Source organism: Halomonas sp. IOP_31 (assembly GCF_021151495.1).
GTDB classification, from domain to species: Bacteria; Pseudomonadota; Gammaproteobacteria; order Pseudomonadales; family Halomonadaceae; genus Modicisalibacter; species Modicisalibacter zincidurans.
Genome location: NZ_JAIRBP010000001.1, coordinates 1 through 55,500, shown reverse-complemented (window position 1 = coordinate 55,500; position 55,500 = coordinate 1). Strand labels below are relative to the sequence as shown.

At 64.1% G+C, this 55,500-nt stretch carries 57 protein-coding genes and 1 pseudogene (1 of these 58 only partly in view); 8 read left to right on the top strand and 50 right to left on the bottom strand.

The window, feature by feature from the left end; genetic code table 11:
- Positions 1-100: the 5' portion of an aspartate aminotransferase family protein gene (locus K7I12_RS00290; protein ID WP_269438524.1), read on the bottom strand. The gene continues 1,268 nt to the left of window position 1, outside the view; the window shows 100 of its 1,368 coding nt (coding positions 1-100); its start codon is at positions 98-100; its stop codon lies beyond the left edge, outside the window.
- 328 nt (positions 101-428) lie between these two features.
- Between K7I12_RS00290 and K7I12_RS00285 the strand changes: the two genes are divergently transcribed.
- Complete coding sequence (locus tag K7I12_RS00285) at positions 429-2,171, top strand: SulP family inorganic anion transporter (RefSeq protein WP_231662555.1); 1,743 nt, start codon at positions 429-431, stop codon at positions 2,169-2,171.
- A 173-nt stretch (positions 2,172-2,344) separates the two neighbouring features.
- On the opposite strand, the gene K7I12_RS00280 is transcribed toward K7I12_RS00285, so the two are convergent.
- The 7 genes from K7I12_RS00280 to K7I12_RS00250 all read right to left on the bottom strand — a co-directional run bounded on the left by K7I12_RS00280 (position 2,345) and on the right by K7I12_RS00250 (position 9,798).
- Positions 2,345-3,466, bottom strand: coding sequence for an ABC transporter ATP-binding protein (locus tag K7I12_RS00280; protein WP_231662554.1), 1,122 nt, complete (start codon positions 3,464-3,466; stop codon positions 2,345-2,347).
- Positions 3,467-3,489: 23 nt separating this feature from the next.
- On the bottom strand, positions 3,490-4,368 hold the full coding sequence (locus K7I12_RS00275) for a carbohydrate ABC transporter permease (RefSeq protein ID WP_031383584.1): 879 nt from the start codon (positions 4,366-4,368) through the stop codon (positions 3,490-3,492).
- Positions 4,361-5,290 (bottom strand): carbohydrate ABC transporter permease, encoded by a 930-nt coding sequence (locus K7I12_RS00270; protein ID WP_031383585.1) that lies wholly within the window; start codon positions 5,288-5,290, stop codon positions 4,361-4,363. The genes K7I12_RS00275 and K7I12_RS00270 overlap by 8 nt, the downstream gene beginning before the upstream one ends.
- 64 nt (positions 5,291-5,354) lie before the next feature.
- Positions 5,355-6,608: an ABC transporter substrate-binding protein gene (locus tag K7I12_RS00265; RefSeq protein ID WP_231662553.1), complete on the bottom strand. Its 1,254-nt coding sequence runs from the start codon at positions 6,606-6,608 to the stop codon at positions 5,355-5,357.
- 270 nt (positions 6,609-6,878) lie between these two features.
- Positions 6,879-8,318, bottom strand: a complete 1,440-nt coding sequence (locus K7I12_RS00260) for an ATP-binding protein (RefSeq protein ID WP_331460565.1) — start codon at positions 8,316-8,318, stop codon at positions 6,879-6,881.
- A complete protein-coding gene (locus K7I12_RS00255; RefSeq protein WP_231662551.1) occupies positions 8,315-9,028 on the bottom strand; it encodes a response regulator in 714 nt (237 codons plus the stop codon). The genes K7I12_RS00260 and K7I12_RS00255 overlap by 4 nt, the downstream gene beginning before the upstream one ends.
- A gap of 206 nt (positions 9,029-9,234) precedes the next feature.
- Positions 9,235-9,798 carry a fasciclin domain-containing protein gene (locus K7I12_RS00250; RefSeq protein WP_231662549.1) on the bottom strand — a complete coding sequence of 188 codons (564 nt, stop codon included), beginning with the start codon at positions 9,796-9,798 and terminating at the stop codon, positions 9,235-9,237.
- A gap of 179 nt (positions 9,799-9,977) precedes the next feature.
- On the opposite strand from K7I12_RS00250, the gene K7I12_RS00245 reads away from it, so the two are divergent.
- Both K7I12_RS00245 and K7I12_RS00240 read left to right on the top strand, forming a co-directional pair.
- On the top strand, positions 9,978-10,532 hold the full coding sequence (locus tag K7I12_RS00245; RefSeq protein WP_231662547.1) for a sigma-70 family RNA polymerase sigma factor: 555 nt from the start codon (positions 9,978-9,980) through the stop codon (positions 10,530-10,532).
- Positions 10,511-11,221: an anti-sigma factor gene (locus tag K7I12_RS00240; RefSeq protein ID WP_231662545.1), complete on the top strand. Its 711-nt coding sequence runs from the start codon at positions 10,511-10,513 to the stop codon at positions 11,219-11,221. Before K7I12_RS00245 ends, K7I12_RS00240 begins: the two co-directional genes overlap by 22 nt.
- An 11-nt stretch (positions 11,222-11,232) precedes the next feature.
- Here the strand turns inward: K7I12_RS00240 and lhgO are convergent, their stop codons facing one another.
- Entirely contained in the window at positions 11,233-12,429 is a 1,197-nt protein-coding gene (lhgO, locus tag K7I12_RS00235) for an L-2-hydroxyglutarate oxidase (RefSeq protein ID WP_231662544.1), read from the bottom strand.
- A gap of 227 nt (positions 12,430-12,656) precedes the next feature.
- Here lhgO and K7I12_RS00230 point away from each other — a divergent pair, with 227 nt between their 5' ends.
- The gene (locus K7I12_RS00230; protein ID WP_231662543.1) at positions 12,657-13,376 is read left to right on the top strand and encodes a hypothetical protein; all 720 of its coding nucleotides are present in this window, start codon (positions 12,657-12,659) and stop codon (positions 13,374-13,376) included.
- On the top strand, positions 13,373-14,443 hold the full coding sequence (locus K7I12_RS00225; protein ID WP_231662542.1) for a glycosyltransferase: 1,071 nt from the start codon (positions 13,373-13,375) through the stop codon (positions 14,441-14,443). The genes K7I12_RS00230 and K7I12_RS00225 overlap by 4 nt, the downstream gene beginning before the upstream one ends.
- A gap of 31 nt (positions 14,444-14,474) precedes the next feature.
- Here K7I12_RS00225 and K7I12_RS00220 read toward each other — a convergent pair whose 3' ends face one another.
- The 5 genes from K7I12_RS00220 to K7I12_RS00200 are packed head-to-tail and all read right to left on the bottom strand — an operon-like array spanning position 14,475 to position 19,489.
- Entirely contained in the window at positions 14,475-15,482 is a 1,008-nt protein-coding gene (locus K7I12_RS00220) for an Ldh family oxidoreductase (RefSeq protein WP_231662541.1), read from the bottom strand.
- On the bottom strand, positions 15,479-16,408 hold the full coding sequence (locus K7I12_RS00215; RefSeq protein ID WP_231662540.1) for a hydroxyacid dehydrogenase: 930 nt from the start codon (positions 16,406-16,408) through the stop codon (positions 15,479-15,481). The genes K7I12_RS00220 and K7I12_RS00215 overlap by 4 nt, the downstream gene beginning before the upstream one ends.
- A gap of 22 nt (positions 16,409-16,430) precedes the next feature.
- Positions 16,431-16,934: a tripartite tricarboxylate transporter TctB family protein gene (locus K7I12_RS00210; RefSeq protein ID WP_231662538.1), complete on the bottom strand. Its 504-nt coding sequence runs from the start codon at positions 16,932-16,934 to the stop codon at positions 16,431-16,433.
- Positions 16,931-18,448, bottom strand: a complete 1,518-nt coding sequence (locus K7I12_RS00205; RefSeq protein ID WP_231662537.1) for a tripartite tricarboxylate transporter permease — start codon at positions 18,446-18,448, stop codon at positions 16,931-16,933. The genes K7I12_RS00210 and K7I12_RS00205 overlap by 4 nt, the downstream gene beginning before the upstream one ends.
- A 54-nt stretch (positions 18,449-18,502) precedes the next feature.
- Positions 18,503-19,489, bottom strand: a complete 987-nt coding sequence (locus tag K7I12_RS00200) for a tripartite tricarboxylate transporter substrate binding protein (protein ID WP_231662536.1) — start codon at positions 19,487-19,489, stop codon at positions 18,503-18,505.
- 354 nt (positions 19,490-19,843) lie between these two features.
- Between K7I12_RS00200 and K7I12_RS00195 the strand changes: the two genes are divergently transcribed.
- A complete protein-coding gene (locus K7I12_RS00195) occupies positions 19,844-20,569 on the top strand; it encodes a GntR family transcriptional regulator (RefSeq protein WP_031383597.1) in 726 nt (241 codons plus the stop codon).
- Positions 20,570-20,593: 24 nt separating this feature from the next.
- Here the strand turns inward: K7I12_RS00195 and K7I12_RS00190 are convergent, their stop codons facing one another.
- The 5 genes and pseudogenes from K7I12_RS00190 to K7I12_RS00170 all read right to left on the bottom strand — a co-directional run bounded on the left by K7I12_RS00190 (position 20,594) and on the right by K7I12_RS00170 (position 24,359).
- Positions 20,594-21,634, bottom strand: coding sequence for an alcohol dehydrogenase catalytic domain-containing protein (locus tag K7I12_RS00190; protein ID WP_231662535.1), 1,041 nt, complete (start codon positions 21,632-21,634; stop codon positions 20,594-20,596).
- A 58-nt stretch (positions 21,635-21,692) separates the two neighbouring features.
- Entirely contained in the window at positions 21,693-22,454 is a 762-nt protein-coding gene (locus K7I12_RS00185; RefSeq protein ID WP_231662534.1) for an SDR family NAD(P)-dependent oxidoreductase, read from the bottom strand.
- Entirely contained in the window at positions 22,455-23,105 is a 651-nt protein-coding gene (locus tag K7I12_RS00180) for a histidinol dehydrogenase (protein WP_269438523.1), read from the bottom strand. It lies immediately after the preceding gene.
- Positions 23,077-23,823, bottom strand: a pseudogene (locus K7I12_RS00175) (TRAP transporter substrate-binding protein); the annotation flags it as partial. The gene K7I12_RS00180 and the pseudogene K7I12_RS00175, both read right to left, overlap by 29 nt.
- Before the next feature lie 332 nt (positions 23,824-24,155).
- Positions 24,156-24,359 (bottom strand): hypothetical protein, encoded by a 204-nt coding sequence (locus K7I12_RS00170; RefSeq protein ID WP_231662533.1) that lies wholly within the window; start codon positions 24,357-24,359, stop codon positions 24,156-24,158.
- A 187-nt stretch (positions 24,360-24,546) separates the two neighbouring features.
- Between K7I12_RS00170 and K7I12_RS00165 the strand changes: the two genes are divergently transcribed.
- Complete coding sequence (locus tag K7I12_RS00165; protein WP_231662532.1) at positions 24,547-25,578, top strand: LacI family DNA-binding transcriptional regulator; 1,032 nt, start codon at positions 24,547-24,549, stop codon at positions 25,576-25,578.
- Positions 25,579-25,613: 35 nt separating this feature from the next.
- Here K7I12_RS00165 and suyB read toward each other — a convergent pair whose 3' ends face one another.
- The 3 genes from suyB to K7I12_RS00150 form a co-directional block, all read right to left on the bottom strand.
- Positions 25,614-26,783, bottom strand: coding sequence for a (2R)-sulfolactate sulfo-lyase subunit beta (suyB, locus tag K7I12_RS00160; RefSeq protein ID WP_031383598.1), 1,170 nt, complete (start codon positions 26,781-26,783; stop codon positions 25,614-25,616).
- Between the two features lie 2 nt (positions 26,784-26,785).
- On the bottom strand, positions 26,786-27,070 hold the full coding sequence (locus K7I12_RS00155) for a UxaA family hydrolase (protein ID WP_031383599.1): 285 nt from the start codon (positions 27,068-27,070) through the stop codon (positions 26,786-26,788).
- 220 nt (positions 27,071-27,290) lie between these two features.
- On the bottom strand, positions 27,291-28,181 hold the full coding sequence (locus K7I12_RS00150; protein WP_031383600.1) for a LysR substrate-binding domain-containing protein: 891 nt from the start codon (positions 28,179-28,181) through the stop codon (positions 27,291-27,293).
- A gap of 108 nt (positions 28,182-28,289) precedes the next feature.
- Between K7I12_RS00150 and K7I12_RS00145 the strand changes: the two genes are divergently transcribed.
- Positions 28,290-29,288 (top strand): YeiH family protein, encoded by a 999-nt coding sequence (locus K7I12_RS00145; protein ID WP_031383601.1) that lies wholly within the window; start codon positions 28,290-28,292, stop codon positions 29,286-29,288.
- A gap of 101 nt (positions 29,289-29,389) precedes the next feature.
- On the opposite strand, the gene K7I12_RS00140 is transcribed toward K7I12_RS00145, so the two are convergent.
- The 28 genes from K7I12_RS00140 to K7I12_RS00005 form a co-directional block, all read right to left on the bottom strand.
- Positions 29,390-30,733 carry a UDP-glucose dehydrogenase family protein gene (locus tag K7I12_RS00140; protein ID WP_031383602.1) on the bottom strand — a complete coding sequence of 448 codons (1,344 nt, stop codon included), beginning with the start codon at positions 30,731-30,733 and terminating at the stop codon, positions 29,390-29,392.
- Between the two features lie 23 nt (positions 30,734-30,756).
- On the bottom strand, positions 30,757-31,764 hold the full coding sequence (locus K7I12_RS00135) for an NAD-dependent epimerase (RefSeq protein WP_031383603.1): 1,008 nt from the start codon (positions 31,762-31,764) through the stop codon (positions 30,757-30,759).
- 93 nt (positions 31,765-31,857) lie between these two features.
- Entirely contained in the window at positions 31,858-32,349 is a 492-nt protein-coding gene (locus tag K7I12_RS00130; RefSeq protein WP_031383604.1) for a hypothetical protein, read from the bottom strand.
- Positions 32,350-32,453: 104 nt separating this feature from the next.
- A complete protein-coding gene (locus K7I12_RS00125) occupies positions 32,454-33,251 on the bottom strand; it encodes an HAD-IIB family hydrolase (RefSeq protein ID WP_031383605.1) in 798 nt (265 codons plus the stop codon).
- 183 nt (positions 33,252-33,434) lie between these two features.
- Entirely contained in the window at positions 33,435-33,668 is a 234-nt protein-coding gene (locus tag K7I12_RS00120) for a hypothetical protein (RefSeq protein WP_031383606.1), read from the bottom strand.
- A gap of 105 nt (positions 33,669-33,773) precedes the next feature.
- Positions 33,774-34,727: an OmpA family protein gene (locus K7I12_RS00115; protein WP_231662530.1), complete on the bottom strand. Its 954-nt coding sequence runs from the start codon at positions 34,725-34,727 to the stop codon at positions 33,774-33,776.
- On the bottom strand, positions 34,720-35,541 hold the full coding sequence (locus tag K7I12_RS00110; protein ID WP_035575227.1) for a motility protein A: 822 nt from the start codon (positions 35,539-35,541) through the stop codon (positions 34,720-34,722). The genes K7I12_RS00115 and K7I12_RS00110 overlap by 8 nt, the downstream gene beginning before the upstream one ends.
- Before the next feature lie 166 nt (positions 35,542-35,707).
- A complete protein-coding gene (locus tag K7I12_RS00105) occupies positions 35,708-36,046 on the bottom strand; it encodes a hypothetical protein (protein WP_231662529.1) in 339 nt (112 codons plus the stop codon).
- 416 nt (positions 36,047-36,462) lie between these two features.
- Entirely contained in the window at positions 36,463-36,846 is a 384-nt protein-coding gene (locus K7I12_RS00100; protein ID WP_231662528.1) for a histone-like nucleoid-structuring protein, MvaT/MvaU family, read from the bottom strand.
- A 492-nt stretch (positions 36,847-37,338) separates the two neighbouring features.
- A complete protein-coding gene (locus K7I12_RS00095; RefSeq protein WP_231662526.1) occupies positions 37,339-38,277 on the bottom strand; it encodes a branched-chain amino acid transaminase in 939 nt (312 codons plus the stop codon).
- 55 nt (positions 38,278-38,332) lie between these two features.
- Complete coding sequence (locus tag K7I12_RS00090) at positions 38,333-39,616, bottom strand: D-amino acid dehydrogenase (RefSeq protein ID WP_031383613.1); 1,284 nt, start codon at positions 39,614-39,616, stop codon at positions 38,333-38,335.
- Positions 39,617-39,629: 13 nt separating this feature from the next.
- Complete coding sequence (locus tag K7I12_RS00085) at positions 39,630-40,793, bottom strand: class II histone deacetylase (RefSeq protein ID WP_035575230.1); 1,164 nt, start codon at positions 40,791-40,793, stop codon at positions 39,630-39,632.
- Entirely contained in the window at positions 40,790-41,740 is a 951-nt protein-coding gene (locus K7I12_RS00080) for an ornithine cyclodeaminase family protein (RefSeq protein ID WP_231662525.1), read from the bottom strand. The genes K7I12_RS00085 and K7I12_RS00080 overlap by 4 nt, the downstream gene beginning before the upstream one ends.
- 1 nt (position 41,741) lies before the next feature.
- Positions 41,742-42,098 (bottom strand): RidA family protein, encoded by a 357-nt coding sequence (locus K7I12_RS00075; protein ID WP_231662524.1) that lies wholly within the window; start codon positions 42,096-42,098, stop codon positions 41,742-41,744.
- A gap of 65 nt (positions 42,099-42,163) precedes the next feature.
- Positions 42,164-43,198: a histone deacetylase family protein gene (locus K7I12_RS00070; protein ID WP_231662523.1), complete on the bottom strand. Its 1,035-nt coding sequence runs from the start codon at positions 43,196-43,198 to the stop codon at positions 42,164-42,166.
- A 7-nt stretch (positions 43,199-43,205) separates the two neighbouring features.
- Entirely contained in the window at positions 43,206-44,483 is a 1,278-nt protein-coding gene (locus K7I12_RS00065) for a TRAP transporter large permease (RefSeq protein WP_231662521.1), read from the bottom strand.
- On the bottom strand, positions 44,480-45,052 hold the full coding sequence (locus K7I12_RS00060; RefSeq protein ID WP_231662520.1) for a TRAP transporter small permease: 573 nt from the start codon (positions 45,050-45,052) through the stop codon (positions 44,480-44,482). Before K7I12_RS00060 ends, K7I12_RS00065 begins: the two co-directional genes overlap by 4 nt.
- An 89-nt stretch (positions 45,053-45,141) precedes the next feature.
- Positions 45,142-46,224 (bottom strand): TRAP transporter substrate-binding protein, encoded by a 1,083-nt coding sequence (locus K7I12_RS00055; protein ID WP_231662518.1) that lies wholly within the window; start codon positions 46,222-46,224, stop codon positions 45,142-45,144.
- Positions 46,225-46,422: 198 nt separating this feature from the next.
- Entirely contained in the window at positions 46,423-47,772 is a 1,350-nt protein-coding gene (locus K7I12_RS00050; RefSeq protein ID WP_231662515.1) for an adenosylmethionine--8-amino-7-oxononanoate transaminase, read from the bottom strand.
- On the bottom strand, positions 47,759-48,487 hold the full coding sequence (gene bioD, locus K7I12_RS00045) for a dethiobiotin synthase (RefSeq protein ID WP_031383621.1): 729 nt from the start codon (positions 48,485-48,487) through the stop codon (positions 47,759-47,761). Before bioD ends, K7I12_RS00050 begins: the two co-directional genes overlap by 14 nt.
- A gap of 2 nt (positions 48,488-48,489) precedes the next feature.
- On the bottom strand, positions 48,490-49,311 hold the full coding sequence (bioC, locus tag K7I12_RS00040) for a malonyl-ACP O-methyltransferase BioC (protein WP_031383622.1): 822 nt from the start codon (positions 49,309-49,311) through the stop codon (positions 48,490-48,492).
- Positions 49,308-50,075: an alpha/beta fold hydrolase gene (locus tag K7I12_RS00035; protein WP_231662513.1), complete on the bottom strand. Its 768-nt coding sequence runs from the start codon at positions 50,073-50,075 to the stop codon at positions 49,308-49,310. The genes bioC and K7I12_RS00035 overlap by 4 nt, the downstream gene beginning before the upstream one ends.
- Entirely contained in the window at positions 50,072-51,322 is a 1,251-nt protein-coding gene (bioF, locus tag K7I12_RS00030) for an 8-amino-7-oxononanoate synthase (RefSeq protein WP_231662512.1), read from the bottom strand. The genes K7I12_RS00035 and bioF overlap by 4 nt, the downstream gene beginning before the upstream one ends.
- A gap of 12 nt (positions 51,323-51,334) precedes the next feature.
- Positions 51,335-52,414, bottom strand: coding sequence for a biotin synthase BioB (bioB, locus tag K7I12_RS00025; protein WP_345473576.1), 1,080 nt, complete (start codon positions 52,412-52,414; stop codon positions 51,335-51,337).
- Between the two features lie 140 nt (positions 52,415-52,554).
- On the bottom strand, positions 52,555-53,322 hold the full coding sequence (locus tag K7I12_RS00020) for an AraC family transcriptional regulator (RefSeq protein WP_031383626.1): 768 nt from the start codon (positions 53,320-53,322) through the stop codon (positions 52,555-52,557).
- A 100-nt stretch (positions 53,323-53,422) separates the two neighbouring features.
- Positions 53,423-53,623: a hypothetical protein gene (locus tag K7I12_RS00015; protein WP_031383627.1), complete on the bottom strand. Its 201-nt coding sequence runs from the start codon at positions 53,621-53,623 to the stop codon at positions 53,423-53,425.
- A 132-nt stretch (positions 53,624-53,755) separates the two neighbouring features.
- A complete protein-coding gene (locus K7I12_RS00010) occupies positions 53,756-54,538 on the bottom strand; it encodes a DUF2182 domain-containing protein (RefSeq protein ID WP_031383628.1) in 783 nt (260 codons plus the stop codon).
- Positions 54,539-54,555: 17 nt separating this feature from the next.
- Positions 54,556-55,188 (bottom strand): DUF1326 domain-containing protein, encoded by a 633-nt coding sequence (locus tag K7I12_RS00005; RefSeq protein WP_031383629.1) that lies wholly within the window; start codon positions 55,186-55,188, stop codon positions 54,556-54,558.
- Positions 55,189-55,500 lie beyond the last annotated feature (312 nt).

The following is a 55,500-nucleotide window of genomic DNA, read 5'->3' as shown; positions in this document are numbered from 1 at the left end:
CGGTGAAAGGCATCCAATAGGCATCGCCGAGCGTATCGGAGCCGTCCTGGGACCGGGCATCGGCCGCCCTGCCGTGCGTCTGGGAGTCGAGGCTGAACATGGCTGTTTCCTGTTGTTGGTCATGGCCGCGAATGAACATTCGCTTGACAGCTTGGCCCAGCACAAAGCGTTTGAATACACAAACGTATCAACCTTCACATTGGGAATCATTAACCTAAGTGCGGCATTCAGGCCGATCTTCATCGCCACCTGCGATGGGGTAACCAAACAGTGCCGCGTCCGCCGCTTGCAAGCAGTCAGGCCCCTCAGCCTTGCGCCACTTCCGGTAACCCCTCATCATTTCTGAATATATTCACCAAACCATGCGTCGAGACAAGGCGCGAGATTCACCTCGCCAATAAACCGTCGCGAGTTGCCACGAGAGATCGATGCTCAAGCGTTACCTGCCAGTGCTGCAATGGCTGCCTTACTATCGGCGCGAGCTGTTCAGTCATGATCTGACCGCCGGGCTGATCGTCGCGATCATGGTGATCCCCCAGTCGCTGGCCTATGCCCTGCTGGCCGGCCTGCCGGCGGTGATAGGCCTGTATGCCAGCATCCTGCCGGTGTTTGCCTATACGCTGTTCGGTTCGAGCCGCACCCTGGCCGTGGGGCCGGTGGCCATCGTCGCCCTGATGACCGCCGCCGCGCTGGCCGGCGTCGCCACGCCGGGCAGTAGCGAGTACATCGCGGGCGCACTGGTGCTGTCGTTGCTGTCGGGCCTGATGCTCACCGTGATGGGTTTCCTGCGGCTGGGTTTCTTCGCCAACTTTCTCAGTCACCCGGTCATCTCGGGCTTCCTGTCGGCATCGGGAATCCTGATCGCCGCCAGTCAGGCCGCCCACCTGCTGGGCATCGATGGCGCCGGCTTTACACTTCCCACCCTGCTCGCCAATCTGGCAGCTCAACTGGACGACACCAATCTTGCCACCCTGGCGATCAGCGCCTTTACGCTGACTTTTCTGCTCGGCATGCGGCGCTATGGTCGCCAAAGCCTGAAACGCATCGGCCTGCCCGCCAAGCTTGCCGACCTGACCGCCAAGGCCGGTCCGGTATTCGCCGTGGTGCTGACCACCCTGGCGACCTGGCGTTTCGACCTGGTAGCCGACGGTGTCGCCGTGGTCGGCAATGTCCCCGCCGGGCTCCCCCCCCTGACGCTGCCCGACTTCGCCCCCTCGCTGTGGTATTCGTTGCTGGTACCGGCGCTACTGATCAGCATCGTCGGCTTCGTCGAGTCGGTATCGATGGGCCAGATGCTTGCCGCCAAGCGCCGCGAGCGGATCTCGCCGGACCAGGAGCTCATCGGGCTGGGCACCGCCAATCTCGCTGCTTCGGTGACCGGCGGCATGCCGGTCACCGGCGGGCTTTCGCGCACGGTGATCAATTTCGATGCCGGCGCTCGCACGCCGATCGCCGGCGTCGTCGCCGCGCTGGGCATCGGCCTGGTCACGCTGTTCTTCACACCATGGATCTACTATCTGCCGACCGCGACCTTGGCCGCCACCATCACGGTATCGATCCTCACGCTGGTGGATATAGCGGTGATGCGGCGCACCTGGCGCTACTCGAAAGGCGACTTCTCCGCACTACTGGCGACATTGCTGCTGACCCTGATGGAAGGCGTCGAGACTGGCATCATCGCCGGCGTAAGTTTGTCGATCGCACTGTTTCTTTACCGCACCAGCCACCCACATAGCGCCCTGGTGGGCCGCGTGCCGGGCACCGAGCATTTTCGCAACGTCGCCCGGCATCAGGTGGAAAGCCACGAGCAGGTCGCCCTGCTGCGCATCGACGAAAGCCTCTACTTCGCCAATGCCCGCTATCTAGAGGATACGCTGTATACGCTGGTGGCCGAGCGTCCGCAGCTTCGCCATACGGTATTGATCTGCTCGGCGGTCAATCTGATCGATGCCTCGGCACTCGAGAGTCTCGAGGCGATCAACGCGCGACTCAAGGATTCCGGCGTAACGCTGCATCTCGCCGAGGTCAAGGGACCGGTCATGGATCGCCTCAAGCACAGCGATTTTCTCGAGACGCTGACCGGGCGGGTATTCCTGAGCACCTACGCCGCCTGGAGCGCGTTGCGACCCTCGATGGCGAGCAGCAACGAGCCCATGCGTCCGCTCGGCTAGCAGTCTGTCGGATTTGACCGATCGTCGCGAGAAAAGCGGATTTCGAGACAAGTTGATCGATCTGATGAGGCGAATAGCGCGCTATTTAACGAATCAGAGCGAATGAAATTGGCCGAAAGCCCGGGTTTCGCAGCAGATCAGCGTTAAGTCCGACAGGCTGCTAGCGACGCCGGTCAGGCGAGCCGGCGCTCGGTTTGCGGTTCGAACAGCACCGCGCGGCTCATGTCGACGCGCAGGGCGATCGGCTCGCCGGCCACGGCGCGACTCTTGGGTCCGAGCCGCACGGTGACCTCGCTGGCGCCCAGCGCCACACGCAGCAGCAAATCGGCACCGGTCGGCTCGACGACCGTGGTGGTGGTATTGAGCAACGTGCCCTCGACCTGGGCGCCGAGTCGCACATCCTCCTCGCTGAAATGCTCCGGTCGCAGCCCCAGCGTCAGCGGCTCGCCGACGTGGCGGACCAGCGCCGGCGTCTCGCGCGCCTCCGGCCATGGCAGCACCAGCGGCTGTTCGCCGCCGGTATCCACGCTCAGTCGATAGCTGCCGGGCGCGCCGGTCAACGTGGCACGAATGAAGTTCATCGACGGCGAGCCCATGAAGCCGGCGACGAAGATGTCGGCCGGGTCGTTGTAGACCTCGTCGGGCGTGCCCAACTGGAGGATCTTGCCGTCACGCATCACCGCAATGCGATCGGCCAGCGTCATGGCCTCGATCTGATCGTGGGTGACGTAGACGATCGTCGTTCCCAACCGCTGGTGCAGCTTCTTGATCTCGGTACGCATCTCGACGCGCAGCTTGGCGTCGAGGTTGGACAGCGGCTCGTCGAACAGGTAGATCTGCGGTTCGCGGGCCAGCGCGCGGCCCATGGCGACACGCTGGCGCTGCCCGCCAGACAGCTGCGACGGCTTGCGATCGAGCAGCGGCGTGATCTGCAGCAGATCGGCGACCCGCGCCACCGCCTCCTCGCGCTCGGCCTTGGGCACCTTGCGCATCTCGAGTCCGAAGACGATATTCTGGCGCACCGTCATGCTCGGATAGAGCGCATACGATTGAAAGACCATGGCGATGTCGCGCTCGGCCGGCGTACGCCAGGTGACGTCCTCGCCGCCGATGAGGATCTCGCCGGCGGTGACCGGCTCCAGGCCGGCGATGGCGTTCATCAGCGTCGACTTGCCGCAGCCCGACGGCCCCACCAGGATCAGGAACTCCCCGGAATCGATTGCCAGCGAGATGTCCTTGAGCACCTCGGTAGTGCCGAATGTCTTGTGTACGTTACGAATTTCCAATGCGGACATGAAAGACCCCTGAACCCCTGTGCTCAACCCTTGACGGATCCCGCGGTCAGCCCGCGAACGAAATATTTGCCGGCCAGGACATAGACCACCAGCGTCGGCAATGCGGCGATCATCGCCCCCGCCATATCGACGTTGTACTCCTTGACCCCGGTCGAGGTGTTGACCAGGTTGTTCAGCGCCACCGTCACCGGCTGCGAATCGAACCCGGCGAAGGCCACCCCGAACAGGAAGTCGTTCCAGATCTGGGTGAACTGCCAGATCACCGACACGGTGATGATCGGCCCCGAGACCGGCAGCAGAATGCGCCAGAAGATCCGGAAGAACCCGGCACCGTCGAGCTTGGCGGCGGAGATCATCTCATCGGGGACCGAGACGTAATAGTTGCGAAAGAACAGCGTGGTGAAGGCGATGCCGTAGACCACGTGGACCAGCACCAGGCCGCTCGTCGAGCTCGCCAGACCCAGCCAGCCGAGCGTTCGGGCCATCGGCATCAGTACCACCTGGAACGGGATGAAGCAGCCGAACAGCAGCAGCGCGAAGCACAGGTTGGCGCCACGAAAGCGCCACTTGGTCAGCGCGTAGCCGTTGAGCGCACCGACCAGCGTGGAGATCGCCACGGCCGGGATCGCGATGCTCAGCGAGTTCAAGAAGTAACCCGACAGACCCTCGCAGCGCATCCCGGTGCAGGCCGTGCCCCAGGCCTTGGCCCAGGCCGCGAACGTCAGCGAGTCCGGCAATGACAGCAGTGCGCCGGCACGGATCTCCTCGAGCGGCTTGATCGAGGTCAGCAGCATCACCACCAGCGGCAACAGATAAACCAGCGCCATTACCGTCAGCAGTGCATAGAGCCCCGCGCGCAGCAGGCGGGCGCCTGGGGTGCGGCGCCGAATGACGTTATCCATGCTTGCGCCCTCGCAGTTCGGAATACAGATACGGCACCAGGATCGCCAGCACCCCGGCGAGCATCATGATCGCGCTGGCCGAGCCCAGGCCGATCTGGCCACGGGTGAAGGTGTAGGCGTACATGAAGGTCGCCGGCAGGTCGGTGGCATAGCCCGGGCCGCCGCCGGTCAGCGCCATGACCAGGTCGAAGCTTTTGATGGCGATATGCGCGAGTATCATCACCGCACTGAACACCACCGGTCGCAGGCAGGGAATCACGATCCGCCAGTAGACCTTCACCAGGCTCGCGCCATCCAGCGCCGCGGCCTTGAACAGGCTGTCGTCGATGCTGCGCAGCCCGGCCAGGAACAGCGCCATGACGAAGCCCGAGGCCTGCCACACGGCGGCGATCACCAGTGCATAGATGGCCATGTCCGGGTTGACCAGCCAGTCGAAGGTGAAGTCCTCGAACCCCCAACCGCGGACCAGCGACTCGATGCCCAGGCCGGGGTTGAGGATCCAGCGCCATACCACCCCGGTGACGATCAGCGACAGCGCCATGGGATAGAGATAGATGGTGCGCAGCACGCCCTCCTGGCGGATGCGCTGGTCGAGCAGAATCGCCAGCATCAGCCCGATGAACAGGCAGATGACGATGAACAAGCCACCGAAGATCACCAGATTGGTGGCGGCGACGTTCCAGCGTTCGTTGGCGAACAACCGGGCATATTGCGCGAAGCCGACGAAATCGTACCGGGGCAGCATCCCCGAGCTGGTCAGCGACAGAATGAACGTCCACAGCATGTAGCCGTAGACGAAGAACAGCGCCACCGCGAGCGAGGGCGCCACCACCAGGCGCGGCAATACCCGTTCCAGGGTACCGGACAGCGAATGCCGGCCCGCGTTCGCGCGCCGGCGCGGCAGAGAATCGGTGTGCGACATCGGAGTGTCCTTGAAGGCAACGACAACGAGCCGCCGCTCGCCGAGGGCAAGCGGCGGCGGCAGCTCAGCCCGCGGCGCGAACCGCGCTGGCCAGACGCTCGGCGGCGGTTTCAGCCGTCATCTCGGGATCATTGAAGAAGTTGGTGATCGCGTCGAAGACCGCTCCCTGAACGCTCGCCGACACCGCCATGCCATGCGCCAGGCTGGGCAGCAGGCCGTTGCCCTCGCTGGCCGCATCGAAGGCCTTGCGCGATGCCTTGGCACAGCTATCGAAGCCCTCCAGCGGCACGTCGAGGCGCACCGGAATCGAGCCCTTGGTCTTGTTGAAGGTAGTCTGAAAGTCCTTGGACAGGATCAGGCTGGCCAGATCCTGCTGGGCCTGCTTCTTGCCTTCGCTATCGACCTTGAACATGGCGAAACTGTCGACGTTGTAGGAGAACATGTGCTCGGTCATCGGCGCTGCTTCACACAGGTAATCCTCGCCGGCGGTCAGGCCGGCGGCGGTGAATTCGCCCTTGGCCCAGTCGCCCATGATCTGCATCGCCGCCTCGCCGTTGATGACCATCGAGGTCGCCTGGTTCCAGTCCCGTCCGGCGATGTTGGGATCCATGGTCCCGCGCAGCTTCTTGAAGGTCTTCAGCGACTCGATCATGGTGTCGCTGGTCAACGCCTCGGGGTCGAGTTCGACGAAGGCCTTGCGGTAGAAGTCCGCGCCACCGATCCCCATCATCACCACCTCGAAGACGGTCGCATCCTGCCACGGCTGGCCGCCGTGCGCCAGCGGGATGAATCCAGCCTCGCGAATCTTCTTGGCGGCGGCGAAGAACTCGTCCCAGGTGCTCGGCAAGCCATCGATGCCGGCTTTCGCCAGGACCTCGGGATTGGCCCAAAGCCAGTTGACCCGGTGGATATTGACCGGCACCGCAGCGTACTTGCCATCGACCTTGTTATCGGCGGCGAGCTGCGCAGGCAGGAAGGAATCCCAGTTTTCCTGCTGGGCGATCGGGTCGATATTGCCCAGAAAGCCCATCTCGCCCCACTCCTGGATCAGCGGTCCCTTGATCTGGGCCACCGCCGGCGGGTTACCGGAAATCGCCCGCGACTTGAGTACCGTCATGGCGCTGTCGCCACCACCACCGGCCACGGCAAAGTCCTTCCAGGTATGCCCTTTCGCCTCCAGCTTCTCCTTGAGCATGTTGGCCGCCTTGGCCTCTCCGCCCGAGGTCCACCAATGCAGCACCTCGATTTCGGCGGCCTGAGCCTGTGTGACAGCGACGGCCAATGCCGCACCGGCGGCCAGCGTATGGATCTTGTTCATGGCGTGTGACTCCGGGGTTGTTATGGGTTGTCATGAATTGTTTACACGGAATGTCCACGAGGCAGCGAAGCCTCGCCTGCCGAGAAACCGAGAATCGGCGAGAGGGTCGGCGGAGAACATGGCGGATCCTGCAAGCGTGTCGTCCTGTTGTGATTGTCATACGGCGCTGGCATAACGCCTCAGCAGACACTAGCGCATATTGCCGGTCCCGCGGATTACCAAAGGCTGCAAAGCATTGCCGAATCTTACCGTGGTGTAATAAACGCACTTTCAGCAGGGCAGGCGAAGCACCACCCGCAGACCGCCGGCAGGCGCTTGATCGAGGCCAATATCACCCCCATGCGCATGCGCAATGTGGCGAGCGATCGACAGTCCCAGGCCGCTTCCGCCGGTATGCCGGCTGCGCGAAGGTTCAAGGCGCACGAACGGCTCGAATACGCGTTCGCGCTGGTCGACGGGGATGCCCGGACCATCGTCGCTGAACGTGACTTGCGCCGTGCCCGCCTCACGATCCAGCGAGACCTCGACGCGCTCGCCGTAGAAAACCGCGTTCTCCAGCAGATTGCCCAGACAGCGCTTGAGCGCCAGCGGCTTGGCCTCGATCATCCCCGCACTGCCCTGCACGCCGATCGTCTCGCCGAAGATGGCCAGCTCATCCACCAGGGTGGCGACCAGCGCGTCGAGGTCGACTGGCTCGGTCCGCTCGTGCAGATCGAGGCCTTTCACCGACGCCAGCGCGCCCTTGACCAGCTGGTCCAGCTCGTCGAGGGTGCGCACGAAGGCCTCGCGCTGACGGGAGTCGGCGAGCATCTCGGCACGCAATCGCAACCGGGTAATGGGCGTCTTGAGGTCATGCGAGATTGCCGAGAACAGCCGCTCGCGCTCGTCGACCTGCCGGCGGATCCGCTCGCTCATGCGGTTGAACGCGGCGGCGGTGTCGCGCAACTCCCGCGGGCCCCGCTCGGCCAGCGGCGGCGACTCGAGATCATCGCCCAGCCGCCGGGCCGCTCGCGCCAGCACCGAGAGCGGCCGGGTCAGCCAGCGAATTCCCAGCAGCGACAGGCCGACCACCGTCAACAGCACCGCCAGGGAAACGAACAACCGGTCGCCCGAAAGCCACGTCGGCCCATCCAGCAAACCGGCAATCGGCAGCGTGGTCGCTACATACAGCCAGCTATCGGCCTCGAGCGGCATCTGCACCACCAGAATCGGCGTCGACAAGGGCGCCATGGCCAGGCTGTGATTCGCCCAGTGGGCCGGCAATTCGGTCAACGGCACTTCATTGTTGAAGACCTTGAGATCCTCAGGTTGCGAAAAGCCGATATACAGTTCCCGACGGCCCAGTTCCCGCTCCAGCCCCTCGCGCAGATTGCCGGCGACCAGCTCCCGGGCGCGGCCGCCATCGGTTGGCTCCAGGGCGATGCGGTGATCGTTGACGCTGACGAAAAAGCGCGTGCCGCCCATGTCGCGCAACTGATCGAGAACGATGTGTCGATACTCGTAGGGCAACGAGCGGAAATAGCGCACCGTCGCCGCCAGGCTCTCGGCCAGGTTGCGTGACAGGCTGTCCAGTTGCGCCAGACGCTCGCGGTCCTGTTGCCAGCTCCACAGGCTGTAACTGGTCACCTGCGCGCCGAGCACGCCGAGCAACATGATCAATACGAAGCGTCCGCGCAGGGTACGCGGTCGAAACCAGGCTCTCTCTTTCACCCCAGCGTTTCCACCGGCGCAGCGAGTACATAGCCCGCCCCTCGCACGGTGCGGATCAGTTGCGAGTGCTGGGCGTCCTCGCCGAGGCGCTGGCGTAGCCGGCAAATGTGCACGTCGATCGAACGATCCAGCGGCGGTGCCCGCCTTCCCCGGCTCAGGTCGTAGAGCTGCTCGCGGGACAGTACCTGCTCGGGATGATCGAGAAAGACCCTCAAGAGCAGATAGTCGGCCCCCGACAGCGCGCTGCGTTGCCCGTCGCGGTCGATCAGTTCGCGGGTGATGCGGTCGAGTTGCCAGCTACCGAAGCGCACCAGCCGGGCCGATTCTATCGGCGCCAGGCGAACACGCCGCAGCACGGCCTTGATGCGCGCCAGCAATTCGCGCGGGTTGAAGGGCTTCGCCAGATAATCGTCGGCGCCCAGTTCCAGACCGAGAATCCGGTCGGTCTCGTCGGCGCTGGCGGTCAGCATGATGATTGGTACATTGCTGGTGCGACGCAAATCCCGGCACAACGACAAGCCGTCCTCGCCGGGCATCATGATATCCATGACCAGCAAATCGGGCTTTTCCCGTCGCATCAAGTCATACAGCGCGTCGCCATCTTCAGCGAGCAGCGCGCAATAGCCATGCCGTTCGAGATAGTCCTTGAGCAGTTCGCGAATCTCGCGATCGTCGTCGACCACCACTACCGTCGAAACATTCATCGTCATGGTGAAAGAGGGTTCCTTGCGAACCGGCGGGGAAAGAGGTTGTTATCGCCACAGGCGTTACTATCGATCGTTGGGTAGTTCGATCATGCGGCGCGCTACCGGGAGCATCAAGCGCAGGGCGGGAAAGCGCGACCAAAGTGGTAGATTACAATGATCAGGGGCGTCGCTGCACAAGGGCAGCGACGCGATGGCAAGGCCCACTAGACTCAACTGCCCGGCATAAGGACACGGTCGATCACGTGAATCACGCCATTGGCCTGGCTGACATCATAGGTGCTGATGTTGGCAACGGTGCCGGTATTGTCTTCGACCACCAGATTATTTCCATTCTTCTTCACTGTCAGCATGGCCCCGTTAACGGTCTCTAGCTGGGCACTGCCGCCAGCTTTCATGACCGCCTCACTCAATGCCTGACGGTCCATGTTGCCGGGGACTACATGATAGGTCAGAACGCTTTGCAACTGGCTCTTGTTCTCTGGCTTGAGCAGCATGGGAACCGTACCGCTAGGCAGTCGATTGAAAGCACTATCGACCGGCGCAAAGACAGTAAACGGGCCTTCGCCTTGTAATGTATCAACGAGCCCCGCCGCTTTGATGGCAGCCACCAATGTCTCATGATCTCCTGAGTTCAAGGCATTCTCGACGATGTTGTTAGTCGGATACATGGTCGCTCCCCCGACTTCGGTCGGACCATGGGAAGCCCAGGCAGGAAAGCCGGTTAACAGCGTAGCCATCAGCAAAGTACCGCCCAGCAAATTGTGCATCTTCATCGTTACTACTCCTTGTTCTGAAGGGTATCGTCGACCTCTGAAAGAGGTCTTCGAATAGTCATACGCAAGGCACAATCAACTGGATGCATCAGTTTGATGGACGTCAGGCTTTACACACGCCAACCATTGACGAAGACTGATGTCGGCGTACCTGCCAACCAACTGCCTACGGGACGCGCATGCAGAACAACACGCAGGATCACCTCATCGATTACCTGTTGGCATGTGCCAACGGTGAGGCAAAGGGCATCGAACGACTTTATCGCGCCACCAGTGCGCGTCTATATGCTCAGCTGCTACGTATAGTCAGAGACGAGGGTGCCGCGCAGGATTGCCTGCAACAGGTCTATCTACGCGTCTGGCAGACCGCCGGGCGCTTCGACGCCAGCCAGGCCAAACCCATGACCTGGCTAGGCACGATCGCTCGCAATATCGGCATCGACTGGCTGCGCAGGCGCCATCGGCATGTGGAGGAAGGTGGCGAGGCGCTGGATGCTCTGGCAGCGCATGACGACATGGTCGCGGCCGTCGATCTGGCACACTCGACCCAGCGCTTGCACGAGTGTCTCGAGGCCTTGTCCGGCAATCAACGCCGCGCACTCGAAAGAGCCTATTTCGAAGGGCTGACCCACGGAGAGCTAGCCAGCGCCCTGGCCCAACCGCTGGGAACCATCAAAAGCTGGATACGGCGTGGACTGGAGAGGTTGAAGGTATGCATGAGCAGTGGGACCTGAGCGACCCCGACGAGCGCGAACTCGCGGCCGGCGAGTACGTGCTGGGCACCCTCGAGCATAGCCAGGTGGCCGCATTCGAAGCGCTGCTGGCGGTGAGCCCAGCGTTGCAGCAGCACGTTGCCGCATGGCGCGAATACCTACAGGTGCTGAACGATCAACTGCCGCCGATTCCCCCTCCCGCCTCGCTGTGGCCGCGCATCGCCAAGCGTCTCGGTGTCGGACGCAGTCCCTGGCTGCAGCGCCTGGGCGTCTGGCGCTCGCTGACCGCCGGCTTGGCCATCGCCAGCCTAAGCCTTGCGTTACTCTGGTATCAGGCTCCCGACCAGCCAATGATTCCGGGCGATGCGATTTTCGTCGTCCTCGACGAAAACCAGATACCCGGCTGGATCATCAGCGCCAGCGCTACCGACGAGCTGATGATCCAGGCCGTGCAGCCTGGCGACATGCCGGCCGGCAAGGCTGGCGAACTGTGGATGATAGACGGCGGTCAACCGGTCTCACTGGGGATGCTGCCGAACCGCGGCCAAGCGCGAATGGCCATACCGCAACGCTTGCGCGCCGCACTCGCAAACGCCGATCTGGCGGTGACTATCGAACCCGCGAGCGGCGCTCCCAATGGGCAACCGACGGGACCGGTGATCGATCGCGGCAAGTTGGTTCCGATACGCAACGGCAACGTTCAGCTGTAGCCCTTCGCAGCTCACGTTTCGAGCAGTTCCTTGACCTTGGCGACCACGTGCGCGCCGATGGGGATCGCCGAGGTCGCCGCCGGCGACGGCGCGTTGCAGACGTTGACGGTGCGCTTGGTATTGACGAAACGAAAGTCGTCGATCAGCTTGCCATCGTAGGACACCGCCTGGGCACGCACCCCGGCCGGGTACGGCTGAAGATCCTCGAGGGCCAGGCTCGGGCAATACTTGCGCACCTGCTGCAGATAGCCCTGCTTGAACAGCGAGTTCTTCATCTCGACCATGCCGGGGCGCAGATTGGCCATGAGCACCTTGAGCACGCCCGGGTTGGCAAGCATCGTCAGGCTGTCGCGCAACGATACGTCACGCTTGTGATAACCCTCGCGCTTGAAGGCCAGCACGGCGTTGGGGCCCACCGTCACGCTGCCATCGATCATGCGCGTGAGATGCACGCCGAGAAACGGCATCGACGGATCGGGAATCGGGTAGATCAGGTGGTTGACGATGTCGTTGTGAACCGGAGGCAATCGATAGTACTCGCCACGGAACGGGCAGATCGTGAAGCCGGGCTTGACGCCGAGCATGCGCACCACGCGATCGGCCATCAACCCGGCACAGGAGATCAACTGGCGGGTGGCGAAACTGCCCTGCGAGGTCTCCACCACGACCTCCTCGCGGCGCTCCTCGAGCCCGGTCACCGCTGTCGCGAAGCGCAGCTCGCCGCCGGCCGTCTCGAAGCGCTCGCCCATCGCCGTCGCCACCCGGGCGTAATCGACGATGCCGCTGGACGGCACGAAGATGCCACCGACGCCGGTGATATTGGGCTCCCGCTCGCGCAGCGCTTCGGCCGACAGCCACTCCCGCTCCAGGCCATTGGCCGCGGTGCGCTCCCAGAGTGCCTGCATGCGCTGCAGCTCGAGCTCGTTGGTCGCGACCAGCAGCTTGCCGCACACCTCGAAGGGAATCGCGTGCTCCTCGCAGAACGCCTTGGTCGCGCGATTGCCCTCCAGACAGAAACGCGCCTTGTGGCTGCCCGGCGTATAGTAGACCCCGGCATGGATGACGCCGCTGTTGTGACCGGTCTGATGCTGTGCCGGCCCGCTCTCCTTCTCGATTACCAGCATTCGCCGGCCGGGATAGGCCTTGATCAACTGCATCGCGGTGGAAAGGCCGAGAATGCCGCCACCGATGATGATGAAATCGTACACGTGCGCCTCTGCGTCGGGGTTGTGCCAGAACAAATCGCTAATCGTAGCGAGTCTATCCTATTAGCGGTTGCGTGCGGCCGCCATAGCATGGGCTTCTGGCCCCGTCGCTCTGGAAGCGGGCACCGCCAGGAGACTGGCATCCGCTACCCGCCTCCTGGCTGGCTTGACTTTCCCCGGTGGGGTCACGACGATTGCCGACTCCCTTAACAGCCTATCAAGCGAAGCCCATGTTCTTTCACCGAGTCAGCCTGGACGGCGTGGCGCGCTGGTACCTGATACGCAATCTCGCCTCGTTGCCGGCCAAGACGTTCCTGAGCCACCCGGCGGCGATGGAAACACTCGAGCAGGTCGGTAGTAGCGCCTTTTATCTCGATGAAACCGGCGGCTCGCTGTACAAGCTGGTTCGCGACAAGTACGACTGGCGCAAGCAGACCGTAAAGTGGTTATTGCGCGAGCTTCTCGACAAGCGGTTGAGCGGGCGTTCTGCCGCCGCGCGGGAATACCGCAGCAACCGCATCATTCGCCGCGCCGGATTGCGGACGATCGCTTGCCGGGGCTACGGGATAGCGATCAACCCCCGCAACCCGCTGGGCTCGCTGTATGCCATGCAGTATCTCGATGCAGCCCGCTCGGGGGAGCGTCACTTCCTCGAACAGGACGAGGACGGCCGGCGCGCTTTTCTTCGACACATGTGCGACGAAGCCCTTCGGTTGATCGCATACGGTTACGTTCATCGTGACTTTCATTTCGGCAACGTGCTGGTCGACGCCCAGGGTGAGCTGGTCTGGATCGATACGCATGTACGCCGACTTCCGCGCGAGCACGCGCGACGCCAGGCCTGCCTCGAGGCGATGCTCAGCCCCACCAAGCTGAAGGGCGAGCAGTATCGGCGACTCGCTCTCGAACACATTCTCAGCGCGCTGGAAAACGCAAGGGGCCCTCTATGACTGGCAAACGCTTCGCCTTCGTCATCGAAGATCTCTATGGAGGAGGCGCCGAGAAATCGCTGCTCTATACCGCCGACGGGCTGCGCCAGCGCGGCAACCAGGTCAAGGTCTTCATCCTTCGCGAACGGATCGAGCAGCGCATCCCCGAGGGCCTGGAGATCATCAACCTCGAAGCCGTAAACCGGTTCACCAAGCTGTTCTCGAACCCGCTGGTCGAGCAGTGGCAGGCGCGGCGCATCGCCCGCGCCCTGGATGCCTTCGCCCCCGACACGATCATTTCCTGCTCCTGCGACAAGATCACCCGCCACCTGCGCTACCCGAACCTGCACTTCTGGATCAAGAGCGACATTTCGGCCAAGTTCAGCGACCCCAAGCAGCGCGCCAAGGCCTTCGCCAAGGTGAATCGATTCTATACCGGGCGCAAGGTCATCGCCGTCTCCCAGGGAGTGAAAAACAATCTCGTCGAGGTCATCGGCTTGAAGGCCGGCGAGATACGCGCGATCTACAACCCTTACGAGCGGGCGCCTTTCCTGGCGATGGCCGACGAGCCGGCGGCGCTGCCCGAGGGCGACTATCTCATCAACGTCGGCACCTATGAGCCGCGCAAGCGCCACGACAGGCTGCTGCGCGCCTACAAGGCCAGCGGCGTGAGCACGCCGCTGATGCTGCTGGGCAAGGGCAAGGGCGACCAGGAGGCACGGCTGCGCGCCCTGATCGATGAACTCGGCCTCACCGAGCGGGTCATCCTGCCCGGCTACCAGACCAATCCCTACCCGTTCATCCGCCATGCCAAGGCGCTGGTGCTGAGCTCGGATTCCGAAGGGCTGCCCCGGGCGCTGATCGAGGCACTGATGCTGGGCACGCCGGTGATCAGCGTCGACTGCCCTTCCGGCCCACGGGAAATTCTGCGCGGCACATTGGCTCCGTTTCTGGTAGCGCGGGAGGACGAGACCGCGCTCGCCGGAGCCATCGCCGCCATGGACGCAGCGCCGATCGCGGTCACCGAAGAGCACTACCGGCCCTTTCTCAAAGAAACCGTGCTGCCACAGTTCGAAGCGCTGGAATAGCCATTGCCCGGGCATGCAATGCCCCAGCAGTTCATGACGGTGGCGCTTCGGGCTGGGCGTAAGCCGTCAGCTCTTCTACCAGCCCATCGGGCAGTTCCAATGCCTCGGATGCGGCGGCCCGAGTGGCAAAACGCCGTGCCCCGGGCAGCCGCACGCCGGGCTGAGCCAGCATCTCGCTGAACAGCGCTTCGGCGTGCGCCAGATAGCCGGCGGCGAACCGCTGCGGGTCGAACACCAGCAATAGATGGGCCACACTGGGCGGGTCGCCCTCGGCCTCGAAGAACGAACCGGCCTGGAAACCGAAGTGGCTGCCGGTCAGCCCGGCGGTCAGCAGTTCCACCATCAGCGCCAGCGAGGCGCCCTTGGCGTCGCCGGCCGGCACCATGCTGCCGGCGATGGCCGCATCGGCATCGGTAGTCGGCCGCCCTTGCGGATCCAGCGCCCAGCCCTCGGGAATCGGCTCGCCGGCTTTCCTGGCCAGCATCACCTTGCCCCGCGCCACCTTCGACAGCGACAGATCGATGACCAGCGGCTCCGTATTTGCGCGCGGCGCGGCGAAGGCGATGGGATTGGTGCCATAGAGCGGACGGTTGCCGCCCCAGGGCGCCATCGCCGAGGGCGCGTTGCTGAAGGCCATCGCCATCAGCCCCTCGCGGGCCAGCCGCTCCACCGGATAGCCGGCCACTCCGAAGTGGTGGGAACGGCCGATCGCCACGGCGACCATGCCCAGCTCGCGCGCCAACGGGATGGCGCTCTCCACGCCCCGGGCGATCGCCGGAAAGGCCAGCCCGTGCCGGGCGTCGACCCGGATTACCGAGCCCTCGATGGCGACACTGGCCCGCGCCCCGGCGACGATCTTGCCGCTGCGCGCCTGGTCCAGATAAAACGGTAGCCGCGACAGCCCATGCGAGGCCAGGCCGTCGCGGTCGGCCATCACCAGGGCGTGGGCCGTGACCTCGGCTTCCCAGTCTGGCACGCCGACCGCGGTCAACGCGGCGATCGCCAGCGCGTGGGCCTTGTCGATCGACAGCGCGGTCATGCCGTCACCCCCAGCGCCCGGCGCACATTGCCGACGGTTATCCAACTGATGCGCTCGTTGGATTGATGGGTGACCCCGGCGATGTGCGGCGTGGCGATCAGCCCCTCGAGGCCGGCCAGCGGCGAGCCGGCGGCCAGCGGCTCCTGCTCGAAGACGTCGAGCATCGCCCCGCCCAGGTGACCGGCGCGCAGGCTCTCGGCGAGCGCCGTTTCATCGACTACACCGCCGCGCGCGGTATTGATCAGCACGCTGCCCGACTTCATGAGCGCCAGCGCCTCGCGCCCCAGCAGATGACGGGTTCCCGCGCTCAGCGGCACATGCAGGCTCAGCGCGTCGACCCGCGGCAACAGCGCCTCGAGGGTGGCGGCACGTTCGGCCTCGTTCCAGGCGCTGTCACGCTCATCGACGAAGGGATCATGGGCGATCACCGACATGCCCAGGCAACCGGCGCACCGCGCCACTTCCCTAGCGATCGCCCCGAAGCCCACCAGACCGAGGGTCGCGCCCTGGGTCTCGTGGCCCATCAGTGCCTGGCGCGGCCATTCGCCGCCCACCACCCGGGCCGTCGACAGATAGGCGCCGCGGCGCAGCATCAACACTCCGGCCAGCACGTATTCGACCACCGAGACGGTATTGCCGCCCTGGGCGGGCAGCACCTCGATGCCCCTCTCCCGACAGGCATCCAGGTCGATATTGTCGAGCCCCACGCCCAGCCGGCCAACCGCCTGCAGGTCGGGGAATTCACCGAGCAGCGCCGCATCGACCCGGGTGCGGTTGCGCACGATCAACCCGCGCACGCCCTCGCCCGAGGCCATCAGCCGCCGGCGATCCTCCACCAGCGTCGGGTCGAAGCCTACCGAGAAATCGCGCTCGAGATCGGCCACCGCCGCTTCGTCCATGAATTCCGTGATCAGGATGTCGATCATCCGTTACCTCGCTTGTCACTTGTCACAGGGCGCGCCAGAGCAGGCCAACCGGCAGCGGCACGTTGAGAAGGATCGCGAACAGGCCGTAGAACAGGCCGATGATCAGCAGCAGCACGAATGCGTAGCCAGCGATGCGCTTCGGTGTCCAGGCGTGATAGTGCGAGAGCATGACCAGGCACACGGCACTCAACAGGCTCGACGCCAAGAATCCCAGCCACTTGAGCGCCAGGCTCCACACCAGCAGCACGGCGATCAGCCCCAGACGACGCGCGACGCTGCCCGGTTCGGGACGCGGACGCGTGGGTCGCATCAACAGGCTGCGCAGCAGCAGGGCCACGCTGAAGACCGCCACCAACGCGGCGATGGTGCGCGGAAACACGCTGGCCATGATCGACATGTCACCGCTGAACCACAGCGCGCCGAGCGATAGGACCAGCATGGCGGCGGCTAAACAGGCATCGGAGCCGCGCGACGCAACCCTCTCCGTGGGCTCGATGGTGGGCTTGGGCTCGATGGTGAGTTTCATGGCCGGGCCTCCTCGAGTTCCTTGGACAGCCGCCGGGCACGGTACGCCTGCCAGATCGGATACAGCACCGACAACAGCACCAGCGCGATGATCGCCAACGACAGCGGCCGGCCGAAGAAGGCACCGAGCACCGAGCCCGATGCGTTGCCTATCAGATAGCCCTGGACGAAACCCTGCTCGGCGATGGGCCCCAGGATCAGCCCCAGCACGATCGGCGAAGGCTTGATTCCGTAACGTGCCAGCACCCAGCCGATCACCCCCAGCACCACCATCACCACCACGTCGAACGGGTTGTTGCGGATGGCATAGGTGCCGATCACGGTCATGAAGGCGATACTCGGCACCAGCAGCGCCTTGGGTATGCTGACGATCGACTTGAAGGCGTAGCGGCCGATCAATAACCCCATCGGCAGCATCAACAAGGTAGCGATGACCAGCCCACCGATGAAGGTGTAGGTCACGCTGGCGTTGGTGGTGAACATCTCCGGGCCGGTCCGGAACCCCTGGACCAGCAGCGCCCCGAGAATCACCGCATCGGGCGGCGTGCCGGGGATGCCCAGCACGAAGGTGGGGATGAAGCCGCCGCCCACGGTGGCGTTGTTGGCCGTTTCGGTGGCAATCACGCCATCCGGCTCACCATGGCCGAACCGCTCGCTGCGCTTGGAGGTACGCCGCGCCTCGGAATAGGACACCAGGCTGGCGATGGAACCGCCCGCCCCCGGCAAAATGGCGACCAGCGTGCCGATCACCGCGCCGCGCGTGGCGTTGAGCTTGCCGCGCCACATCAGTCTCAGCCCCTCGCCGAGGCGTATCCCACGGCCCTTCTCGGGGGGCTGCAGGTGGGGACTGGGCGTGGCGACCAGGTCGATCAATACCGGAATGCAGTAGAGGCCGATCAGCGCCGAGATGGTTTCGATTCCACCGAGCAGAAACTGCGAGCCGAAGGCATAGCGAATGTCGGCACCGATGACAGAGACGCCGACCGTCGACAGCAGCAGACCGATACCGGCGCCGATGAAGCCTTTCAGGGTCGAGCCTTCCGAGAGCGCCGAAATCAATGTCAGGCCGAAGATGGCCAGCCAGAAGTATTCGACCGGGCCGAACTTCAGCGCGATCTGCGCCAACAGCGGCGCCAGCGTCAACAAGGCCAGTGCCCCGACCAGCCCGCCGAGCACCGACGATAGCGTCGACAGCGTGACCGCCAGATCGCCATCGCCGCGCTGGGCCATGGGATAGCCATCGAAGGTGGTCGCGATCGCCGAGGGCGTGCCCGGCGTGTTGACCAGTATCGCGGCATACGAGCCGCCGTAGATCGCCCCGGTGTAGATGGCGCCGAGCATGATCAGCCCCGCCTCGGGGGGCATGCCGAACGTGATCGGTACCAGCACCGCCACGGCCATGGTCGCCGACAGACCCGGCAAGGCGCCGATGACGATTCCGGCGGCGACGCCGACGATTGCCAGCAGCAGGTTGACGGGGGACAGCGCGGCGGCCATGAAACTCAATGTTTCCATGAACTACCTCCGTTGAGGAACGAGACCGCCCGGGAGGCCCGGGCGGTCGTCGGTTCACTCGATGATCCCCATCTCGCGGGCGACCTGCTCGTATTCCTGGCGACGTTCAGCCATGAAGTCGTCCATTTCTTCGTAGGGCACGTCGATCATCACGAAACCCAGGTCCTCCATCTTCTGACGGAACTCGGGATTCTGGTTGATTTTGCCGAAGATATCGGAGAGTTTCTTCGTCACGTCCTCCGGCGTGCTCTTGGGCACCGCCATGCCGCGGTAGGCGCCGCCGGTCATGTCATAGCCCAGTTCCTTGAAGGTCGGGACGTCGGGAAACAGCGGATTGCGCTCCTCCGAAGCCACCGCCAGCATGCGCACCTTGTCGCGCTGGTTGGCGGCGGTGGTGGTGTAGCCCCATTCGGCCTTGACCTGATCGCCCAGCAAGGCGGCGACTGCCGCCCCGGTGCCCTTGAACGGGATATAGGTCGTCTTGATGTCGGCCAGCGATTCGAACCGCCGGTTGGCGATGTCGTTGGCGGATTGCGTGCCGCTACCCGACACGGTGACGCTGCCCGGGGCCTTCTTGGCGGCGGCGATGAAATCGTCGAGCGTCTTGTAGGGGCTATCGTTGGTGACGATCAGCGCATCCGGTGAATAATGAAAGTAATAGAAGTTCTTGAGATCCTCGGTCTTGAAGCCCGGGTCCTTGCCCATCGGCTTGAGGACGATGTGCGGCAGGTTGGTGCCCATGATGGTATAGCCGTCGCCCGCCATTTCGTTGAGCTGCGACCAACCCACGGCACCGCCGCCGCCGGGCATGTACTGGATGATCAACTGCTGACCGGTCAGTTCCTGGAAATACTGCTGCTGCAATCGGGCGCTGATGTCCGACTCGCCGCCGGGGCCGAAGGGAATGATGTACTGCACGTTCTGGTCGGGATAGTTCCCGCCATCGGCAGCCAGGGCCGGGGCGGCGAAGATGGACGTACCGAGCACGCCGGCGATCAGCGTGCCCAATCCCAATGTCTTGAAGCGTGAAGTCTGGCGCATGATGTTCTCCGATGTTGCTGTTGTTGTGATGAGAGCCATGGACGCGTCGTAGCGCCCGCCTTGGATCACCGAACCACCCCGTATCCGTACATTTCACATGGCGACGGGTGGACGGCCTCGGGTCGATCCTCGGAGCAGTCGTTATCCTTGTGCAAGCCACGTGAACAGCTGAAAACGGTCGCGGGGCCTGATCTTGGCTCGCTGCGAGTCCCAGGTACAGGACAACTCACTTGCAATTCATATATATGACATACTATATAAAACAGTCAAGGAGATGTCGGAATGCACGTCCCTGATTATAATCCGCCCAACGAATCCTCCCCCTCGCCGCTCATCAACAAGGATGTTGCCTCCATGACCGCGCCGAAAGGCCCGACATTTCAGCCACTTTACAAACAGATCAAGAACTTGCTTCTGGAGCGGATCGCTTCGGGGGAATGGCCGCCGGGGACATTCATCCCCAGTGAAGCGACACTGGCTTCAAGCTATAACGTCAGCGTCGGCACCCTGCGCAAGGCACTCGATGAACTGGCCAGTGACAACGTGGTCGTGCGCCGCCAAGGCAAGGGTACCGCCATCGCCACCCATGATGCCGATCGGGCGCTGTTCCGTTTTTTCAACATCGTGCGCCATGACGGCGAACGCAGTCTGCCGGTATCGCGGGTGCTGAGTCGACAGCGCCGCCCGGCCAGCGCCGCCGAGCGCAAATCCCTGGAACTCGCCTCTGCAGCGGAAGTGATCCATATCCGCCGGATTCGCGAACTGACCGGGAGCCCGACTTTGCTCGAGGATATCGTGCTCGACGCCGCTACCTTCGCCGCGGTAGAACAGCAGCCGGATATCCTGCCCAACACGCTCTACAATCTCTACCAGCATCAGTACGGCGTTACCGTCGCCCATGCCGAGGAGCAACTCATCGCCGTGCCCGCCAGCGAGCAGGATGCCGCCCACCTGGGTGTCGAAATCGGCGAACCGCTGATCGAAATTCGCCGCGTCGCTCGAGACTATCAAGACACCCCGATCGAGCTGCGTACCTCACGGCTGACGACTCGGCAATACTGCTACGCCAGCCACCTGTAATGCCCAGCAGCATGGCACTCGTCCTCAACCCACAGTTACAGGGACCGAGGCCGGATGGCGCGGCCTGAAGCAGCCACCGGGAGTAAGCACGATCTTCGCCGCGGCGGTCTGCCCGGCGACCAGATCGGCGAAAGCACCGACGCCGGCATCCAGCGTACGCGTCTCGACCCAGTCGAGTGGCCCCAGCGCTGCCGAAGCCAGCAGGTCGACGCTCGCCTGTAAATCAGTCGGGGTGTAGGTGTAGGCGCCGAGCACGATGAGCTCCTTGAGGGTGACGCTGCGCATGTCGAACTGACCGTCGTTGTCCTGCAGGCCCAGATGCATCAACACACCGCCGGGGCGCATCGCCTGCACGGCCATCGCGCGCGTCGCCGACGCCCCAACGCAATCGAATACCGCCTCGACGCTGTCGGCCTCGAGCGGCGTTTCGCGCGGATCGATCACCGTCAGCCCGGCCTTCTCGGCGGTCTCGCGACGTAGCGGATTGGTATCAGCAAGCGTCAGGCGACGCACGCCACGCTGTCTCAGCATCAAGCCCGTCAACAATCCCACAGCGCCGGCTCCGATAACCAGCGTCTTAGCCTCCGCGAGCGGTCGCGTCAGGCTGCGCTCCAGGCGGTTGATGGCGTGCAGCGCGGTCGCCGCCGGCTCGGTCAACGCCGCGGCGACCGAGGACAGGCCGTCGGGTAACTCGATCAGGCATTGATCGGGAACCACCACACTCTCGGCGAAGGTGCCAGGCCGGTTCATGCCGAGCATGGTGCGATTGCTGCACAGGTTCTGGCGCCCCTCCAGGCAGTAGTCGCAATGACCGCAGATCACCAGCGGGTTCATGGTCACCCGCTTGCCGGCCAGCGGGCCCTCGATGACCTCACCGGCCGCTTCGTGGCCGAGGATCATCGGCGGCACCCGGCGCGGGTCGTGGCCGTGATAGGCATGCAAATCGGAGCCACAGATCCCCGTCGCCAGCACCCGCACCCGTGATTCGCCGACGCCGAGCGGCGGCAATTCGGCGTCGCGAAGTTCCATCTGATCGGGACCGGTATAGAAAAGCGCTTGCATCATTGAATTCCTCCAGTGACAACTCATTCTCGTGGCCTCTTGGCCATCCCTGACCCGCCGCCTAGCGCGCGGTAAAACCACCATCGACGAACAGCGTCTGGCCAGTGACATAGGCCGAGGCCGGTGCGGCCAGAAAGACCGTCGGCCCGGCGATGTCTTCGGCGGTGCCGTTGCGGCCGATCGCCGTGCGGGCTGCCAGTTCCTGTGTCTTGACTGGATCGTCGAACAGGGAGGCGGTCAGCTCGGTGGGAAAGAAACCCGGCGCAATGGCATTGGCGTTGATGCCGTCGCGCGACCAGGCCTCGGCCATGGCCCGGGTCAGTTGCACGATGCCGCCCTTGCCAGCCCCGTACGGGGCGCTGTCGGCAAAGGCCCGCTGCGACTGCAGCGAGGCCAGGTTGATGATCCGACCGTAGCCGCGCTCACGCATGCCAGGAACCAACGCCCGGGCGAGAAAGAACGGCGTGCCCAGATGCAGTTGCAGGGTCAGGTTCCAGCTGGCCAGGTCGACGTCGTCGATCGGCTGGCGCAGGTTGACGCCGGCGGCGTTGGCCAGGATCGACACCGCACCGAACGGTTCGGCGGACTGGCGAGCCACCGCCTCCAGCGACGTGGCATCGGCCAGGTCGGCGACCAGGGCGGCCGCGCGGCCACCCTGTCGCTCGATCTGCACGACCGTGTCGTCGAGCGCGTCGCGACGCCGCGCCGCGACCACCACCGCCGCGCCCGAGGCGGCCAGGGCCAGCGCCATGCTGCGCCCCAGCCCGCTGCTGCCACCGGTGACCAGCGCCACCTGCCCTTCGAGATCGAAGCAGGGCTTCATCTAGATCTCCTCGACGATCGTCAGCTCGAAGGTCTCGTCCGGGTAGTACTTGGCCAGTCGTACATCGCCGCTGCGCGCATGCCCTTCCATACCCTCGCAGCGTGACAGCCGCGCCGTGGCCGCGGCGACGCTGCGTGTCGCCTCGCGCGACTGGCGCTGGTAGGTCACGATCTTGAGGAACTTCTCGGCGCACAGACCGCCGGTATAGCGGGCCGCGCCCTTGGTCGGCAGGATATGGTTGGTGCCCGAGCACTTGTCGCCGAAGGCCACCGTGGTTTCCTCGCCGACGAACAGCGAGCCGTAGCTGGTCAGGCGCTCGATCCACCAGTCGAGATCCTCGACCTGTAGCTCGAGATGCTCGGAGGCGTAACGGTTACTGAGCTCGGCCACCTCCTCGCGGCTCGAGCAGATCACGATCTCGCCGTAGTCGCGCCAGGCGGCGTCGGCGGCCTTGGACTGGGTCTCGGGCAAGTCCGCAATCAGTGCGGGAATTCGCTCGCTGACCGCATCGGCCAGCGCCCGCGAGGTGGTGAACAGCCAGGTCGGCGAATCCGGACCGTGCTCGGCCTGGCCGACCAGGTCGGTGGCGACGATGTGCGGGTCCGCCGAGTCGGATGTCGATGCCGGACTGGCGCATCTCGTAGTAGGCATAGGCGCGTGCCGCCGGCACCTTGGCGAGGTTTTCCCGGAACGTCACGTCCGAGGCCTGCATGATCGCTTCGCGAACATCTGCCGGCCGTTCGTCGAACCAGCGCTTGTTGCAGGTGTAGACCTGGGCGTCGGGGACCGACTTGATCGTCGAGATCGATGCCAGCACATCGGTGAAGCCGAATACGTAGAGCGCTTCCACGCTGGGATCGAGAGCATCCGCAACGCCCTGCTTCATCGCCGAAGAGGTTTCGCCCCAGGCTACCGGGGTGGGGTTGGCGCCAGCCAGTCGATAGACCTTCTGCAGAATCTGCGACGAAGGCACACGAAATTTGATACCGGCGATGTCATCGGGAGTCCGAACCGGGTGGTCGAGCAGCCCTTTGCGCACGGCAACGGTACGCGGATCGATGCAGATATAGCTCAAGACCTTGAACCCGCGGTCCTCCACCTTGCCGTGCACTACGTCCTTCCAGGCGTTGGAGGTCACCAGATTGACCAGCTGCTGGTTCTCGCCGCACCAGTAGGGAATATTGATCAAGTCGACCTCGGGGGCAAAGGCCGACAAGTTGGAGATCGAATGCTGGGCCATGGCGATGGTCCCGTTCTGCACCTTGGTAATCAGGGCGCCGCCGGTACCCAGCTGCCCGCCGGGCTGCAGGCGAACGTAGAGCTTGCCGCGGCTGAAGTTCTGCAGGTTCTCCTTGAAGTTGAGCTGCATGATCGGATAGGCCCGGGAGGCGCCGAGGCGATACCCGGTGGCCATGACCAGGACCGTGTCCGCGGCCTTCTCGCGTTCGGCCTCTTCCTGGGAAACGGCGGCCATCGCCGATTCCGAGGACAGAGTTCCCCCCAGGGCACCGATCAGGGCCGTCGTGAAGCCATAGCGCCCCACCATGTTCAGGAAATGGCGGCGCTCGGGACGTTCCGGTTCGCGGTTCTCTAGGGCATGACTGTTGGGCTTGTTGGTGTGGCGTAGCATGCTGGAACTCCTGTCTTGTTGTGTCGTGGTCTCGGCAAGGTGCCCTGATCGGGGCACTGATCCCGAGCCGGTCATTCGAGTCGAATACAGGCCGTGATGAAGCAGGCGACCGTGGCGACAAGCAACGCCGCCTCCGCCGCGGGTGATAGCGTGAAAAGCGGCATGTTCCAGCTTTCCAGCGCCAACCGGACAATAAATATCGCCATCAGGAGCGCGGACAGAGCGATCAGCCCACGCCCCCAGCGGCGGCTTTTGTCAGCATTCGTGGTTTGCATGGCCTCCTCCTGTCGTTGTTATTCGCTTGTCCTTGTTAGCTGTTGTCGGCAGAATTGTAAGCGCTTAGAATTAAGCTGAATTAAAGCTAGTCAACAGACATCGCGCTGTCAGTACGACCTTGGTGTTAGTCGCTGGGGCGTATCGTCCGCCGGTGATACGCTGAGCGAAACGGTCAAGAGTCGATTCATGAACAAGGATGTCAAACGCATATTGCTCGAGGATGTCGCCCGCGAGGCCGGCGTCTCCACGGCGTCGGTTTCTCGCGTGCTCAATCGTGGCCCGCACGTCAGCGAGCGATTGCGCCTGAAGGTCGAGACGGCGATCGAGCGCCTCGGCTATGTGCCAGACGGAACGGCCAGGGCGCTGGCCTCCCGGCACATAGGGGCGATCGGTGCGCTGGTACCGACACTGGACAACCCGGTCTTCAGCGCGATGATCGACAGCCTCGAGCGACGGCTCAAGCACTACGACTGCCGGTTGCTGATCGCCACCTATCGCTACAGCCTCGTCGAGGAAGTCGAGTCGTTGCGCACCCTGATCCAGCAGGGCATCGACGGTGCGGTGCTGATCGGCCACGATCACCTGCCCGCCACGCTGCGCCTTTTCCAGCAATACGAACTGCCTTACCTGACCTGCTGGCACAGCGAGGAAGACCCCGACTGGCCGAGTATCGGCTTCGACAATGCGGCGCCGGCACGCCGCCTCGCCGAACATCTTCTCGAGCTGGGTCATCGCAACATCGCGGTCATCACCGCGCCCGTCGACGGCAACGACCGTGCCCGAGCGCGACTGCAGGGCTTTCGCCAAGCTATCGAGGCGGCCGGACATACCCTGCCCGACGATCATGTGGTCACCGTCGAATACGGCATCGAGGAAGGCGCCACGGCGTTTGCCGAACTGATGCGCCTCACCCCGCGCCCCACTGCCATTCTCTGCGGCAACGACGTGCTGGCGTTCGGGGCCATGTTCGCCGCCCAGCGGGCCGGCATCGCGATTCCCGAACAACTCTCGGTGACCGGCTTCGACGACTTGACTCAGGCCCGCTTCATGCGGCCCGCGTTGACCACCGTCGCCACCCCGGCCGACGAGGTCGGCCGGCTGGTTGCCGATGCTCTGGTGACACGCATCCAGGGGCGGTCGACAGCGCACCGTCAGGTGCTCGAGGCGCGGGTGGTGCTGCGTGAATCCACGGCGCCACCCTCGTCCGCCTTCGCCTGAGGCGTCCGCCTTCGTCGAGACGTCGCTGGCCATTTTCAGGCGCTCTCGTAGAGCCGGGTCAGCACGAACTCGCGATGGCCCAGTGCCTCGGCAGCCGTGTTGCGGCCATTCGCGGTGCGCAGCAGCATCTCGAGCAACTGATCCCCCGCCTGCGGCATGTTGATCTCCCGGCGCAGCACGCCCGAAACATCGACATCGATGTGCTCGCTCATGGTGCGCACGGTGCGCGGGTTGGCGCAGAGCTTGATCACCGGCAGGATCGGATTGCCGATCACGTTGCCCTGCCCGGTGGGGAAAAAGTGCGCCACAAAGCCCGACGCCGCGCACAGCGTGACCATCTCGGCCGCCGCCGACGAAGAGTCCATGAACCACAGACCCGGCCCGCTGGGCGTCTCGGCCTTGTCGAGCACGCCATCCACCTGGCAGCGCTTGCCGATCTTCTGGATGTTGCCCAGCGCCTTTTCCTCGATGGTGGTCAGCCCGCCCTCGATGTTGCCCTTGGTGGGCTGCGACTCGGAAAGATCGCTGGTCTTGTGACGATCGATCATCGCGCTGTAGCGATCGAACATCGCCTGGAACTGCTCGCGTACACTGTCGTTGGCACAGCGCTCGGCGACCAGATGCTCGCCGCCGGTGAGCTCTGAAGTTTCACCGAATACCAGCGTACAACCCTCATCATAAAGCTTGTCGAAGGCTTCACCGACGGTGGGGTTGGCTCCGCAGCCGGACGTGGTATCGGATTCGCCGCACTTGGTCGATACCCACAAATCAGCGATGTCACAGGGCTCGCGTTGCAGTTCGGTGGCGTACTGGACGAACTCGCGGGCCTTGCGCGAAGCGGCAGCGATGGTGTTGTGGTCGCCATTCTGCTCGATCCAGAAGCCTTCTACCGGCTTGCCGGTGGCGCGGATGCCGTCGACCACCTTGCCGGTCCAGCCGGGCTCGATGCCGATCACGATGACCGCAGCGACATTGGGATTGCAGCCGGTGCCGATCAAGGTGCGAAAGTGCAGATCCAGGTCGGCACCGAACTGCAGCCGACCGTAGGGATGCGGCAGGGCCAGCGTGCCCTTGATATTGTTGGCGACCGCCTCGGCGGCGGCATTCGAGATATCGTCCACCGGCAACACGATGACGTGATTGCGCACACCGACGCGTCCGTTGTCGCGACGATAGCCCATGAACGTGCGTCCCTTGAGTTCCATGCTCACCACCTCTTGGTCTTGACGTTGTGGACGTGCAGATGCTCGCCCTTGCGGATCGGCTTGACCACCCGGCCGATGTCGACGCTGTACTTGATCACGGTATCGCCCTCGGCGAGATCGCGAATCGCCAGCTTGTGACCGATCGGAATCGCGTCGCGCACCTCGAATTGCAGCGTCTTGTCCTGATCCATCACCCAACCGGTCAGCGTCTGCCCCGCCTGGATTCCCTCCACCACCACCACGCCGACCGCGTCGTCGGCATCGTGGACCACGAAATCGATGCTCATGCTCCTCTCCTTCGTTGTTTTGATCGACGGGCTACCTTGACCCCGCAATTCATGTATATGACATAGTATATATGACAGTCAAGCGCATGACCGTGTTCATCTGCTCATGTAACGCAAACCATTGATCCCTGAGCATTCATGGGGAAGCAGAAACGGCAGGATAAATGCGCGCTGAAGGCAGGGTCGCCTGGCCCGCCTCCAGTCAAAGGGGTGTAAACCCTTATTCGGATTCGAGCAGAAAGACCTTGAAGGCCTGCCACAGCGGGCTGCGATAGCGCTCGGGGTGCCAGACCAGCGAAAAAGCCCGGGACAGGCTCAGCGGGGTTTCCAGCGCCACCAGTTCGCCGCGTGCGAGTTCGCCGGCGACACTCAAGCGTGACAGGCAGGCCAGCCCGAATCCGGCACGTACGGCCTGCTTGATCGCCTCGTGCTGGTCCAGTTCCATGCGCACCTGGATGCGTTCAACGTGGGGATGGATCGCCGCCTCGAAGATCGCCCGGCTACCCGAGCCCGGCTCGCGCAGGATCCATTGCGCCGACTGCAGCGCACCGATGCTCAACCGCCCCTGGTCGGCCAGCGGATGCTGGGGCGAGGCGATGATCGCCATCTCGTCGTGACGCCAGACCTCGCTGACCAGGCGCGATTCCGTACACTGCCCCTCGATCAGCCCCAGATCGGCATCGAAGCGCAGGATGTCGCTCATCACCTCCCGCGTGTTGCGCAGGCGCAGCTGCAGATCGACCCCTGGATGGCGCTCGCTGAAGCGTCCGGCCAGCATCGGCAGCAGATAGGTACCAATCGTCGCGCTCGCCGTCACGTGCAGCGTACCGCGTAGCGCGCCCTCGGGCTCCCGGGCGGCATCGACCAGCTCGGCCATGCCCTGCAGCAGTTTCTCGGCATGCGCCAGCAGGCGACTCCCGGCATCGTTGAGCTCGAGCCGGCGGCCCAGCCGTTCGAACAGCACCACCTCCAGTTGACGCTCGAGATCACTCAGCGCCTGACTGGCCGCCGATTGCGAAAGGCTGAGCTGCCTGGCCGCTGCGCTCACCGAACCGCTCCGCGCCACAGCGACGAATACCTGAAGCTGGCGAAAGGTCACATGCGTCGACATATCAGTTCCACTTAACAGTCATATCGTTATTACCCAATAACACATAACAGGATCGCCGATTAGTCTAACCAGACAATTCGAATCATTCAGTTTCGAGGGAGGCGACTCATGTGGCAGGGCATCGTGTTGTGTGCCGGCTTGACCCTGGGGGGCTTTGCGCTGACCCAGCTCCCCGGCATCGTCGAAAGCGGCGTCAGCCCGCTGGTCTTCTCGCTGCTGCTCGGCCTGGTGGCGGGCAACCTACCGTTTATCGGTCGCCTGCCGCAGGCGCGCCCGGGGCTACAGTTCGCCACGCGCTGGTTGTTGCGCGGCGGCATTGTGCTGTTCGGCCTCTCGCTGACCCTGCAGCAGATCCTCGGGCTCGGCCCCAAGGTGATCGTGCTGGACACGCTGGTCATCACCACGGTACTGGTCATCGGCTACTGGCTGGGCACGCGAGTGCTCAAGCTGGATGCCGAAACGGCGTTGCTGACCAGCGCCGGCAGCGCCATCTGCGGTGCCGCGGCGGTACTGGCGACGGAAACGACGATTCGCTCGAAGCCCGCCGCGACGGCGATGGCGGTGGCCACCGTGGTGCTTTTCGGTAGCCTGGCGATGCTGCTCTATCCGCTGCTCTATCCGCTGACCGGCATGGACGAAGGGCTCTACGGAATCTATATCGGCGCGACCATCCACGAAGTCGCCCAGGTGGTCGCCGCCGGCGATGCGGTGGGTCCCCAGGCACTGGCCAACGCGGTGATCGTCAAGTTGGTGCGGGTGATGCTGCTGGTGCCCTTCCTGCTGATCGTCGGCCAATGGTGGCTGCGCCGCGACACCCAAGATAGCGATGACAGCACGGCGCGCCCCGCGCTGGTGATTCCGTGGTTCGCGTTCGGCTTTCTGGCCATGGTCGTGTTCAATAGCCTGATCGCCCTGCCCGCCGTGCTGCATGCCGGGCTGGTGACGGTGGGCCAGGTCTCGCTGGCCATGGCCATGGCGGCACTGGGTTTCGAGACACGCCTGGAAAAGCTCAAGGCCCTGGGCGTCAGGCCCTTTCTGCTGGCGCTGTGCCTGTTCGTGCTACTGCTGGGAGGCGGATGGGCGCTAACGCCGTTGCTTATGAGTTGAGCGTGACCTGACGGCCACATCGGTGGCCCACCAGGAAGCCCCGCGTCAATGCGAACGCCCGCTATCATGAGCGGGCGTTCTCGCTGTAGAGCTGGCAGCGCTCAACGAGGCCGCATCAAGGACTCGCCACGACCGACGGCAAAGTACAACAGCCCCGCTGCCTTGACCGCCTCGGGGTCGTAGAGGTTGCGACCATCGATCACCACCGGCGTGGCCAACTGAGCCTTGAGCCAGGCGAAATCGATACTGCGAAAGGCCTTCCATTCGGTGCAGATCACCAGCGCATCGGCGCCGGAAACCGCCTGCTCGCGACCGTCGACCAGCGCCAGATCGTCGCGCTCGCCGTAGAGCCGGCGGCACTCGGCCATCGCCTCGGGATCGAAGGCCCGCACTCGCGCGCCGGCCGCCCACAGCGCTTCCATCAACGTACGGCTGGGCGCCTCGCGCATGTCATCGGTGCCGGGCTTGAAGGCCAACCCCCACAGCGCCACCGTCTTGCCTGTCAGGCTTCCATCGAAGGCCTGGCTGAGCTTGCTGAACAGGGTGGTCTTCTGGCGCTTGTTGACCGCTTCGACGGCTTCGAGCAGTTCCGAGCGATAGCCGATCTCGCTGGCGGTGCGCGCCAGCGCCTGGACATCCTTGGGAAAGCACGAACCGCCGTAACCGCAGCCGGGGTAGATGAAGTGATAGCCGATGCGCGGGTCGCTGCCGATGCCATGGCGCACCTGCTCGATATCGGCGCCTAATCGCTCGGCCAGGTTGGCGATCTCGTTCATGAAGCTGATCTTGGTGGCGAGCATGGCATTGGCCGCATACTTGGTCAGCTCGGCGCTGCGCACGTCCATGAAAATCAGCTTTTCACGGTTGCGGTTGTAGGGCGCATAACACTCGCGCATCAGCGTTTTGACGCGCGGCGATTCAGTGCCCACGACGATCCTCGCACCCCGGGCGAAGTCCTCGATCGCCGCCCCTTCCTTGAGGAATTCAGGGTTGGAGCAGACGTCGAAAGCCGTTTGCAGACCCCGTGCGGCGAGGGTCGCGGCGATCTCGGCGTGGACCTTGTCGGCGGTGCCCACCGGCACGGTGGACTTGTCGACGACGACCTTGTAGTCCGTCATGTGTTCGCCGATGCTGCGCGCCACCGCGAGGACATACTGCAGATCGGCGCTGCCATCCTCGTCGGGGGGCGTGCCCACGGCGATGAACTGCAGGGTGCCGAACGCCACTGCGGCGGCGGCATCGGTGGTGAAGCGCAGCCGGCCCTCAACTACGGTATGGCGCACCATTGCCTCGAGACCGGGTTCGTAGATCGGCAGTTCGCCGCGTTCGAGCCGGGCGATCTTGTCGGTATCGACGTCCACGCACAGTACATCGTGACCGACATCGGCCAGGCAGGTGCCGGTCACCAGACCCACGTAACCGGTGCCGAAGATGGTGATTTTCATGGCGCGTTATCCCTGAACCAGTCTCATACTTGATAGAAATCGCGATACCAGGCGACGAAACGCGCCACCCCTTCCTCGACCCCGACCGCGGGTCGATAGCCGGTGACCGCGAACAATGCCTCGGTATCCGCCCAGGTCCGTGGCACGTCGCCCGGCTGCATCGGCTGGTAATCGCACTGTGCCGTGCATCCTGTGGCGCTCTCAATCGCGCGGACGAAATCCATCAACGCTACCGGGCTGCCGTGTCCTATGTTGTAGAGCGCGATCGGCGCGCGCCCGCTGTCCGGCACCATGGCCTCGTCGGGCCATTCGGGATGTCCGTCGGGGATCACATCGAGAACCCGCACGACGCCTTCGACGATGTCGTCGATGTAGGTGAAGTCCCGGGACATGTCGCCGTGATTGTAGACCGGCAGTGGCGCCCCTTCGAGGATCGCTCGGGTGAACTTGAACAGCGCCATGTCGGGCCGCCCCCAGGGACCGTAGACGGTAAAGAAGCGCAGGCCGGTGGCGGGCAGGCCATACAGATGCGCATAGGTGTGCGCCATCAGCTCGTTGGATTTCTTGGTCGCCGCGTACAGGCTGATGGGATGATCGACGTTGTCGCACGTCTCGAACGGTACCTTGCCGTTCATCCCGTACACCGAACTCGAGGAGGCATAGACCAGATGCGCGATCTGTTGGTGACGACAGCCTTCCAGCACGTTGAGGTGCCCGATCAGGTTCGATTGCGCATAGACCACCGGGTTTTCCAGCGAATAGCGCACCCCGGCCTGGGCAGCCAGGTGGATCACCCGGTCGAAACGCTCACCGGCAAACAGCCGCTGCATGCCTTTGCTGTCGGCAATGTCGAGTGGCTCGAAGCGTACGTTGGAAAAACCAGCCAGATCGTCGAGTCGCGCCCGCTTCAGGGCAACGTCGTAGTACTCGTTGAGATTGTCGATGCCGACGATGGCATGCCCATCCTCGGCCAATCGTTTGGCGACAGCATGGCCTATAAAGCCTGCCATGCCGGTAATCAGAATGTTCATGAACCTTCCGAATCGCGTGAAAGAGCCGCGTAAAAATTGCACGCACTATATCATGCCAGCTTCCTTCAGGGGGTTGGCGGCATTACCCCTGCGCTAGGGCTTGTGACGATAGGCGGCGATGGCCCCTATCAGTCCCAGCATCAGCAACGCCAGGGCCGCCACGCCGAGATAACCCAAGGCTGTGTCGAAGGCGGCCAAGCGTGAATCGTCGGCAACTCCCTGCCGGGACTGCTGGAGTCCATACAAGGCTAACTGCCCCGCGCCGACCATCAAGGCAAGAAGCAGGCCCAGCGGCAGGCACGACACCAATCCCGGGGGTATCGGTATGCCTGGCAGACGAAATCGTCTGCGCGGTTCGGTCTTGCGAGGATTGCTGCTCGCCGCGCGGCGCGATCTCGCCGTGCCGCCGCCGGCCTGGCGGGGTTGGCGCTTCTGACGCGGCTTGCGCGTCGCCGGGCCCATCTTGGCGCTCCCCTTCTTGCCGATCCCGGTACGGCGAGCGCCCGAGAACAGCCCGCTCACGGCCGTTATCGACAGCAACGCCACCAGCAGGAATAGCGATGTAAAGAAAACCAGTGCGGCCATCACCTCTCCCTTGTTGCAAAGCCCATTCGTCCACTCACCTGCACCCAGGCCTGTCTGCGAGCGATCCATCTGGGTCGGGCACCCTGACAAGCCTCATGATGACGTTAGCGAGGCAAGCTCAAAAGCCGCTCGGCCATTTCCACGAAACCCTCGCCATGACTGGCGCTGCAAAGCCACCGCGGGCGCGCCTGCATGGCTCCAAGATGTGCAGCGATGTTCGCGACACCGACCGAAGCGGGATAGTTGCGAAATAACGACTCGTCGTTGGGTGCATCGCCTATGAACAGCACTCGCCGACGCTGCTCAGCGATTGACAATCCGAAGTCCTGCTCGAGCACCCGCATGGCCATGCTGGCCTTGTCATGCTCGCCGAACCAGGCGTTCACGTGTATCGAGCTGGCACGAGCGCTTGCCCCACCCTTGCGCATGGTGTCGACCAGGCGCTCGATTGCCTCACGACCCAGCGATGGCACTACATCCTGCGCGTGGTCGATCGCCACGTCGGCCAGGCGGTAAGGCTGGTCGGCGGCCAAGCGCGCCTGCGGCACGGCAGCCAATGCCTGCCCGGCCAATTCCAGCAGGCGCCGCTGCTCGTCGCGCAACTGCTCGCGAGGCCGGACGAAGCATTGATCGAGCCCGCCACCGGGGGTCTTGCGAAAGCGCAAGGCGCCGCTCTCGCCGATCACCGCCGCCACCGGCCAGGCACGCACGATATGATCGCACCACCCCGCGCAGCCCCCCGTGACCGGCACGACATGGATACCGCCATCCTCGAGTCGCTCCATGGCCGCCAGGGTGGCCGCATCGAGCCGCCCGTGGCGGGTCAGCGTATCGTCGACATCGGTCAACACCACTTCGATCGGCTGCAGTGCATCGCTATCGGCGTCCTGCAATCGCTGCATCGTTTACTCCTCATGGCCCGTTCATCGCCAACCCTGGCTGCGCAAGAAAGTCTTTTAGCGCGCGCCAGAAGCGAGGCCGGGGGCGAATTCGCCCCCGGCCTCGCTTCTGGCCATCCTTCGTTCGAGCCGATCATTCCTTGCCAAAGCATTCATTCCGAGCTATACGACCGACTGCCGGCACCCTCACTCCAGGCCGGCCCCCTTGAGCTCGGCGGCAAAGGAATGTGCCACCCGATTCAACTGAATCGGATCGACGCCGGGCAGCATCCTGCGCAGCTCGCCAAACAGGCTCTCGGCCGTATCGTGGCGCCCCGAATAGATGAGCAGAAAAAGGTAATGCTCGATCTGTGAGTCGCTGTAAACGACCGCATCGCGCTTTGCCCGATCTTTCCTGGTATTGATTCTCTGAATTGCCATCGCCCCGCCTAAGCTTGCCTTCGTCCCATTCGGTCGCGAATCGTGCGGCCACCATCACGATTCGAACGTTCCAACGCAAGCATACAACGTTCATCAACCTCCGGTTCATGAATCTTCGGGGGCATGAATGATCAATTCGACACGCCGGTTGGCGGCCCTACCCTCGGCCGTGGCATTGGACTCGAGAGGCTGCGTGTCGGCATAGCCCACCGAGCGCAGCCGCTGGGGATCGATTCCCGCCGCGACCAGGTAACGCAGGATCGCCGTCGCGCGAGCGCTGGAGAGCTCCCAATTGGACGGATAACGCTCGGTATTGATCGGTACGCTGTCGGTATGCCCCTCGACCGACACCGTGCCTTCGTACTGGTCGAGCAGCGACACCAGGCCCTGCACCATCTCCTGGCCGGGATCGGTCAATTCGGCGTCACCCGAGCCGAACAATAGATGGTCCTGGATGCGCAGGTTGATGCCGCCCTTGATCCGCGACACCTCGACACCGTCGATCACCGGCAAGGGCTTGGGCACCTTCAATTGCCACTCGCCGGCGACCTGAATGGCCGCCGCCTGGGCGCTGCCGCTGATCCAGCGCGTAGCGGCTATCGCCTGTGCAGCCTGGCGAGCATCGGGGTGAATTTGCGGCAACACGGGAACCTGCGGCACCAGCATGCTCCGCCCGGCAAGGCGCTGAGCGGCCGCCAGCGCATCGCGGCTCACTGCCGGCGGCGCGAGCAGTGCCCCCAGGCGCACCCCGAGCGGCGCGGTCAACGGCGGCGTAGCGGCGATTGACCGCGCCGTCATGCTGCGCGCGGCATCGATCGCCTCGATGGAAATCCGGGCACTCGCCGGCGTTTGCGCAGGCACATTCGCCGCCAGGGCGCCACGCACGGCGCCCGCCCAATCCCTCGCCTGGCCACTGACCGTCAGCAACAGCACGAACAGCGCAACCAGCAGCGTCATGATGTCCATGTAACTGATCATCCAGCCCTCGCCGTCGCGCTCCTCGGTACGCAGGGAGAGCAGGCGCTCGTGGTGGTGGCCGTCGCGATGGCTCTCAAGCATTGGCGTTCGCGCCCTGTTGCGGCTCGGCCAGCGACTTGCGGACCGGGTCGCGGATCTCATCCTGATAACTGGCCATGAACGAGTTGAGCGTTTCCTCGATGAACGACGGCAATCGGCGCTTGGAAATCAGCGCCACGCCCTCGAGCACCATGTTCATGGCGATCAGACGCTGCTCGGTGCGGCGCTCGAGCTTCACCGCGATGGGCTTGCATACCAGATTGGCGAGCAGGATGCCGTAGAACGTGGAGAGCAGGGCCACCGCCATGCGCGGGCCGATGGTGGCAATATCGCCGACCTGCATCACCTCGAGCATGTTGACCAGCCCCACCAGCGTACCGATCATGCCAAAGGCCGGCGCATAGGCCGCCATGGTCCGGAATATCTGCGCCTCGGCCAGTTCCCGTGCCTTGAGACGGGCGATTCGCCAGCGCAGCAGGTCGGTGATCTCCGATTCGCGGGTATTGTCGATGACCAGTTGAACGCCGGTCCGCAGAAAAGGGTTGCGAGTCTGTTCCAGTGCGCGCTCGACCGAGCGGATGTCGCCCTTGAACCACAGCCGCGCCATGTCCACCAGCTCGCGCGTATCATCCTCGACGTAACTGTCCTCGCGGCGGAAGACCACGCCGACGAGTCGCACCACACGAATGACTTCGCGCAGCGGGTAACTGATGAACGTCGCCGCCAGCGTGCCGGCGAGGACGATCGCCAACCCCGGCAGGTTGACGAAGCTCATCGCCGTGTCCGCGCTCAGCAGCACGACGCTGGCCAGCAGCAGCACGCTGGCGGCTATGCCTATCAGGGTAGAAACATTCATGAACGAGTCCGCTCGGAGCCCAGGATGGCCCCATGATAGCGGCGGATCGCGGAGGCAAAGCCATGAAAAAGGGCTACAAATCGGGTTGTTCATGCCTTCAATCGCACATCCCTCTACGCGCTACGATGCGATGGCGGCGGCGCCTGCCTTCACTACCGGCGGAGCTTCACAGCGGCTTGATGTCGATCACATGGCCAATGATACGATAGCCGGCCTTGTGCGCCGCCTTCTCGGCTTGAAGTTGCGCTTCGAGTCTGGAGATGCTCGTCGACTGGTGCTCGAAGACGGTATCCCACTCAAGCGGCTTGTTGCGGACCGCGAGCTTGACGATATACCCAGTCTTGATTGAACTGCCCTTTGCGGGCGTACGCTTGGTCCTGAAAGCCAGTCCACCGGCGCGATCTTCCGTCGCCCTTTCGCGTTGTGGCTTGCTGGCCGTTGGGCCAAGAAACGCATTGATTTCTCGCCGCATGCTCTGTTCGAACTCGTCTAGCTCTGTTGCCATTGATTCACTTACCTTTTTTGCGTCTGATTCGCGCACTGTAGCATGTTCACCACCCAGTCCGGCACATAGGCCCCACTCCTGAGCGCGCGTTGATGCAGCTGGCCCAGCACGCTGGCCATACCCACGGACAACGCCGACTGGCTGGCGATCGCTAATCTAGTTTGAATGCTTGGGGTTAGATGCTTTCATTGATGAGAGTAAGAATTCATGGACAATAATCGGGAAACCGTACCGGGAGAACGAGGCCTGGCTTGCGCAGCACAAGCCCATCGCTGCACGTCGCGACATGCTTTACCGCGAAGGGCAATGAATGAGAGCACCCGCGGGAACGCACATGGAAAGGCTTGAAAATACCGGGCCGAGAATCAGCCCGGGCAACGCCAGCGCTCGTATTGACACGATTACGCTGTAAGAGTTCAGTCTTCGGTGCGCACGAGCCAGGACTCGACGGTATCGGCACCGTGCTCATCCTTCCAGACCTTGAGCGTTTTTTGATTGCCGCCACGGGTTTCGACGACTTCACCGGTATGCGGGTTCTTGTAGATTTTCAGCTTGCGCTTACGGCGACCGCTAGTGCTGGCCGCGTTCGACTTGCTGGCGGAGCCGGAGTCCTGCGGCTTGGGATCGAGCATGTCGATCACGTCGCTGGCGCTCTTGTTGAACTCTTTCATCAAGGCTTCCAGACGCTCCTTGAAATCGAGTTCGGACTTCAGGCGCTGATCACCTTCAAGCTGCTTCAGCTCGTCGCTCAGCTGCTTGAGCAGCTGCTCTTTCTTCATGTATTCGCTTAACAGTGACATGCGCTACTAGCCTTCCATATGTTTCCGGGATGCCTCTCCATTATCGGCATTACAAAGCTATTTGCCAAGTACCCGATTTACCCTCGTTCAAAACTTTATTTCACTTCCTCAGTAGAGTTGATCAAAGCCGGACTAGCCAAACAGAACCAACGGCATGTTGTGTGAATGTAAAATCGGCGTCGCGCACCCTGTATTCGGGATCAATTGTTGCCGACAGCAAATGTTCGGTTCTTCGCGGATCAGCGTGAAACGTTAAGGCCCCGCTATTGGGAATAAACTCCCTCCCACGCAAACCAGCCTGGATGGCCCACTGGAACATGGAGACGCCTGTGGGAGGGAGCTGGTTCGCGATTGGCGCCGCAGGCGCCCGGCATGGCCGGGGAGATACAGCGCCCGCCGCCATCGCGAATAAATTCGCTTATATGGACCCGTCCCCTTGTGCCAGCCAGCCGCGACGTCTTTGTGCGGGCACAGGACGTGACAATGGTCGCATCACACGGCTTGCAGCCAATCGCCATAGGCCGCCAGGTCGCCGGCCAGATCGCCACGCACCAACCGCCGATAGAGCCCCTGGAGCTCGCGGGTGACCGGGCGCTGGTCGCTACGACCGATGCGTCGGCCGTCCAGTTCGCGAATCGGCAGGATCTCGGCCGCGGTACCCGTGAAGAACGCCTCATCGGCGGTGTAGAGTTCATCGCGGGTGATGCGCCGCTCGCGCACCGTCATGCCCAGCCGCTCGCGGGCGAGCGCGATCACGCTGTCGCGGGTGATGCCCTGTAAACACGAGGTCACTTCCGGGGTATGCAGCACGCCGTCGCGGACCAGGAAGACGTTCTCGGCCGAGCCCTCGGCGACATAGCCTTCGGGGTCGAGCATCAGCGTCTCGTCGAAGCCCGCCTTGATCGCGGTATTCAACGCCAGCATCGAGTTGACGTAGTGGCCGTTGGTCTTGGCCCGGCACAGGCTGATGTTGACGTGGTGGCGGCTCCATGAAGACGTCAGCACCCGCAAGCCCTGCTCGGCGGCACTCGGCGAAATGTAATGGGCGAGATGCCAGGCGGGAATCATCACATGGGTGCTCAGGCCCTCGGCGCGCAGACCCATGCCTTCGGCGCCCAGGAACACCGTCGGCTTGAGATAGGCATCGCCCAGCGCGTTGCGGCGCAACGCCTCGCGCTGCGCGTCGAGCAGTGCCGGGGCGTCGAAATCGAGCGGAATATCCAAGGCGTGGGCGCTATCCAGCAGCCGACGGACATGCGCATCGGCGCGGAACAGATGCACCCCGTTCGGTCCCTCGTAGGCGCGCACGCCCTCGAAACAGCCCATGCCGTAATGCAAGGTGTGGGTGAGCAGATGCATCCTGGCATCGCGCCACGCCAACCATACGCCATCGAGCCAGAACCAGCCGTCGCGATCACTGATCGACTGCATGTCACCCTCCCCTGAACATTGAACGTCCCAGACGTTGAACGATGCCCGTGGCCGATCACTTGCCGAAGCGCCCCGGGCGAAACGGCGCGATATCCAGCACCGGCATATCGCCATCGATCAACTGAGCGATCAGTTGCGCGCTGCCGGCCGAGAACGTCCAGCCGAAGGTACCGTGGCCGGTGTTGAAATACAGATTGTCGAGCTTGGCCTGGCCGATGATCGGCGGGCCGTCGGGGGTCATCGGTCGAAAGCCGGTCCACGACTCGGCCTGGTCGAGATCGGCGGCCCCGGGAAAGCGCGATTCCACCGCATGGCGGATGGTCGCCAGGCGCGCCTCGGGAATGCGCCGATCGAACTCGTCCAGCTCGACGAAACCGGTGGCCCGCAGGCGATCGCCCAGGCGCGTCGCCACGACCTTGTAGCGATCGTCGATCACCGTCGAGCGCGGCGCCCGTTCCGGGTCCTTGATCGGCGCCGTCAACGAATAGCCCTTGACCGGGTAGATCGGCAGCTTGACGCCGAGCGCCTCAGCCAGCCCCGGCGACTGGCAACCGGCCGAGACCACCAGCGCATCCACTTCCAGCGTCTCGCCTTCGCTCAATGAGGCCGCGGTCGTCGGCACCAGTTGCAGGGCGCTTACCACGCCACGCTCGCGCACGATGTCACGCACCTCGCTGGCATAGCGGAAGGTGACGCCGAGCCGCTCGCACTCGGCGGCCAGCGCCTGGGTAAAGCGCTGGCAGTCCCCCGTGCCGTCGCCGGGCAACCGCAACGCACCGACCAGCGGCGCATCACCGCGCAACCCGGGCTCGACCTCGGCCAGCCCCTCGGGCGTCAGCCATTGATGATCGATGCCCATCTCGCTGAGCAGTCCCGCGGTGGCCTTGAGCCCTTCGGCGGTCGCGTCGTCGCTGGCCAGGTCGATCAGCCCGCCGTGGCCGCCGTCGAAGGCCAGGTCCAGGTTCTCCTCGAGATCGACAAAGCACTGCCGGCTATACGTGCCCAGGCGCAGCATCGCCCGCTTGTTGGCCTGGAAGACGCCCGGCGCGTTGGCGAAGCGCCAGGTCGCGGTCAGAAAGCGCAGCGTCCACGGCGTCGGCGGCATGCGCATCTTCAGCGGACCGCTGGGCTTGACCAGCCACGGCAGGGCCTTCTTGATCATCGCCGGCGAAGCCCATGGATAGACGTAACCGTAGGAGCGCTGGCCGGCGTTGCCGCGACTGGTTTCGAGTCCGGCGGCGTCGAGGCGCTCGATCACGCTGACTCGATGACCACGACTGACCAGCGCATGCGCGGTCGTCACCCCGACCACCCCGGCACCGATAATGGCGATATGCATGGTCACTCCCTGGCTACTCCGGCGTTTTCAGTAGGTCGGCAACGACGCCATCCGCCGCGTCGAGATCGGCATAGGCGGACCAGCCCCGGCGCCAGTCGTCGATCAACTCGCGCTGGTGCGGCTGCAACGCCTGATAGCCCCAGGCGGCGATCTCGGCGTCCTGCGGATCGGGCACGTCGATAGCGCTGCCGGCCAGCCGGGCGATGACCGCATGCCCGCATAGCGGTACGTAGCCCTCGGAATAGCCGCCCTCGTGGATCATCACCAAGCGTCCTTCGCAGAGCTGCTCGGCCAGTCCCTTGAGCTGTGCAGTCATCGTCGCGAAGGCGCTGCTGTTGAGCAGCATCTTGCCCAACGGGTCCTTGCCGCAGGCGTCAAAGCCGCAGGCGACGACGATCAGCTCGGGCCGAAAAGCCGCCAGCGCCGGCAGCACCAGACGTCGCATGGCGTAATGATAGGCGTCGGTGCCGCAGCCCGGCGGCAGCGGCAGGTTGAGATTGCCGCCGAGTCCCGCTCCTTTACCCTGCTCGTCGAATTCGCCGGTGTCCAGCGGGTAGTTGCCGGCCTGGTGCAGCGAAATCGTCAGCACCTCCGGATCGTCGTAGAACGCCGCCTGGCTGCCATTGCCGTGATGCACATCCCAGTCGAGTATCGCGACCCGCCCCACCTGGCCAAGCGCGCGGGCGCGGCGCACTGCAACCGGGATGTTGCCCAGCAGGCAGAAACCGCGGCCGCGATCGGCCTCGGCGTGGTGCCCGGGTGGGCGGCACAGCGCATAGGCATTGCCCCGTCGCCCCAGCGCGACATCCTCGATGGCGGCGATCGCCAACCCGGCGGACTGCTTCGCCGCCGCCAGGCTGCCGGCGGTATACGGCGCGCAGTCGCCGCCATCGCCCAATCCGCGCCGGCTGCCAGCCTCGAGTTCATCCAGGTAGCGCGGCGCATGGAAACGCTCGAGGTCTTCGCGGCTGGCCGGCGGCGGCTTGCAGACCGCCAGCGCGTCGATCAGCCCCGAGACCTCGAGCAGGTTCTTGAGCCGGCGCTTGCTCTCCGGGCTCTCCGAGGCCGGTTGCGGCTGCAGGAATTCGCCGGGCGCCGCGAACACCCCGATCGCCCCCGGATCGTGCCAGAAGCAGCGCTCGTGCCAGTAGAACCCGGTCGTCTTCGGGCCCGTCATGAAGCGCCCCGTTCGTCCGCCAGACGTTCCCAGACCTCGATCGCCGCGGCCAGATCCTCCAGCGAGGCGCCGACCGACTTGAACACGGTGATCGCCTGGTCGTCGCTGCGTCCGGGCCGTTCGCCGCGCAGCAGCTCGGCCAGCTCGCCGCGGATCGAGGCGAACTCGAAGGCGCCCTCGTCGATCGCCTGGTGAATGTCGCCGGCCTCGCCTTTTGCCCCGGCATAAGTATCGACGAACACTTCGCCACGGGTCAGGCACGCGGCGTCGCTCTCGCGCATGCTCGGCCGAAAGGCGCCGATCAGATCGAGGTGCGCGCCGGGTTTGAGCCATTCGCCACGCACCAGCGGCTCGCTCGAAAGCGTTGCGCAACTGACGATGTCGGCCTCGCCCACCGCCGCGGCCAGATCCTCGACGGCGGCGCAATCGAAGTGCCCGGCGTACTCCTCGGCCAGGCGCGCCGCCTTGGCCGGATTGCGGCCCCAGATGCGCACCCGCTTGACCGGGCGTACGGCGGCATGCGCCTCGATCAGCATCGGCGCCAGCTTGCCGGTGCCCACCACTAGCAACGATTCGGCATCGGCGCGGGCCAGCGCGCGACAGGCCAACGCCGAGGCCGCCGAGGTCCGCCGACGGGTCAGCTCACCGCCTTCGATGCACGCCAGCGGTCGGCCGTGATCGCCCTCGCAGAGCAGGTAGACCCCGGCGATCGCCGGCAGCCCGTGTTCGGCGTTCTGCGGGAACACGTTGACCATCTTCATGCCGATGTAGCCGTCCTTCTCCCACGCCGGCATCAACAACATGGTCGCCTCGCCGTCGCCACGCTGCATCGCGTGATGGTGGCGCGGCGGCGCCTCTACCCCCTCGACGAAACAGCGCGCCAGACGATCGACCAGCGGCACCCAGGGCATCGCCCCGGCCACCTCCTGCGCGGTAATCATGCGCATGTCAGCTCTCCGTCCGGGCCGCCGTCACCATGATCTCGACCTTCCACTCCGGCTTGGCCAGCCGGGCCTCGACACAGGCGCGCACCGGCGGGCGACCCGGCGCGACCCAGGCATCCCAGGCAGCGTTCATGGCGTCGAACTCGGCCATGTCGGTGACCCAGATGGTCGCCGAGAGCAGATGGTCCTTGGCCGAGCCGGCCTTTATCAGCTTGGCCTCGATGGTTTCGAGCACCTGGCGGGTCTGGCCCTGCATGTCGGCGCTGGCATCGTGCGGCACCTGGCCGGCCAGATAGACGGTGCCGTTATGCACGGCAGCCTGGCTCATGCGCTGGTTGGCGTCGGCGTATTCGATGGTCATGGCGTGTTCCTTGCTGTCGAATGAAACGATGAACAAAGCGCTGGTTTCCGGCGATGCATGCCGGCTCAGTTGGTGTTGAAACCGCGTAGAAACGCGGCAAGGTTATGCTCCAGACTGGCCGTCGGGTAACCGCCTTCCTGAACCACCACGCAAGGCAGATCGAGCGCGGCCAAGCGTGCGCCGAGCGGCGCGAAGTCAGCAGTTTCCAGGCTCAGTCCGGCCAGCGGGTCGTCCTTGTGGGCATCGAGGCCCAGCGCGATGACCATGGCATTGGGGACGAAGGCTTGCATATCGCCCAGCAGGCACTCGAGGGCATCCAGGAAGACGACTCCATTGCTACCGATAGATAACGGTATATTTAAATTGCAATCCAACCCTTCTCCTTCGCCGCGCTCCTCGGCGCCGCCCCAGAAGAACGGATAGAAACCACTGGGGTCGGCGTGCAGCGAGCCGGTCCAGACATCACCGCGCGCGTAGAAGATGTCCTGGGTGCCATTGCCGTGATGCAGGTCGACATCGACGATGGCGACCCGCGCGAAGCGTTCGCGCAGCACGCTCGCCGCGAGCGCTGAATTGTTGAAAAAGCAGAAACCGCCGGCGCGCTCCGGTCCGGCGTGATGGCCCGGCGGCCGGCACAGCGCATAGGCCGTGTCGTCGCCATCGAGCACCGCCTCGGCGGCGGCCTCGGCGCTCGCCGCGCTGGCCAGGATGCCGGCGAAGCTGTCGGCACCGATCGGGCACGCCATGTCGTGCATGTGCCAGCCGGCCTGGCCGATCGGATGTTCGGGATAGTGATGCCCGCCGCCGGTCGGATGCACGTTGGGCGCAACCCGCTCGGCGGCGCCCGGCAGTGCCTGCCAGCGGGCATGGATGCTCTCGAGGAAGGTCAGGTAGCGCGGCGTGTGGATCCGCATGAGACGCTCGCGCAGGCGCGGCGTACCCGCCGGCTCGGGCGCCTCGAGGCGCCCGCCGGCCATGCCGATGCCACGGCCCAGCAGCTCGGCGCGCACCGGCCCCTCGGGCGATGGCGCCGGCGCGCCCCGTAGCAGGAAAGTCTCCGGGGCATGGCGATCCTGCCGGGGCGAATAGAAGTACTTCATGACCACCTCAATCGAGCAGGCTGGGAATCCAGGTCGACAGCGCCGGGAACAGCGCCAGCAATACCACCACGCTGATGAACGCGGCGTAGAACGGCAGCGAGGCGATGATCGCCCGCTCGTAGGGCACCTGGGCGATCCGCGCCGCGGTCATCAGCGTCATGCCCACCGGCGGCGTGACGTTGGCGATGTTCAGCGTGACGATCATGACGATCGCGAAATGCAGCGGGTCGAAGCCCAGGCTGACCATCGCCGGCACCACCACCGGGCCGATCACCACCAGCGCCGGCAGCACGTCCATCACCGTGCCGATGACGATCAGCAGCAGGCAGACCAGCATGATCTGCACGAAGGCCACGTCGCTCAACGTGGTGATCAGCTCGGCGGCGTCGCGGGCGATCCCCGAACGGGTGACGAACCAGCCGAGCACCGCCGAGGTGGCGAGCAGGAAGAACACCACTCCCGAGAAGCGCACCGTGGTGACCAGCGCCTCCCACACCTTGTGCAGCGTCAGGTTGCGGTAGAACACGAAGCCGATGGCGATGGCGTAGACCGCGGCGAACCCCGACGCCTCGGTGATGGTGGTCAGCCCCGAGAGGATGCCGCCGAGGATGATCAGCGGCACCAGCAACGCCGGCAGCGCCGAAAGGAAGGCCAGGATCGCCACCTTGAGCGGCGTGGCGCCCTGCTTGGGATAGCCGCGCAGCCACGAGATCACGATGCTGACGACCAGCAGCGCCACGGTCATCAACACGCCGGGCAGGATGCCGCCGGCGAACAGATCGATCACCGAAATGTCCCGAAGCAGCGTGGCGTAGACCACCATCACCACGCTGGGCGGGATGATCGGCCCGATGATCGACGAGCAGGCGGTGATCGCCGCGGCGTACTCGGCGTCGTAGCCCTGCTTCTTCATCTCGGGGATCATGATCTTGCCGATCGCCACGGTATCGGTGATCGCCGCGCCGGTGAGCCCGGCGAAGAACAGCGACACGGTGACATTGACGTGGCTCAGCGCGCCGCGCACGCGGCCCAGCAGCGCATTGTTGAAGGTGATCAGCTTCTGCGTCAATCCGCCCTGGTTCATCAGCTCGGCGGTGAAGATGAAGTACGGCACGGCGATCAGCATGTAGCCGGATACCCCCGAGAACATGCGATCGGCGATGATCCCCACCATCCGCTCGCCGCCCAGCGAATAGACCCCGGCGACCCCAGAGATCGCCATCACCACGGCCACCGGAGCGCCGATCAGCAGCACCACCACGAAGGCTACGATCGCAACGCTCATGTCCGGACCTCCCGGTTGCTGTCCAGTTCGGCGTCATCCCTGTCCGCATCGCCCAACGCCTCGTCGATCAGCGCATTCTCGTCGCTGAAGTGTTCGAGCAGCTCGAAGCCGTAGACCAGGTGCAGCAGGAAGATCAGCCCGGTCAGCGGCACGGTCACCGCCGTCCAGCGATACGAGATCTGGATGTTGTCCGAGACCATGTAGACCTGGGTGGCGTTGAGGAAGTATCCCCAGCCGTACCAGACCATCAGCAGCGCGAAGAACGCCATCACCGCCAGCGTGGCGATCGCCGAAGCCTTGACCAGCGGCGCGGGCAGCAGCCTGACCAGCAGCGTCATCGCCACATGCTCGCCGGAGCGCAGCGCGATGGTGATCGAGACCAGGCCGATCCATGGCAGGAACAATCGGGCCAGGGAGTAGGTCCAGCTCAACGCCGAACCGGTGGCCAGGGTATACAGAAAGCCGACGAAGGAGATCGCCAGCATGCCCAGCACACAGCCTACACAGATCACGATGCAGGCCGTGTTGACGACGTCGCTGACACGCCGCGTGGTTGCCAATATCGCCATGGAATCGCCCCGAATGCTGCGCCCGGCAGCCAGGAAAGAGGGAACAACCGGGGTATGGCCCGGTCGTCGTCTAGGCCATCAGCGCTCGGTTACTGACCGTAGCGCTGATACGCCTGCTCGGGCAGCGATTCGCCCAGCGACTCGACTTCGGCAAGCATGTCGTCGACCAGTTGCGCATCCATGCCGTAGTCGTCGACGATCCATGTCTTCCACGCCGGCCGGGCGATCTCGGCCATCTTGGCGCGCTCCTCGGTGGGCATGATGTAACACTCCTTGAACAGCTCGCAGGACTTCTGCCAGCTGGCCGTGGCCAGTGCCGCCGACGCGCCGTGGCTGAGCGTTATCGCCTCGCGGGCCGACTCGGTGATCGCCCGCTGGTACGCTTCCGGCAATTGCTGATACCAGGCCTCGCTGACCACCCAGCTGGCGCTGTTGTAGACGTGGCCGGTGAGCGTGGTGTAGTCGGTGACCTCGTCGAGCCCGTAGGTGGTATTGATCACCGGGGCGTTGAACTGACCGTCGGCAAGGCCGGTTTCCAGCGCGGTGATCAGCTCGCCCCACGGCAGCGGCGTGGCCGAGGCGCCCAGCGCTCGCATGATGGCGACGTGGGCGGGGTTCTCCTCGGTACGAATATTCAGGCCCTTGAGATCGTCGACGGTCTTGATCAGGCGCTCGTTGTTGGTGAAGGCGACGAAGCCGCCGCCGTCATCGAAGGTGCCCAGGTAGCGCATGTCGGCGGCTTCGACGGTGCCCTTCATGAAGTTGGCGAACCACTCGCCGTCGAAGAACGCCCAGGCCTGGCGCCAGTTCTTGAACAAAAACGGCGCGGTGACTACCTGATAGTCACCGTAGAACGACGACATCGCCCCCGAGGTGAGAATCGTCGACTGCAGCGCACGGCCGCCGGCCTGCACCTGCGAGCCGGTCTCCACTTCCGAGCCCAGCTGGCCACCGCCGAAGATCGAGACCGTGACGTCGCCATCGGTACGCGACTCGACCAGCTCCTTGAAGTGCACCAGGGCCGGATAGATGCTGTTGTTGCTCAGGTTTTCGGGAATCAGCGTGGCGATCGCCATCTCGTATTCCTGGGCCTGGGCGGCGGTGCTCAGCGAGATGGCAAGCGGCAGTGCGGCTAGCGCGGCACCGGTAGCGAAGAGATTGCGTAGCGACATGAGGGATTCCTTGCTTGGCTTGTTGTTGTAGCGTTCATCGAGAACGATTGCTACTTAGCCTAGCCAATTACCGCATGTGCAGCTTGCCCGGGGCTCGGCAGTTTTTGCCCGAGACTCTGGAAACGTGCCGCGCGGTATGCGAAAGCGCCACGCCGAGCAGCAGGCGATGGCTGTCGGTGGTGCCTATGCCGCTACGGCTCAATCGGCGGTGGCAATCTCCAGCCCCTCATGGGTGACTTCCGCCACCAGCTCCAGCTCTTCGGGGGTGATCACGTAGGGCGGCATCCAGTAGATCACGTTGCCCAGCGGGCGCAGCATGACGCCACGCGACAGCGCATGACGGAACACCCGCAGCCCGCGCCGCTCACGGAAATCGTAGGGGCTCAAACTCGCCTTGTCCCTGACCATCTCGATCGCCAGAACCATCCCGGTCTGGCGCACGTCGCCGACATGGGCATGCTCGCGCAACGGTGCGGCAAGACGCTCCATCTGGGCGGCTTTCCCGCGGTTGGTGGCGATCACGTCGTCCTGTTCGAAGATATCCAGCGTCGCCAAGGCGGCGGCGCAGGCCAGCGGATTGCCGGTATAACTATGGGAATGCAGAAATGCCTTGAGGGTGGCGTAGTCGTCGTAGAACGCGGTATAGACATCATCGCTGGTCATCACCACGGAGAGCGGTAGATAACCGCCGGTCAACGCCTTGGAAAGACACAGGAAGTCGGGTCGAACCCCGGTCTGCTCACAGGCAAAAAGCGTTCCCGTGCGGCCGAAACCGACCGCGACCTCATCGAAGATCAGTTGCACGCCGTAGCGATCGCAGGCTTCGCGCAGCCAGGTCAGGTACTCCGGCGGGTACATGCGCATGCCCCCGGCGCACTGAATCAGCGGTTCGACGATCACCGCCGCCAGCTCGCCGGCATGGCGTTCGAGAGCCCGCTCCATGTGAACGAAGCATGCCCTGGCTTGCTCTACCCACTGCTCTCTTGGCAGGCCGAAACCGTCGGGTGCCGGCACCTTGATCACGTCCAGCAGCAACGGGCGATAGGTATCGGTATAAAGCGCCACGTCCCCTACCGACAGTGCCCCCAACGTCTCGCCATGATAGCCATTGGTGATGGTCAGGAAGCGTCGCTTCTCGGGTCGACCGACATTGCGCCAGTAGTGATAGCTCATCTTGAGCGCAATCTCGATCGCCGACGAGCCGTTGTCGGCATAGAAGCAGTGCCCCAGACCGGTGGGCGCCAGCCGTCCGAGCCTTTCCGAGAGCTCGATCACCGGTCGATGGGTGAAGCCGGATAGGATCACGTGTTCCAGTTCGTCGAGTTGCTGCTTGATGCGCGCGTTGATGCGTTCGTTGGCGTGTCCGAAAATATTGACCCACCAGGAACTGACGATATCCAGGTAGCGCTTGCCTTCGAAATCCTCCAGCCAGACGCCCTTGCCGCGCCGGATCGGCACGACCGGTAGGGTCTCGTGATCCTTCATCTGCGTACAGGGATGCCACAAACTGGCGAGATCCCGCTGCATCCAGTCGTCATTGCGATTCATGGGTCTTCCGTGGCGGTGTTGCGTGGATTAGCGGTTCGAGTTCGAGCCAGTCGGCGGCCCGTTCGGGTGCAGGCGTCGCTAGCCAGGGCACGACGCCCAGGCAGGGCACGCCGCCCTCCTCGCCGAGCCAGCCGGCCAGCGAGTCCAGGTTTTCTTCCCGACGCGGCATGCGGGGATCGATCCCGTTGGCCACCCACCCCGCCACCGGCAGCCCATCATGCCGGATCGCTTCCAGTGTCAGCCGGGCATGATTGATCGCCCCCAGCCGTACGCCGACCACAACTATTACCGGCAGCGCCAGGGCGACGGCGAGATCCGACAGCGACTCGCGTTCATTGAGCGGTACCCGCCAGCCACCGGCACCTTCGATCAAAGTCAGGTCGGCCTCGCGCGCCAGCAGGGCCCGCATGGGCGCTGCCAGCGCGGATACCGAGAGCGCGACGTTGGCTTCCGCGGCAGCGATGTGCGGCGCTATCGCCGGTTCGAAGGCGACCGGATTGATCGTGTCGTAGTCCAGCGCCGGCCGGCATTGCGCCTGAATCGCCAGCGCATCGGCATTGCGCAATCCCTCCACCGTCCGCTCGCAGCCGGAAGCGACCGGCTTGCCACCGGCGGTGGTCAATCCTTGGTGCCGGGCGGCAGCCAACAGGCCGCTGGTCACGAGGGTCTTGCCGGCATCGGTGTCGGTGCCGGTAATGAAGAATGCCTTGGGCATGATCAATCCTGAGCGTCGAGTCGCTGCATCAGCACAGTGGCCACGCGGTAACGGGTGGGAATGCCGGACGTATCGCGAAACGTCTCAATGGCGCTTTCGAGCCGGGCGAAACGCCGTCGCCCCGCCAGGCCGCTGGAAGCCGGCTCTCCGGTCACCGTGTTGGCACCGATGCGCTTGAGCGCGCGTAATGTTTCGGCCAGATCGTCATGCCAGATACGCCGTGTCGTGAGATCGAACCGCTGAAGTCGCCAGCCGGGTGACGCCAGCGATTGGCGTAGCGCCGCTTCCGGCAAGCAATCGTTGACGTGTCGGCCGCCATCCACCGTTTGCCATGCTTCTCGCAGTTCACTCAGGCTGCCCTCGCATAGCGTGGTGAAGGCAAGCCAGCCATGCGGACGTAGCACCCGCGCCGCCTGGGCAAGGAAGCGTTCGAGGTCACACCACTGCAGCGCCAGGCTGGAGATAACCAGGTCGAGGCTGCGTCCGGCCAGCGGTAGCCGCTCGGCATTGCCGGTCAGCCATTGGATCGCCAGGTGGTCATGGCGTCGCCGGGCCTCGGCCAACATGCCCGGCGCCAGATCGAGCCCGATGGCAGTGGCGTCGAAGCGTAAAGCCAAGTGGGAAACCACGTAGCCGGTACCGCAGCCGACATCCAACAGCGCACGGGGGCGGCACGATACCGGCAGACAGGACAGCAACTCATCGGCGACCTGGCGTTGAAACTGTGCCGCATCGTCGTAGTGTTCAGCCGCACGGGAAAAGTTCTCAGCGATTCGGCGCTGGCGTGACGCCGACAATCCAGGAAGACCCCGCAGTACGCTCATGTCGACGCCCCGCTCCACTGACCCGATTGCCCCTGGCCTGATTGATTTAGAAACATCGCCATCCGCTCGGCGGTCTCGTCCGCGCGTTCCAGCGGAAAGGCGTGACCGACTCCCGAAAGCAACTCGGTGCGACCGAGGCTCGGTAGTCGTTTGGCGATGGCCCGGCGCGCCGCCGCCGGCACCAACAAGTCGTTGTCGCCGAACAGATGCAACTGGGGAATGCGCAGCTGACCAAGGACGTCACGCAGATCGAGTTCGTCCAGCAGCGCGAGCCCGGCCAGTGCCTGATCCCGTGGTGTGGCCTGGAGCGCCTGGAGCAACTCGCTTCCCAGGCGGCGGGCGTCACGACCGCCCTGCGCGCTCAATTGCGCGAACCGGGCAAATGCCCTGGCGGGCGAATGCTGGAAACCGCCGCGAAACGCTACGAAGATCTCCGTCCCCATCGCCTCGGGCCAGCCGGGGCGAGCGACGAAACTGGCATTTGAGCCGAGAGTGATCAGTCCCCGTACCTGCCTGCCTCGCCACTGGGCCAGCGCAGTGGCGAGCATGCCGCCCAGCGACCAGCCGGCCAGCCAGGCGTCCTGCGGCAGCTCGCGGTCGAGCACGGCTACCCAGCTCTCGGGACGATGACTGGTCAGCTCGGGATAGCCCGCACACAGGACGCTCAGGCCGGGGAGACGCTTTTGCAATGCCCGCACCAGCGGTTCCAGGGGGGATGGGGCGAGTGCCCATCCGGGTAGCAGTATCAGCGTGTCTTCCCTCATGTTGATGCCTCCTGCGCCGATCCCAGCCGACGTGCGCAGTCATGGAGCGCTTCCAGCAGCCGGTCGACATCGGCAACGTCATGGGCCGCCGAAAGCGTAATGCGCAACCGGGCAGTGCCGGCCGGCACGGTCGGCGGGCGGATGGCGGTACACCAAATGCCCGCCGCCTCCAGCGCTGACGCCAGTTTCAGCGCCGCGACAGCGTTGTCGCCGCCCTCGCGGGTCGAGCCGATCACCAGCGGCTGTATCGGTGTCCGCGAAGGCATCAGGTGCAGTCCGAACGCGCTCAGTCCCACGGCGCCGTTGCGAAAACGCTCGACCAGTGTGAACAAGTGATCCCGCCGTTCGGGTTCGTCGCGCACGATATCGAGGCTGGTCAGCGTGGCCCAGGCCAGTGCCGGCGACAGACTGGTGGTATAGACGTAGGGTCGAGCGAACTGGATCAACGCTTCGATCAACGCGTCACTGCCGGCGACGAAGGCGCCCTGTGTCCCCAACGCCTTGCCCAGGGTGCCGACCAGCACCGGCACGACAGCGGGATCGATACCCTGCGATTGCCGCGTGCCTCCACCGTTGGCGCCGAGCACGCCGAAGCCATGGGCATCATCGACCATCAGCCAGGCCCGATGCCGCGAACACTGCTCGGCCAGCGCGGCGAGATCGGCGACGTCGCCATCCATGCTGAACACACCGTCACTGATGACCAGCTTGTGTCGAGCCGAATCCAGCATGGCCAGATGCTGACCACAGTCTTTCGCATCGCCATGCGCAAAACGCATTAACCGCGCCCCGGCGAGCCGGGTGCCATCCAACAGCGAGGCATGGTTGAATCGGTCGTGCAACGCGTAGTCGCCGCGTCCGAGCAATGCCGAGAAAACGCCGAGATTGGCCTGATAACCGCTGGAGAACAGTAGCGCGCGCTGACATCCCGTCCACTCGGCCAGCCGCGCCTCCAGGCGAGCGTGCGCTTCGCTGTGTCCGCAGACCAGATGCGATGCACCGCCGCCGGTACCGAACCGCCGCGCGCCCTCGGCCAATCCTTCGGCCAGGCGCGGGTCGCCCGCCAGTCCCAGATAGTCGTTGCTGCAGAACGCAAGCCATTCGCACCCCTCGCGCTGGAAACGAGGACCGATACCGACGGTGGTGCGCCGTCGCCGATAGCGGTGACGTTCGTGCTGGCGGGCCAGTCGCGACGCCAATACATCGTCGAGTGTGCTGTCGTGATGTGAACGCGGGCTCTTACGCACGGCGATACGGGCTCAAGGCTGTGCCGCCGCATCGGTCACCATGGCATCGATGCGGGCTCGCGCCATGCTCTCCTGGATCGCCGCCTCGCAGGCAGCGTCATCGGCTTCCTCGCGCCGTTCGGGGTGCAGCCCGAGGCGCTCGAACAAGCGTCGATCGTGGTTGGCCTGGGGGTTCTGGGCGGTCAGCAGGCGCTCGCCGTAGAAGATCGAGTTGGCCCCGGCGAAGAACGCCATGGCCTGGGTCTGGTCGTTCATCAGTTCGCGGCCGGCGGCAAGGCGCACATGGGAGCCCGGCATCAGGATGCGTGCCACGGCGACGGTGCGGATGAAATCGATGGGATCGAGATCCTCGACATGCTCCAGCGGCGTGCCCTGGATCCGGATCAGCATGTTGATCGGTACGCTCTCGGGATGCGCCGGCAGGTTGGCGAGTTGCTCCAGCAACCCCGCGCGATCGTCGACACTTTCACCCATGCCGAGAATACCACCGCAACAGACCTTCATCCCCGATTGGCGCACGTGGTCGAGGGTTTCGAGCCGGTCCGCGTAGGTCCGCGTGGTGATGATTTCGCCGTAGTATTCCGGCGAGGTATCGAGGTTGTGGTTGTAGTAGTCAAGTCCGGCCTCGCTGAGCCGTTCGGCCTGATCCCGGGTCAGCATGCCGAGGGTCATGCAGGTTTCGAGCCCCAATTCCCGCACGCCGCGTACCATCTCCAGAACGTAAGGCATGTCCTTGGCGCTCGGGTTTTTCCACGCCGCGCCCATGCAGAAGCGACTGGCGCCGACCGCCTTGGCCTTGCGCGCTTTTGCCAGCACGGCTTCGACCTGCATCAGCTTCTCGCGCTCGAGCCCGGTGTTGTAATGTCCCGACTGCGGACAGTACTTGCAATCTTCGGGACAGGCGCCCGTCTTGATCGAGAGTAGCGTGGAGATCTGCACGGCGTTGGGATCGAAGTACCGCCGATGCACGCCTTGCGCCTGAAACAGCAGATCATTGAACGGCAATTCCAGCAGCGCCTGGATCTCTTCCCGCCGCCAGTCGTGACGCGAGAGCGTTTCCTGGGCTTGCGTCGCCTGATACCTCACCATCATCACAGTCAACCCTATACGAACAATAAAGTTGACTAGGATAGTGCCATCTTGCGCAGTAAACTTCAATGTATACTGAGGTTGACAGAATCTAGAAACGCCATGCCCCGCGATTCTCGGCATTGGGTATCCAGATGCCGCGATCAGTGGCGCCGATGCAGCGACGGCGGCACCCCGTAGGTGCGCCGATAGGCGCGCGAGAAGCTGCCCTGATCGAGAAAGCCGACTTCGGCGGCAATGGCGCCCAGCGAGCGCGAGGTGCGTTCGATCAAGCTACGCGCATGGGCCAGGCGGCGCTGCTGGACATAGGCCTGCGGCGTCATGCCCAGCAACTCGCGAAAGCAGGCGTGGAAGTGGCCGGGACTCAGCGCGCATAGCGCCGCCAGCGCATCGACGCGGATCGGCTCGCTCAGGTGAGCATCGATATAACGCTCGATGCGCGCCAGCTCGATGCGCTCGCGCCCTTCGCTGCACGCTGCAATCGGCGCCAGCGACTCGTCATGCAGGTTGAGATACAGCGCGCGCAGGATCAGCGTGGCGATCTCGCTGTGCAGCGCCGGATGCAGGGCAACCTGGGGCAGAACGCCCTCGGCCAGGCGGTGCAACTGCGCAGGCACGGCGAAGAAGCGCGGACTCTCGAACAGTCGCTCGACCTCGTCGGCGCACGACACCAGCGCCAGATTGACCAGCGGCACGTCGAGCACAAGGGTCTGATTCTGACCGTCGCCGGTATATTCGTGATGGTAGGTGGAGGGTATCAGGCAGCCTCGCTCGCGGGTAATCCGCTCGCCGCGGCCCTCGATGGTCAACTCGGTCACGCCCGACGTCGCCAGAATCAACTGGTGAAAGGCATGTTCGTGGGCGATGTATTGCGGGGTCAGCGTACAGCTACGCAGATTGAAGAATGCCATGACATTGCCGGCTTCAAGGTTTCGACCGAGGCCAATCCCCTACCATACCCCGCCGGCGCCGGGACAGAAGCCGACGGAAATTCCACGTTATACGTTCGATTCAGCAGTTCCCCTTCTTGGCCTGGCCGGGCGGGCAGAACCCCCCATCGCGGTGATCGTGATCGCGATCGCCTTCCCGGTCCTGATGACCGTCGCCCACCTCGACGATCGGCTCCGGATCGATGCGAGCCGGCGTGTAGCTACAGCCGGCCACGAACAAGCCAGCCAGAAGAATCACGGTCGTTGGCATCCACTGTCGCATGAGGTTCTCCTCTTTTTCTATGAATCTCGCATGAGCAGTACCCCACCAGCATATCGGTAAACGTACCGTTACCGGGAGTCGCAGGAGGGCGACAAATACCGGCAGGTTGCAAATCATCGATCTCAGCGCAGATCAGCGGATCGTCAATAAAACAGCGATGCCCCATATCACCAACCCGGCGCCGGTAACTCGTCCAATCCAATACCCGGCAGGCGCCAACTTTTCTATTAGCACCAGCAGTGCAAGTCCGGCGATCCACGCCAGATTCATGACGCCGCCGACGAACAGCAGCAACATGAGCGCCCAACAGCAGCCGAGGCAGTAGATACCGTGGCGAAAGCCCATCGCGAACGCACCGCGCAGCCCTTCCCGCCAATGCGTGAGTACGAACTCCAGGGGCGAGCGGCAATACCTGAGGCAGGCATGCTTGAGTGGCGTCCATTGATAGACGCCGGCAGCGATCAACACTGCACCCGCCAGCGCCGTACTCGTCGTCTGCATCATCGGTGAAAGCAGCGCGGCCTTCTCCATGGCGAACTGCAGCGCGACCGCAGCCAGGCTGAACGCTGACCAGATGGCGATATAGCCCAGCACGAACATTCCCGATGCGACCATGCGCCATCCCGGGGAGTGCCTCGCTCGGCCAATGGCCGTGAAGAGCAGCAGCATCGGCGCGGCGCCAGGCAGCATCATCGCCACCATCATGACGACCCACATCAGCAACATCAGCAGCGCATGGGCGGGCGTCCACGACGTCAGAGTCATGGCCATCCCGCCCTCGCCCTCTTCCATCCCAAGCATGGCGCCTGCCCCGGCCAGCAGATAGGCCCAGCTCAGGGCGACGACCATCAACAGCATGGTCGCCACGAGGGCGCGGTCATGTCGCAGCGCCCTTTCGAACACCGACATCGCCATTGCCGATCTCGCTTGCGCTAGGACTCGACGCCTTCAGGCGTCTGCACGACATGCGCCAGCGTGCTGTGCGAATCCTGCGTGGAGAACGCAATCGCTCCACTGCTCTGGATCGTGGCGCAGGCAATTTCGCCCTCGATGTGTTCGAAGCCTTCCGGCATAACCACCCGAATGCGATGGGGCTTGTCGGTCACCGGGTTCCTGATCGGTTCCACATGGGTTTCGAGTACGCCGGGAATGGACAGACGTGCGGTTCGGCCAGGTTCGTCAAATTCGAACGTCACGGGCGCGAAGACCGGGTCGTGCATCTGGGTCACGATGAGGCTGAAGATATGGAACAACGTCCCTTCCGCCGAGTGCTTCCCGGACAGGATCTCGAACAGCGCCTCGCGCTGCTCCGGGCTCGCTCGCTCATCGATGACCGGCTGTGCCTGCCCGTTGCCTTCATGTAGCGGACCGGGAAAGTGCACGACGACAAAGAAGCTCAGATCGTTCAGGTGGGTATTTTCGTAGTGACCCTTGGTGATATGCATGCCCAGCAGGCCCTTGCATTCACCCTGGGTCGGCCGCGCATTGAAATCGCAGGGACAGCCGAACGCGCAGTTGCAGTTCTTGAGCCACTCCCCCTCGAGACGCCAATCTACTCGTGCCATGGTCGAAGCCTCCCCCGACCTGGAGTCGAGTCGTCCAAGGCTCGGCGCTGTCGGAGTATGTTTGTTGTAAGCAATCGAGGGACAGAGACCTCTGCCCATCTTTATCAATGTAGTTCACTCCTCGCCACGCCGGCCGTCTGTGACCCGCCAATCCTGACTATTTGTAACTATTCAGGTGGTTCTGAATTAGGGTCGCCAACCACCTGATTTTTTTGGCATAGTGTGCCTGATCCTTCGGCACGTCTATGCGGTGACATGACCATCAGCGATATCAACGTCGACGAGGCCCTGGAACGGGTCCGGCAGCAGCTC

What these genes read in the sequence shown, in the direction of transcription:
- K7I12_RS00220 (WP_231662541.1), bottom strand. Translation starts at nt 15,482, where the DNA reads ATGACCGCGCTGTCGATCGACAAGGCCCACGCGCTGGCGATCGCCGCG.
- K7I12_RS00205 (WP_231662537.1), bottom strand. Translation starts at nt 18,448, where the DNA reads ATGGAAACATTGAGTTTCATGGCCGCCGCGCTGTCCCCCGTCAACCTG.
- K7I12_RS00005 (WP_031383629.1), bottom strand. Translation starts at nt 55,188, where the DNA reads ATGGCACGAGTAGATTGGCGTCTCGAGGGGGAGTGGCTCAAGAACTGC.
- K7I12_RS00195 (WP_031383597.1), top strand. Translation starts at nt 19,844, where the DNA reads ATGACCGCGCCGAAAGGCCCGACATTTCAGCCACTTTACAAACAGATC.
- K7I12_RS00055 (WP_231662518.1), bottom strand. Translation starts at nt 46,224, where the DNA reads ATGTCGCTACGCAATCTCTTCGCTACCGGTGCCGCGCTAGCCGCACTG.
- K7I12_RS00090 (WP_031383613.1), bottom strand. Translation starts at nt 39,616, where the DNA reads ATGCATATCGCCATTATCGGTGCCGGGGTGGTCGGGGTGACGACCGCG.
- K7I12_RS00225 (WP_231662542.1), top strand. Translation starts at nt 13,373, where the DNA reads ATGACTGGCAAACGCTTCGCCTTCGTCATCGAAGATCTCTATGGAGGA.
- K7I12_RS00250 (WP_231662549.1), bottom strand. Translation starts at nt 9,798, where the DNA reads ATGAAGATGCACAATTTGCTGGGCGGTACTTTGCTGATGGCTACGCTG.
- K7I12_RS00125 (WP_031383605.1), bottom strand. Translation starts at nt 33,251, where the DNA reads ATGCAGCGATTGCAGGACGCCGATAGCGATGCACTGCAGCCGATCGAA.
- K7I12_RS00100 (WP_231662528.1), bottom strand. Translation starts at nt 36,846, where the DNA reads ATGTCACTGTTAAGCGAATACATGAAGAAAGAGCAGCTGCTCAAGCAG.
- bioD (WP_031383621.1), bottom strand. Translation starts at nt 48,487, where the DNA reads ATGCCCAAGGCATTCTTCATTACCGGCACCGACACCGATGCCGGCAAG.
- K7I12_RS00190 (WP_231662535.1), bottom strand. Translation starts at nt 21,634, where the DNA reads ATGATGCAAGCGCTTTTCTATACCGGTCCCGATCAGATGGAACTTCGC.
- K7I12_RS00270 (WP_031383585.1), bottom strand. Translation starts at nt 5,290, where the DNA reads ATGTCGCACACCGATTCTCTGCCGCGCCGGCGCGCGAACGCGGGCCGG.
- K7I12_RS00145 (WP_031383601.1), top strand. Translation starts at nt 28,290, where the DNA reads ATGTGGCAGGGCATCGTGTTGTGTGCCGGCTTGACCCTGGGGGGCTTT.
- K7I12_RS00070 (WP_231662523.1), bottom strand. Translation starts at nt 43,198, where the DNA reads ATGAAGTACTTCTATTCGCCCCGGCAGGATCGCCATGCCCCGGAGACT.
- K7I12_RS00015 (WP_031383627.1), bottom strand. Translation starts at nt 53,623, where the DNA reads ATGCGACAGTGGATGCCAACGACCGTGATTCTTCTGGCTGGCTTGTTC.
- K7I12_RS00280 (WP_231662554.1), bottom strand. Translation starts at nt 3,466, where the DNA reads ATGTCCGCATTGGAAATTCGTAACGTACACAAGACATTCGGCACTACC.
- bioC (WP_031383622.1), bottom strand. Translation starts at nt 49,311, where the DNA reads ATGAGCGTACTGCGGGGTCTTCCTGGATTGTCGGCGTCACGCCAGCGC.
- bioB (WP_345473576.1), bottom strand. Translation starts at nt 52,414, where the DNA reads ATGATGGTGAGGTATCAGGCGACGCAAGCCCAGGAAACGCTCTCGCGT.
- K7I12_RS00050 (WP_231662515.1), bottom strand. Translation starts at nt 47,772, where the DNA reads ATGAATCGCAATGACGACTGGATGCAGCGGGATCTCGCCAGTTTGTGG.
- K7I12_RS00210 (WP_231662538.1), bottom strand. Translation starts at nt 16,934, where the DNA reads ATGAAACTCACCATCGAGCCCAAGCCCACCATCGAGCCCACGGAGAGG.
- K7I12_RS00255 (WP_231662551.1), bottom strand. Translation starts at nt 9,028, where the DNA reads ATGACGATGAATGTTTCGACGGTAGTGGTGGTCGACGACGATCGCGAG.
- K7I12_RS00130 (WP_031383604.1), bottom strand. Translation starts at nt 32,349, where the DNA reads ATGGCCGCACTGGTTTTCTTTACATCGCTATTCCTGCTGGTGGCGTTG.
- K7I12_RS00165 (WP_231662532.1), top strand. Translation starts at nt 24,547, where the DNA reads ATGAACAAGGATGTCAAACGCATATTGCTCGAGGATGTCGCCCGCGAG.
- K7I12_RS00170 (WP_231662533.1), bottom strand. Translation starts at nt 24,359, where the DNA reads ATGCAAACCACGAATGCTGACAAAAGCCGCCGCTGGGGGCGTGGGCTG.
- K7I12_RS00065 (WP_231662521.1), bottom strand. Translation starts at nt 44,483, where the DNA reads ATGAGCGTTGCGATCGTAGCCTTCGTGGTGGTGCTGCTGATCGGCGCT.
- K7I12_RS00110 (WP_035575227.1), bottom strand. Translation starts at nt 35,541, where the DNA reads ATGAATGTTTCTACCCTGATAGGCATAGCCGCCAGCGTGCTGCTGCTG.
- K7I12_RS00080 (WP_231662525.1), bottom strand. Translation starts at nt 41,740, where the DNA reads ATGCGCATGATTACCGCGCAGGAGGTGGCCGGGGCGATGCCCTGGGTG.
- suyB (WP_031383598.1), bottom strand. Translation starts at nt 26,783, where the DNA reads ATGGAACTCAAGGGACGCACGTTCATGGGCTATCGTCGCGACAACGGA.
- K7I12_RS00085 (WP_035575230.1), bottom strand. Translation starts at nt 40,793, where the DNA reads ATGACGGGCCCGAAGACGACCGGGTTCTACTGGCACGAGCGCTGCTTC.
- K7I12_RS00020 (WP_031383626.1), bottom strand. Translation starts at nt 53,322, where the DNA reads ATGGCATTCTTCAATCTGCGTAGCTGTACGCTGACCCCGCAATACATC.
- K7I12_RS00275 (WP_031383584.1), bottom strand. Translation starts at nt 4,368, where the DNA reads ATGGATAACGTCATTCGGCGCCGCACCCCAGGCGCCCGCCTGCTGCGC.
- K7I12_RS00140 (WP_031383602.1), bottom strand. Translation starts at nt 30,733, where the DNA reads ATGAAAATCACCATCTTCGGCACCGGTTACGTGGGTCTGGTGACCGGC.
- K7I12_RS00105 (WP_231662529.1), bottom strand. Translation starts at nt 36,046, where the DNA reads ATGGCAACAGAGCTAGACGAGTTCGAACAGAGCATGCGGCGAGAAATC.
- K7I12_RS00240 (WP_231662545.1), top strand. Translation starts at nt 10,511, where the DNA reads ATGCATGAGCAGTGGGACCTGAGCGACCCCGACGAGCGCGAACTCGCG.
- K7I12_RS00010 (WP_031383628.1), bottom strand. Translation starts at nt 54,538, where the DNA reads ATGGCGATGTCGGTGTTCGAAAGGGCGCTGCGACATGACCGCGCCCTC.
- K7I12_RS00215 (WP_231662540.1), bottom strand. Translation starts at nt 16,408, where the DNA reads ATGATCGACATCCTGATCACGGAATTCATGGACGAAGCGGCGGTGGCC.
- K7I12_RS00075 (WP_231662524.1), bottom strand. Translation starts at nt 42,098, where the DNA reads ATGACCATCGAATACGCCGACGCCAACCAGCGCATGAGCCAGGCTGCC.
- K7I12_RS00095 (WP_231662526.1), bottom strand. Translation starts at nt 38,277, where the DNA reads ATGCAGTCGATCAGTGATCGCGACGGCTGGTTCTGGCTCGATGGCGTA.
- K7I12_RS00115 (WP_231662530.1), bottom strand. Translation starts at nt 34,727, where the DNA reads ATGCTTGAGAGCCATCGCGACGGCCACCACCACGAGCGCCTGCTCTCC.
- K7I12_RS00285 (WP_231662555.1), top strand. Translation starts at nt 429, where the DNA reads ATGCTCAAGCGTTACCTGCCAGTGCTGCAATGGCTGCCTTACTATCGG.
- K7I12_RS00035 (WP_231662513.1), bottom strand. Translation starts at nt 50,075, where the DNA reads ATGAGGGAAGACACGCTGATACTGCTACCCGGATGGGCACTCGCCCCA.
- K7I12_RS00245 (WP_231662547.1), top strand. Translation starts at nt 9,978, where the DNA reads ATGCAGAACAACACGCAGGATCACCTCATCGATTACCTGTTGGCATGT.
- K7I12_RS00120 (WP_031383606.1), bottom strand. Translation starts at nt 33,668, where the DNA reads ATGGCAATTCAGAGAATCAATACCAGGAAAGATCGGGCAAAGCGCGAT.
- K7I12_RS00230 (WP_231662543.1), top strand. Translation starts at nt 12,657, where the DNA reads ATGTTCTTTCACCGAGTCAGCCTGGACGGCGTGGCGCGCTGGTACCTG.
- K7I12_RS00060 (WP_231662520.1), bottom strand. Translation starts at nt 45,052, where the DNA reads ATGGCGATATTGGCAACCACGCGGCGTGTCAGCGACGTCGTCAACACG.
- K7I12_RS00185 (WP_231662534.1), bottom strand. Translation starts at nt 22,454, where the DNA reads ATGAAGCCCTGCTTCGATCTCGAAGGGCAGGTGGCGCTGGTCACCGGT.
- K7I12_RS00135 (WP_031383603.1), bottom strand. Translation starts at nt 31,764, where the DNA reads ATGAACATTCTGATTACCGGCATGGCAGGCTTTATAGGCCATGCTGTC.
- K7I12_RS00150 (WP_031383600.1), bottom strand. Translation starts at nt 28,181, where the DNA reads ATGTCGACGCATGTGACCTTTCGCCAGCTTCAGGTATTCGTCGCTGTG.
- K7I12_RS00265 (WP_231662553.1), bottom strand. Translation starts at nt 6,608, where the DNA reads ATGAACAAGATCCATACGCTGGCCGCCGGTGCGGCATTGGCCGTCGCT.
- K7I12_RS00200 (WP_231662536.1), bottom strand. Translation starts at nt 19,489, where the DNA reads ATGCGCCAGACTTCACGCTTCAAGACATTGGGATTGGGCACGCTGATC.
- K7I12_RS00180 (WP_269438523.1), bottom strand. Translation starts at nt 23,105, where the DNA reads ATGCCTACTACGAGATGCGCCAGTCCGGCATCGACATCCGACTCGGCG.
- K7I12_RS00155 (WP_031383599.1), bottom strand. Translation starts at nt 27,070, where the DNA reads ATGAGCATCGATTTCGTGGTCCACGATGCCGACGACGCGGTCGGCGTG.